Source organism: Pseudomonas sp. NPDC087817, from assembly GCF_044742875.1.
Classification (GTDB): Bacteria; Pseudomonadota; Gammaproteobacteria; order Pseudomonadales; family Pseudomonadaceae; genus Aquipseudomonas.
Genome location: NZ_JBIUVJ010000047.1, coordinates 620 through 41,412, shown reverse-complemented (window position 1 = coordinate 41,412; position 40,793 = coordinate 620). Strand labels below are relative to the sequence as shown.

Sequence of the window (40,793 nt, the reverse complement as noted above, 5' to 3'; positions counted from 1 at the left end):
CCAGGGCGACCTGGTGATCGGCGCCGGTAGCGCCGGCTACAACGGCTACGGCCAGCGCGGTTCGTACCCGGTGATCGAACACACCATTCAGGCCATCGTCGAGATGTTCCCGGTGCTTTCGCGGGTACGCATGAACCGTCAGTGGGGCGGCATCGGCGACACCACGCCGGACGCCTGCCCGATCATTTCGAAAACTCCGGTACCGAACATGTTCTTCAACTGCGGTTGGGGCACCGGCGGCTTCAAGGCAACACCTGGCTCGGGCAACGTGTTTGCCGCGAGTCTGGCCAAGGGTGAAATGCACCCATTGGCTGCACCTTTCTCCATCGACCGTTTCCACAACGGTGCGTTGATCGATGAACACGGCGCTGCTGCGGTTGCCCACTAACAGGAGAAATCCCCATGTTGCATATCTTCTGTCCTCACTGCGGCGAGTTGCGCTCCGAAGAGGAATTCCACGCATCCGGTCAGGCGCACATCCCGCGTCCTTTGGACCCTGCCAGCTGCACCGACGAGGAGTGGGGCGACTACATGTTCTTCCGCGACAACCCGCGCGGCCTGCACCACGAGTTGTGGGACCACGTTGCCGGTTGCCGTCAGTACTTCAACGTCACCCGCGACACCGTGACCTACGAGATTCTCGAAACCTACAAGATCGGCACCAAGCCGCAATTCACCGACAAGGCTGATTCGGCGAAAACAGCCACGACGGCGCTGGGAGAGAAGGTATGAGCCAGACCAATCGCCTGTCCAACGGTGGACGGATCGACCGCAATAAAGTGCTGAGCTTCACCTTCAACGGTCAGACCTACAAAGGCTTCGAGGGTGACTCGCTGGCCGCTGCGCTGATCGCCAACGGCGTCGACATCATCGGCCGCAGCTTCAAGTATTCGCGTCCACGCGGCATCTTCGCCGCTGGCGCCGAAGAGCCGAACGCCGTGCTGCAGATCGGTGCGACTGAAGCCACGCAGATCCCTAACGTGCGCGCCACGCAACAGGCGCTGTATCAAGGTTTGGTCGCGACCAGCACCAACGGTTGGCCAAACGTCAACAACGACATGATGGGGATTCTCGGCAAGGTCGGCGGCAAGCTGATGCCGCCGGGTTTCTACTACAAAACCTTCATGTACCCGCAATCGTTCTGGATGACTTACGAGAAGTACATTCGTAAGGCTGCCGGTTTGGGCCGTTCGCCGACCGAAGTCGATCCGGACACCTACGACTACATGAACCAGCACTGCGACGTGCTGATCGTCGGTGCCGGCCCGGCCGGTCTCGCCGCTGCCCTGGCCGCTGCGCGCAGCGGTGCCCGAGTGATTCTTGCCGATGAGCAGGAAGAATTCGGCGGCAGCCTGCTCGATTCCCGCGAAAGTCTCGACGGCAAACCGGCGATGGATTGGGTCGCCAGCGTCATCGCCGAATTGAAGGACACCCCGGACGTGCTGCTTTTGCCGCGCGCCACGGTCAACGGTTACCACGACCACAACTTCCTGACCATTCACGAGCGTCTCACCGATCACCTCGGCGACCGTGCGCCGATCGGTCAGGTGCGTCAGCGCATTCACCGCGTTCGTGCCAAGCGTGTGGTGTTGGCCACTGGCGCTTGCGAGCGTCCGCTGGTTTACGGCAACAACGACGTGCCGGGCAACATGCTCGCCGGTGCGGTGTCGACTTACGTGCGCCGTTACGGCGTGGCACCGGGTAAAAAACTGGTGCTGTCGACCAACAATGATCACGCCTATCGCGTGGCTCTGGATTGGCTCGACGCCAGTCTGCAAGTGGTGGCCATCGCCGACGCCCGCAGCAATCCGCGCGGTGCGCTGGTGGAAGAAGCCCGCGCCAAAGGCATCCGCATTCTCACCGGCAGTGCCGTGATCGAGGCCCGTGGCAGCAAGCGCGTCACCGCAGCCCGCGTCGCCGCGATTGATGTCAAAGCACACGCCGTGACCAGCCCAGGCGAATGGCTCGACTGCGATGTGGTCGCGACTTCCGGCGGTTATAGCCCGGTCGTCCACCTGGCTTCGCACCTCGGTGGCAAGCCGACCTGGCGCGAAGACATTCTCGGTTTCGTACCGGGTGAGGCGCCGCAGAAACGCGTGTGTGTCGGTGGCATCAATGGCGTCTACGGTCTCGGCGATTCGCTGGCGGACGGTTTTGAAGGCGGCGTGCGCGCTGCCAGCGAAGCCGGTTTCGCTGCGGTCGAAGGCACCTTGCCGAAAGCCCTGAGCCGTCTCGAAGAACCGACGCTGGCGCTGTTCCAGGTGCCGCACGAGAAAGGCACGGCACGGGCACCGAAGCAATTCGTCGACTTGCAGAACGACGTCACCGCCGCCGCCATCGAACTGGCCACCCGCGAAGGTTTCGAGTCGGTCGAGCACGTCAAACGCTACACCGCGCTGGGCTTCGGCACCGATCAGGGCAAGCTCGGCAACGTCAACGGTCTGGCCATCGCCGCCCGTTCGCTGAACGTGACCATCCCGCAGATGGGCACCACGATGTTCCGCCCGAACTACACGCCGGTAACCTTCGGCGCCGTGGCCGGTCGTCACTGTGGACACATCTTCGAACCGGTCCGCTACACCGCGCTGCATGCCTGGCATGTGAAGAACGGTGCCGAGTTTGAAGACGTCGGTCAGTGGAAGCGTCCTTGGTACTTCCCGAAAAACGGCGAAGACCTGCACGCCGCCGTGAAGCGCGAATGCAAAGCCGTGCGCGACAGCGTCGGCCTGCTCGATGCCTCGACCCTCGGCAAGATCGACATTCAAGGCCCGGATGCCCGCGAGTTCCTCAACCGCGTGTACACCAACGCCTGGACCAAACTCGATGTGGGCAAGGCCCGCTACGGTTTGATGTGCAAAGAAGACGGCATGGTCTTCGACGACGGTGTGACGGCGTGTCTGGCCGACAACCATTTCGTCATGACCACCACCACCGGCGGCGCGGCCCGCGTGCTGCAATGGCTGGAGCTGTACCACCAGACCGAATGGCCGGACATGAAGGTGTATTTCACCTCCGTCACTGACCACTGGGCGACCATGACCCTGTCCGGGCCGAACAGCCGCAAGCTGCTCAGCGCCGTGACCGACATCGATCTGAGCAACGAAGCGTTCCCGTTCATGACCTGGAAAGAAGGTCTGGTCGGCGGCGTCCCGGCGCGGGTGTTCCGCATCTCGTTTACCGGTGAACTGTCGTACGAAGTCAACGTGCAGGCGGACTATGCGATGGGCGTGCTGGAGAAAATCGTCGAGGCCGGCAAGCAATACAACCTGACCCCGTACGGCACCGAGACCATGCACGTGCTGCGCGCCGAAAAAGGTTTCATCATCGTCGGTCAGGACACCGACGGCTCGATGACCCCGGACGACCTGAACATGGGCTGGTGCGTGGGTCGTACCAAACCGTTCTCGTGGATCGGCCAGCGCGGCATGAACCGGGAAGACTGCGTGCGTGATCAGCGCAAACAACTGGTGGGCCTCATGCCGATCGACCCGACCAAATGGCTGCCGGAAGGTGCGCAACTGGTGTTCAACACCAAGCAGGCGATCCCGATGACCATGGTCGGCCACGTGACCTCCAGTTACGCGCACAACTCCCTCGGCTATTCGTTTGCCATGGGTGTGGTCAAGGGCGGTCTCAAGCGCATGGGTGAGCGGGTGTTTGCACCGCTGGCCGATGGCAGCGTGATCGAGGCGGAGATTGTGTCTTCGGTGTTCTTCGATCCGAAGGGTGATCGCCAGAACATCTGACACCACAGTACCTGTGGGAGCGTGGCTTGCCCGCGATGGCTTCAGATCAGACAACACATCTGTGACTGACGGATCGCAATCGCGGGCAAGCCCGCTCCCACAGGGATTACGAATTCAGGAAGGTGCTTTATGACCACAGCCAACGTGTACCAACAACGCCCGACCACCGGTGCCCGTGCCGAGTCGTCGCTGCACCATGCCGACCTCGCCAGCCTGGCCGGCAAGGGCCGCAAGAACGCCGGCGTGATCGTGCGTGAGAAAAAACTCCTCGGCCATCTGACCATTCGTGGTGATGGCCACGACGCGGCGTTCGCCGCCGGCGTGCACAAAGCCCTTGGCATCGAGTTGCCCGGTGCTCTGAGCGTCATCGTCAAAGGCGAAACCAGCCTGCAATGGATGGGCCCGGACGAGTGGCTGCTGATCGTGCCAAGCGGTGAAGAATTCGCCGCCGAACAGAAACTGCGCGAAGCGCTGGGCGATCTGCACATCGCGATCGTCAACGTCAGCGGCGGCCAGCAAGTGCTCGAACTGAGCGGGCCGAACGTGCGTCAGGTGCTGATGAAGTCCACCAGCTATGACGTACACCCGAACAATTTTCCGGTGGGTAAAGCGGTCGGCACGGTGTTCGCCAAGTCGCAGCTGATGATCCGCCATACGGCTGAAGACACCTGGGAACTGCTGATTCGTCGCAGCTTTTCGGATTACTGGTGGTTGTGGTTGCAGGATGCTTCGGCCGAGTACGGGTTGAGCGTACAAGCCTAAAAGCTTACCCCCTCACCCCAGCCCTCTCCCCCAGTGGGGAGAGGGGGAAAGGGAGCAGATTTGTGTGTTTTTCGAGCCTGAGTTCGCCGCGATATTTCAGGTCGGCGTAGCTCGAAAGGACCACTCGGTCAGTCCCCTCTCCCTCTGGGAGAGGGCTAGGGTGAGGGAAAAACCTGACACCCCGCACAAGAACAGGAGTCACCGCACCATGAGCCGCGCCCCAGACACATGGATTCTGACCGCCGACTGCCCCAGCGTCCTCGGCACGGTGGACGCGGTCACGCGTTTTCTGTTCGAGCAGGGTTGCTACGTCACCGAGCACCACTCGTTCGATGACCGCCTCTCCGGGCGTTTTTTCATTCGCGTGGAATTCCGCCAGCCCGACGGTTTCGACGAACAATCCTTCCGCGCCGGTCTCGCCGAGCGGGGTCAGGCATTCGGCATGATCTTCGAGCTGACCGCGCCCAATTATCGGCCAAAAGTGGTGATCATGGTCTCCAAGGCCGATCACTGCCTCAACGACTTGCTCTACCGCCAGCGCATCGGCCAGTTGTCGATGGATGTGGCGGCGGTGGTCTCCAACCATCCCGACCTCAAACCGCTGGCCGACTGGCACCAGATTCCCTACTACCATTTCCCTCTCGACCCCAATGACAAGCCGTCGCAGGAGCGTCAGGTCTGGCAGGTGATTGAAGAGTCCGGCGCTGAACTGGTGATTCTTGCCCGCTATATGCAAGTGCTGTCGCCGGAGTTGTGCCGCAAGCTCGATGGCAAGGCGATCAACATTCATCACTCGCTGCTGCCGGGCTTCAAGGGCGCCAAGCCGTATCACCAGGCCTACAACAAGGGCGTGAAACTGGTGGGGGCGACGGCGCATTACATCAATAACGACCTCGATGAAGGGCCGATCATCGCCCAAGGCGTCGAGGCGGTGGATCACAGTCATTACCCGGAAGATTTGATTGCCAAAGGGCGGGATATCGAGGGCCTGACGTTGGCCCGGGCCGTTGGTTATCACATTGAGCGCAGGGTGTTTCTCAACGCCAATCGCACGGTCGTTCTCTAGATCGCTTTCGCTGGCAAGCCAGCTCCCACAGGGATTTGTGTCGTATACAAAATCTGAATCCAACCCGAATCCTGTGGGAGCTGGCTTGCCAGCGATGAGGCCATAACAGGCAACACAACAATCAGCATCTATACCCGAGCACTCAACGCGCTGCCTGCCTGGGCAACGCGGTTCCATAAAAACAACAGCGAGGTGAAAGCATGTCTGGCAATCGTGGTGTGGTGTATCTCGGCGCTGGCAAGGTCGAAGTACAGAAAATCGACTATCCGAAAATGCAGGACCCGCGCGGTCGCAAGATCGAGCACGGGGTCATTCTCAAAGTGGTTTCCACTAATATCTGCGGCTCCGACCAACACATGGTGCGCGGCCGCACCACCGCTCAGACCGGTCTGGTGCTGGGCCACGAAATCACCGGCGAGGTGATCGAAAAAGGCTCCGACGTCGAAAACCTGAAAATCGGCGACCTGGTTTCCGTACCGTTCAACGTCGCGTGCGGGCGCTGCCGTTCCTGCAAAGAGCAACACACCGGCGTCTGCCTGACCGTCAACCCGGCCCGTGCCGGTGGTGCTTATGGTTACGTCGACATGGGCGACTGGACCGGCGGCCAGGCCGAATATGTGCTGGTGCCCTACGCCGACTTCAACCTGCTGAAACTGCCGGACCGCGACAAGGCCATGGAGAAAATCCGCGACCTGACCTGCCTCTCCGACATTCTTCCGACCGGTTATCACGGCGCCGTCACTGCCGGTGTAGGCCCGGGCAGCACTGTTTACATTGCCGGCGCGGGTCCCGTTGGCTTGGCGGCTGCCGCCTCCGCACGCCTGCTCGGTGCCGCCGTGGTGATCGTCGGCGACGTCAACACCATCCGTCTGGCCCACGCCAAGGCGCAGGGCTTCGAAATCGTTGACCTGTCCAAGGACACGCCGCTGCACGAACAGATCGCCGCACTGCTGGGCGAACCGGAAGTCGATTGTGCGGTGGACTGCGTAGGCTTCGAAGCCCGTGGCCACGGCCATGACGGAGTGAAGTCCGAAGCCCCGGCCACCGTACTCAACTCGCTGATGGGCGTGGTGCGCGTGGCGGGCAAGATCGGTATCCCGGGCCTGTACGTCACTGAAGATCCAGGTGCTGTGGACGCTGCCGCGAAAATGGGCAGCCTGAGCATTCGCTTTGGTTTGGGTTGGGCCAAGTCGCACAGCTTCCACACCGGCCAGACCCCGGTGATGAAGTACAACCGCCAACTGATGCAGGCGATCATGTGGGATCGCATCAACATTGCTGAAGTGGTGGGTGTGCAGGTCATCAGCCTTGATCAGGCGCCGGAAGGTTACGGCGAGTTCGATGCAGGCGTGCCGAAGAAGTTTGTGATTGATCCGCATAAGTTGTTCAGTGCGGCGTAAGTTATTACCAATAAAAAAGGCAACCTGTCGGGTTGCCTTTTTCATTGCTGAATCAAACGGGTTATTTAAATGCGCATTTGCTGGCGTCACCGTCAGTGGTTGCACAATCATCCCCTTTCCAATTGCTTCCAGTGCCTGTGACCGGTGTGCCGTTCCGGTAACCAGCCGAGGCGCCGAGGTCGTCCTTGCCTTCATATCGGCAAATGACAACTGAATCGGGAGTGCCTTTGTCTTTCAGGCGTGCAGAGGTGAAAGTGAGATCTTCGGCATCCTGAGAGTGGGTCACTGAGAGAGTCGGGCAAGTAGCGGCATAGGCAGTGCTCATCATTGCCAGACTTAGCAAAACGCCGGTGGTCATTTTCAGCTTCATCATTTGTACTCCGTTACATAAAGGGAGCAGAAATGGTCGCTTTGATAGTGCTTGCCGCCAACTGTCAGATCTGACAGTTATCTAGTTTGATTTGGAATAAAGGTGCCAGGTGGTCTGCCATAAATGGCTTAAACAGATTGAGGCTTTTTCGCCAACTCCTACACCGATCTATGCAGGAACTGCCGAAGGCTCGGATCGCGATTGGACGATCTTTTAATCTTGGCAATCAGAGAGCTGCCAAAGCACCCTGATAAAGCACCGCTCCAGTCGGTAGTCCGGTCGGCGAACCACCCTTCGGCTCCAGACTCACCGCCAGTGCAATCGGCTTGTCGATCAAGACTTTCTGCGCCTCACTCAACTCAACCTTGCCTTTACCCCCCGCTGGAATCACCCCCAGCGAAATCGGCTTGCCATCCGCCGGAATCGCCCACAGTTCCAGGCTGCGATCGGCATCAACCGCCGCCAATATCAGCGGCTCGACCTGCAGATAATCTGCATGCGCCTCGACCTTCAGCGCCGGTTGCGCATTGGCGCTCAGCAGGGTGGCGCGGTAGCGGGCGTCGTCACGGTCGTACAGCGAACCGAGGAAAACCAGCACAACGATTGAGGCGGCGGCTGCCGTGAGTCTCAGCCAATTCCAGAACGGACGTTTTTGCGGCACATGCAGCACTTGCGGCTCGATGCGCGCGGTAATGCCGTGCCACACGCGGTCGGGCACCGGTTGTTCAGGCAGGGATTCGGTGAGGCTCGCCAGCGTGTCCTGCCATTGCGCCACTTCCGCCCGCAACGCAGCGTCATCCAGCAACAATTGCTCAAAGCGTCGACGCGCAGCCGTGGACATCAAGCCGATGGCGTAGTCGGCGGCGAGGGCACGGCGCAGGGCAGGGGTCTGGTAGTTCATGATTCAAGGCACCGGCGCAGTCGCTCCATGCCCCGGCGGATCCACGATTTGACTGTGCCCAGCGGCGTGGCCAGATGCTCGGCCAGTTCGGTGCAGGACAACCCGTGAAAATACGCCACGCTGATCGACTGGCGCTGCATGCTGTCGAGGCTTTCCAGGCAGCGGTTCAGGGCGTGAGCCTCGCGGGCGCTGCTCAATTGCTCATGCGCCGAAGGGCTCTCATCCGCCAACGCGTCCTGCTCAAGATCGCTCAGCGGCCGGTCGCGGTGTTTGCGTAACTGATCGATCGCCTGATTGCGAGTGATGTTGATCATCCAGGTCAGCGGTGCTGACAGATGCGCTTCGTAGCGCGAGGCGTTGTTCCAGATGCGCACAAAGCTTTCCTGCAAGACCTCTTCGGCCAGATCCGCACGCCCCATGAAGCGCAGGGCCACACCGTGCAGGCGCGGGCCGACGCTGCGGTACAGCGTTTCGAAGGCGCGACGATCACCCAGTGAACACTGGGCCAACAGCTGTCGCAACTGATCGGTGTCGGCGATGGAAATGACGTCTCTCCAGGCAAAAGGCAGGCGACGAGGACTGATCTCGGTTTGCTCACAGGCTAGTTCAGCGATAGCGCTTGTGCCATTCATCGCGGCCATTCCGGGGTTTCACGATTTATATACGTGGCTATGCTGAAAATGGATGCGCAGGTTTGGAACATGCCGGCGGAAACCCGGTCAAATCGGCAGTTTCGCCGCCCGTCGAAGGGTGGTTTTTGCAGCGCAAGAGGATGTCTGAATGAAGATTTCACGCGGTATTGCAATGGCTTCGCTGATGACCCTTGCGGCCAGCCCGGTGTTCGCCGGTTTCAGCCTGGACGATGTGACCAAAGCGGCTGCGAGCATGCAGGGTGGCAACTCGGCCACCGCCGCCGCGCCGACCTCGGAAACCGCCGGTTTGCTGCAAGCCGTCACCGGTCTGGGTGTTACCCCTCAGCAAGCGGTCGGCGGCACCAGCGCCATGCTTGGCCTGGCCAAGAACCAATTGAGCAGCACCGATTATTCGCAGTTGGCCAAAGAAGTGCCGGGCATCGACAAGCTGTCGGGCGGTAGTGGCAACATGGCGGCGTTGAGCGGTTTGCTCGGCTCCTCGGGCAAGTCGGCGGGGCTGGAAAACGCCTTGGGCAACGTCAAGAACACCAATGACCTGAACAATGCCTTCGGTGCATTGGGCATGGACAGCGGCATGGTCGGCCAGTTTGCCCCGGTGCTGCTCAAGTATCTGGGTGATCAAGGCGTCGGCGGCCCGCTGCTGCAAAGCCTGGGCAGCATCTGGGGCGCCGGCACCGGCAGCTGATTCAGTTGCGCTCGCCGCGCAGTTCGGCGATGCGCAGATCTTTCTCGGTCCAGAGCTGGTTGACCCAGCCCTGGACCTTCTCGCGAAACAGCGGATCGTTCTCGTAATCGCCCTGCCACAACGCCGGGTCGAGCTCGCGGGTCTGAATGTCGATGATCACCCGCGGCACGTTGCCGCTGATCAAGTCCCAGAACCCCGGAATGTTCTCCTGTGGATAAACCACGGTGACGTCGAGAATCGCATCCAGCTGTTCACCCAGCGCCGCCAAGACAAACGCCACGCCGCCGGCCTTGGGCTTGAGCAAATGCTTGAACGGTGATTGCTGCTGTGCGCTTTTCGTAGCGGTGTAGCGGGTGCCTTCCAGATAATTCACCACGGTCACCGGCTGACGCTTGAACAACTCGCAGGCTTGTCTGGTGATTTCCAGATCCTTGCCCGCCAGCTCCGGGTGCCTGGCCAGAAACGCCTTGGTGTAGCGCTTCATGAACGGGTAATCCAGCGCCCACCACGCCAGCCCGAGGAACGGCACCCAGATCAGCTCTTTCTTGAGGAAGAACTTGAAGAACGGCGTGCGCCGGTTGAGTGTCTGGATCAGCGCCGGAATATCGACCCACGACTGATGATTGCTGACCACCAGATAGGACGTGTCGCCACGCAGGTCTGCGCCGCCGCGAATGTCCCATTGAGTGGGAATGCACAGGCGAAAAATCAGCTTGTCGATTTCGGCCCAGGTCTCGGCGATCCACATCACCGCCCACGACGCGTAATCGCGCCAGCGCCCGGGCGCCACCAGTTTGAGCAGGGCAAACACCAGCAACGGCCCGATCAGGATCAGGGTGTTGAGCAACAGCAGCAGGGTGACGAAACAGCCGGTGAGCAGGCGGCGCATAAGCAACTCTATGAAGTCGGATGGGCGCGCCATGATAAGTGGCTTCGGGCGACAGGCCAAATCGGGGGTGACGAATGTTTCACTTTTGGCTGGGTATGCTTGGGTCAGATATTTCGCTGAATGTGCTGGCCTCATCGCTGGCAAGCCAGCTCCCACAGGTTTATCGGGTGTCCGCAAGAATTATATTCGTTGAAGATCCTTGTGGGAGCTGGCTTGCCAGCGATGCGGGCTCAGCGGCGAACGAATTGCTTGCTGGCTGTCTAAAATCCCACGTCTGCCGCCCTCATTTTCCAAGGAAGCCCCTTACGTGAAATCCCTCCTTGCACTGTTTGCCCTCGTCGCCCTGCCGGTCATGGCCGCCGAGCCGACCCTGTACGGGCGCTACGAATACATCGCGCTGCCGGAAATCGGCGGTGAAGTGCTCAAGGCCAAGATGGACACCGGTGCGCTGACAGCGTCGCTGTCGGCCAAGGACATCGAAACCTTCACCCGTGATGGCGAAGACTGGGTGCGGTTCCGTCTCGGCACCAAGGACGCCAGCAACAAGGTCTACGAGCACAAGGTCGCGCGAATCAGCAAGATCAAGAGCCGTTCGGATGAAGAAGACGAAGGCGAAAGCACCGAAGTCGCGAAACGGCCAGTGGTCGATCTGGAGCTGTGCCTGGGCGACGTCAAGCGTACCGTGGAGGTCAATCTGACCGACCGCAGCAACTTCAACTATCCGCTGCTGATCGGTGCCAAGGCCTTGCGTGAATTTGGCGCGGCGGTGAACCCGGCGCGGCGCTTCACCGCCGACAAACCGGACTGCTAGCGCCAAGTGGTCTCATTGACGTAAAGGCACGCTTGGGGCACCGTTCGCGCACTTAACCCACGGGCTCGGACGCCATGCCTCATATCCTGATTGTCGAAGACGAAGCGGCGATTGCCGACACGCTGATTTTTGCCTTGCAGGGCGAGGGGTTCACCACCACTTGGGTGAGCCTCGGTGAGGCAGCGCTGGCGCACCAGCGCCAGACGCCGGCCGATCTGATCATTCTCGACATCGGCCTGCCGGACATCAGTGGTTTCGAAACCTGCAAGCAACTACGCCGTTTCAGCGAAGTGCCGGTGCTGTTCCTCAGCGCCCGCAACGCCGAGATCGACCGCGTAGTGGGCCTGGAGATCGGCGCCGACGACTACGTGGTCAAGCCGTTCAGCCCTCGAGAAGTCGCGGCACGGGTCCGGGCGATCCTCAAGCGCATGGCGCCGCGCCCGCCAATCGAGGCCTCCTCGGCGCTGTTTCGCATTGATCCCGAGCGCGTGCAGATTGCCTATCGCGGCCAGACCCTGAGCCTGACCCGCCACGAATTCCGCCTGTTGCAATGTCTGCTCGAACAACCCGAGCGGGTGTTCAGTCGCGAGCAATTGCTCGATGCGCTGGGGGTTGCCGCCGATGCCGGTTACGAGCGCAGCATCGACAGCCACATTAAAAGCGTGCGGGCCAAACTGCGACTGGTGCGCGCCGACGCCGAACCGATCCAGACCCATCGCGGCCTCGGTTACAGCTACAGCCCGGGGCACAGCTGATGTCGTTGGGGCTGAGGATTTTTCTGGTGTATGTGCTGTTTGTCGGCCTGACCGGCTATTTCGTGCTCAACACAGTGATGGAAGAAATCCGCCCCGGCGTGCGCCAGTCCACCGAAGAAACCCTGGTCGATACCGCCAACCTGATGGCGGAAATTCTCCGTGACGATTTCAAGGCAGGCACCCTCAGCGAGAACCGCTGGCCCGAGTTGCTGCGTGCCTATGGCGAACGCCAGCCGCAAGCGACCATCTGGGGTTTGCCGAAAAATCAGGTCAACCATCGCATCTACGTCACCGACGCCAAAGGCATCGTGGTGCTCGATTCCAGCGGCGTGGCGGTCGGTCAGGATTACTCGCGCTGGAACGATGTCTATCTGACCCTGCGCGGCGAATACGGTGCGCGTTCCAGTCGCAGCGACCCGGATGACCCGGCCTCGTCGGTGATGCACGTCGGCGCCCCGATCCGCGATAACGGCCAGATCATCGGAGTGGTCACCGTGGCCAAACCCAACAGCTCGTTGCAGCCCTATGTCGATCGCACCGAACGGCGTTTGCTGTTCTACGGTGCGGGCCTGATCGGCCTCGGCCTGTTGTTCGGCGCCTTGCTGTCGTGGTGGCTGAGTCGCGCGCTGCACCGTTTGACGAGGTATGCCGAGGCTGTCAGCGAAGGTCGGCGCGTTGAAGTGCCGCACTATCGCGGCGGTGAGCTGGAGCAACTGGCTACGGCGGTCGAGCAGATGCGCACGCAGCTGGAGGGCAAGGCTTACGTCGAGCGCTACGTGCACACCCTGACCCACGAACTGAAAAGTCCGCTGGCGGCGATTCGTGGCGCGGCGGAGTTGTTGCAAGGTGACATGCCAGCGATTCAGCGACTGCGATTTGTCGGCAACATCGACAGCGAAAGTGCGCGGATGCAGCAGTTGATCGAGCGCTTGCTGAATCTGGCACAGGTCGAACAACGGCATGGCCTGGAGGAGCGGGTGGCAGTGCCGCTTGCGGTGTTGGTCGATGAGTTGTTGCAAGCGCAGGCAGCGCGGATTGAAGGCAAACAGTTGCGGATCGAACAGACGATTGCGGCGGATGTGTTGCTGATCGGCGAACCGTTTTTGCTGCGTCAGGCGTTGGGCAATCTGCTGGAAAACGCGCTGGATTTCACCCCGCCGCAGGGGTTGTTGCGCTTCAGCGCCGAGCGCGTCGGCGAGCAGCTCGAGTTTCGCTTGTTCAATGAAACTGCGCCGATTCCGGATTACGCCTTGCCGCGTTTGACTGAGCGCTTCTACTCATTGCCGCGCCCGGACAGTGGGCGCAAAAGCACGGGATTGGGGCTTAACTTCGTTGAAGAGGTGGTCAATTTGCATGGTGGGTCGATGAGCATTCGCAATGTTGCAAACGGCGTTGAAGTGGCCCTGCGCTTGCCTTGAAACCGTGTCACGGCCATCGCGGGCAAGCCCGCTCCCACAGGATTTTCTATCGTAAGCCACGATTGTGTACACCTGAATCATTGTGGGAGCGGGCTTGCCCGCGATGGGGCCCGAACTGTCTCCACACAATCTCCACATTCCCCCCACAAAACCCTCAAACAGCCGAATCAGACTCTGCCTCATCGAAACAGGGAGAGTCCCATGAACAAGAATCTGACCATTAAGCTCGGGGCCATTGCCCTGTTGATCCTGCTGTTACTCATATCGCTAATGATGATCGACGGCGTGATCGACGATCGCCAGCAATTGCGCGACGGCGTGCTGCAGGACATCGCTCGCAGTGCCAGTTACAACCAGCAAGTGAGCGGGCCGGTGATGGTGGTGCCGTATCGCAAGGTGATGCACAACTGGAAGATCAACGACAAAACCAACAAGCGCTACGACGATCCATGGGAAGAACGCGGGCGTTTGTACTTTCTGCCGGAGCGCTTCGAACTCGATGGTCAGGTGCAGACCGAATTGCGCGCCCGGGGTATTTACGAAGCGCGGTTGTTCCACGCCGATAACCGCATCAACGGTCAGTTCTCGCTGCCGGCCCAGTTGGGCATCAAGGAAGACTTCGCCGACTACCAGTTCGACGCGCCGTTTCTCGCGGTCGGCATCAGCGACATTCGCGGCATCGAAAACGCTTTGAAACTGGAGCTCGACGGCCAGCGCCTGGACTTTGTCCCGGGCACCCAGGTCGGCTGGCTCGGCGAAGGTGTACGCGTCACGTTGCCGCTGCTCGACACCAGCAAAGCCACGGAGCTGGCGTTCGGTTTTGATCTGCGCCTGCAAGGCACCGGTTCGCTGCAAGTGCTGCCGGTAGGCAAAAGCAGCAGCGTGAGCCTCACCGCCAACTGGCCGCACCCGAGCTTTGTCGGCAACTTCCTGCCCGTCAAACGTGAAATCAACGATGCCGGTTTCAGCGCCGACTGGCAGACCACGTTCTTCTCCACCAATTTGCAGGACGCCATGAGCCGTTGCGTGAGCAGCAATGACTGCGAGGCGTTCAACGGCCGCAGCTTTGGCGTGAGCTTCATCGATCCGGTGGATCAGTATCTGAAGAGTGACCGGGCGATCAAATATGCGTTGCTGTTCATCGTCCTGACGTTCGCCGGTTTCTTCTTGTTCGAAGTGCTGAAAAGTCTGGCGGTTCACCCGGTGCAGTACGCGCTGGTCGGCGTGGCGCTGGCGTTCTTTTACCTATTGCTGCTGTCGCTGTCGGAGCACATCGGGTTTGCCTTGGCGTATCTGTTGTCGGCCAGTGGCTGCGTGTTGTTGATCGGCTTTTACGTTTGCCACGTGCTGCGCAGCGTGCGCCACGGTTTGAGTTTTTCGGCGGGATTGGCGGCGTTGTATGGCCTGCTCTATGGATTATTGAGTGCCGAGGATTACGCGCTGTTGATGGGCTCGCTGTTGTTGTTCGGCTTGCTCGGTGTGTTCATGGTGCTGACGCGCAAACTCGACTGGTACGGGATCGGGCAGAAGCCGGCCAAGCCGTTGGAGTTTGATATTGGGGCGGTGCAATGAGCGGGCTGCGTGAGGATCAGCGAGAGGCCGAGGTGTTGGTGACGTTGATCTTTGCGTCACTGCCGCCGGAACCGAGGTGGTGCAATCGCCGGCAAGCCAGCTCCCACACTGGATTGATGTCTTACGCGTATTTGCGATCCGACAAGGATCCTGTGGGAGCTGGCTTGCCAGCGATGAGGCCGGAACAGGCGCCGCCGATTTAAACCTTGGGCATGGTCGCGATCATGGACGATCGCTGACTCACTTCAAAGTACCAGTTGGCAAGTTGCGGGTTGGCATCACGCCAGCCCATCTCCGGGAAGCGCAGGTCGAGGTAGCCCAGTGCGCAGGCCACGCTGATTGCGGCGACATCGAAGTGACTGGTCAGCTCGGCGATCGCGTCCGTTTCCAGCAGTGCGAGCGCACGGCGGATCTTCTCGCGCTGGGCGTCGAGCCATTCGTTCCAATGCTTTTCCGGAGCACGCAGCGCCTGTTCGTAACGCACCATCACCGAAGCATCCATGATCCCGTCGGCCATCGAGGCCAGGGTCAGGCGCCGCCAGCGGGCCGAGCCGTCGCGGGGGATCAGCGGGTTGCCGACGTGTTGGTGGTCGAGGTAATCGAGGATCACGCGGCTGTCATGGATGACGTTGCCATCGGCCAGGCGCAGGGCCGGGATCTTGCCCAGCGGGTTGTCAGCGTTGAGGGTCGGATCGGGGCTGACCGGGCTGAGCACGCAGTCTTGCAACGCGACGCGATCCTGCTGACCGGTCTCGTGCAGCAACACCATCACTTTGCGAACGAACGGGGACAGCGAGTTGTGGAACAGGGTCATGCTGGGGGCGGACATTGGCAAACCTCGTGAGCATCGAAGAGCAGGAGGTTAGCCTAGCTACAACCACTGTGGCTGGCGAGGAATTGATGGTGTTCGTGAGATCGCCATCGCAGGCAAGCCAGCTCCCACAGTTTTTGCAGCGAACACAAATTTCAGATTCAGCATCAACCCCTGTGGGAGCTGGCTTGCCAGCGATGAGGCCATTACCGACAACAAAGAAACTACCTGCGCTGCAGCAATCCCCTGATCGCCAGAATTGCCGGAACACCCAGCCCAACCCAGCTCAACGCATCCCAGATCCCATCCCCCAGCAACGCCGCAAACAACCCCGCCGCACTTAGCAGAGCGATCACCAACGGTGTGCTGAACACTTTCCAGAAATTCGACTGACGCGGCTTCATGCAGACGCCTCCGCCGTTTCCAGCGCAGGCTTGGCTGCTTTGCGCCGCACCACCCACAGGTACACGCCACTGCCGAGGACGATGATGGTCAGCACATCCAGCGTCGCCCAGAGAATCTTCATCGGCATGCCGCCGTAGTCGCCGAAGTGCAGCGGCTGCGACATGCCCATGGCGTCCATGTACCACGGTCGTTCGGCCACGGCAGTGACTTGCAGGGTAGTGGCGTCGATCAGCACCGGCGTCAGCAGATGCGAGGTCAGGTGCGTGCCGCCCTTCATGAACACCGAGTAATGGTGTTCGCTGGAGAACCGTGTGCCGGGAAAGGCAATGAAGTCTGGTTTCATCCCCGGCGCGACTTCGCCGGCGATGTCGAGCAAACGCGTGGCCGGTGCCAGTTGCGTCAGCGGCGGCGCATCGCGGTAGGGCGCAATCAATGTGTTCAACGCATCGTTGCGCCAGGCAGCGATCAGCAGATCGGCGCAGGCGCTGATCACCCCGGTCACGCCGACCACCAACGCCCAGGTCAGGGTGACCACGCCGATCAGGTTGTGCAGGTCCAGCCAGCGCAGGCGTGTGGATTTGTCCTGACGCACGGTGCCGAAGTTCAGGCGGCGCATGAACGGCAGGTACAGCACCGTCCCCGAGACAATCGCCACGACAAACAGCAGTCCCATGAACGCCAGCAGCAATTTGCCTGGCAATCCGGCGAACATGTCGACATGCAAGCGCAGGATAAACAGCATCAGGCCACCGTTGGCCGCAGGGGTTTCCAGCGCTTCACCGGTGCGAGCATCGAGCATGAAGGTGTGCGAAGAGTTCGGCTCGGTGCCGGCGGTTTTCGCCATGATCGTCAGTACGGCATTCGGTTCATCGTCGTCGAAGCCGAAGTACTGCACGACTTCATCCGGGCGATGTTTTTCCGCGGCCTCAACCAGTTGCGCCAGATTCAGACGCGGCGTGTCCGCCGGCATCTCGCGCACTTCAGGAGCATCGCCGAGCAAGTGCTCGATTTCGTGGTGAAAGATCAGCGGCAGACCGGTCAGTGCCAGCATCAGCAAAAACACGGTGCAAACCAGGCTGGTCCAGGTGTGGATGAACGACCAGCGGCGAATTGTTTTACTTTTCATTTCATGACCTTCAAAAACACCGAAGCCGTCCACGGGGGACGGCCTGGTAACAGGGCCTGTTTCAGCTCAGTCGTTTACCACTTGTAAGTAGCGCTGGCGACCACACTGCGCTGGTCGCCGTAGTAGCAGTAGTAACCGTCGCAGGTGGAGATGTAGTCCTTGTCGAACAGGTTGGTGGCGTTGAGCGCCAGCGACGCACCTTTGAGGCTGTTGTCCAGACGGCCGAGGTCGTAATGCACAGCCGCGTCGAACACGGTGTAGGCGTCGGCCTTGCCCAACCAGGTGTTGGCCTTGTCGCCGTAGGTGTTGCCGGTGTAGCGCACGCCGCCGCCGATGCCGAAACCGTCGAGCACGCCGCTGTGCCAGGTGTAGTCGGTCCACAGCGAGGCTTGCTGGTTCGGCATCAGTTGCAGGCGATTGCCCTTGTCGACACCTTTCTGCACTTCGGACTTGGCCAGGGTGTAGGCGGCGATGACTTTCAGGTTATCGGTGACATCCGAAACCGCTTCCAGCTCCAGGCCTTTGACTTTCACTTCGCCGGTCTGGCTGGTGATGGTCACGTTGTTGACGATGTTGTTGACCGCGACGTTCTTCTGGGTCAGGTCATACACCGCTGCACTGAGCAGGGTTTTGCTGCCCGGTGGCTGGTACTTGATGCCCAGTTCCCATTGTTTGCCTTCGGTCGGCTTGAACGACTCAGTGACGCTGGCATCGGCACCGCTGGTTGGCTGGAAGGATTCGGCATATGACAGGTATGGCACGAAGCCCGAGTCGAACACATAGCTGATCGCTGCGTTACCGCTGAACGCCTTGTCACGCTGGGTGTTGGTGGCGTCACCCTTGTTGAGGAATTTGGTGCTGGTGTGTACCCAGTCTTCACGACCGCCCAGGGTCAGACGCCACTGGTCCAGCGCCATCTGGTCCTGCACGTAGAGACCGGTCTGGTTGGTTTTCTGGTTGTAGTCGTAGAACGCCGAGGAACGTGGCGGACGCGTAATCGGCTGGCGGTAGATCGGGTTGTTGACGTTGATGTCCGGCGCGCTGCCGAAGATCGAGGTGTAGTTGTCGTTGCTGCGCTGATGGTCGAGACCCAGCAGCAAGGTATGGCGGATGTCGCCCGTAGCGAAGTCAGCCTGGAAGTTGTTGTCCACGGCGAATTGGCTGATGTCCTCATCGACATTGGTGGTGCCGCGACCGACATTGCCCTGATCGTCAACGGTGAAGCCGGGAATGGTCGTGTTGTAGCTGTTGACGGTCACGGTCTGGAACGACAGATCGGACTTGGTGTAACGCAGATTCTGTTTGAACTGCCAGACATCATTCAGGCGATGTTCAAAGGCATAACCGAGCGCGTAGTAGGTGCGGTCGTAGAAGCCGTAATCAGGATCGCCCAGATTCTTGTGGTGGGAAATCTTGCCGAACGGCATGTCGATCTTGGTGCCCTGGATCGGATAGAACTGACTGGTGACCCCGGTATCGTCGCGGGTGAACTGCGAGAGCAAGGTCAACTTGGTGTCGTCGTCGATGTTCCAGGTCAGGCTCGGTGCAATGTTGTAGCGCTTGTTTTCGATGTGGTCGATCTGCGTGTCGCTGTCGCGCACCACGCCGCTGATGCCATACAGAAATTGCCCGGCGTCATCGATCTTGCCGGTGCTGGCGAAGTTGATCTGGCGGTGGTTGTCGCTGCCGTACTGCAACTGGATTTCGCTGCTGGCTTCGGCGCTTGGACGACGGCTGACCATGTCCAGCAGACCGCCTGGCGGGGTCTGGCCGTAAACCGACGAAGCCGGGCCGCGTAGCAGGGCGAGGCGATCGAGGTTCCAGGTTTCCGGTTTCGGGTTGGCGTAGATGCCTCTTGGCAGCGGCAGGCCGTCGAGGAACTGAGTCGGTTCGAAACCACGCACGCGCAGCCAGTCGATACGGGTGTCGCTGCCGTAGCTGCTGGCGGTGATGCCGGGCATGTAGCGCACGGCGTCATCGAGGCTGTGCACGCTGCGGTCGTCCATCTGCTGGCGCGTGGCCACGGAGATCGAACGCGGTGCTTCAACCAGCGCGGTGTCGGTTTTGGTGCCGGCGGCGGTGCGGGTGGCGGTGTAGCCTTCGACCGGGCTCCAAGCGGTTTCCAGATTTTCCACACCGATGACCGATGTTTCCGGTAGCGCCATCACGCCTTCCGGCACGGCGACCAGGGTGTAAGTCCCCGTGCTGGCCTGTTCCAGTTGCAGACCGGTGCCTTGCAGAGCCGCGCGCAGAGCGCCGGCCGCATCGTACTGACCGTTGACCGGTGCCGAGGTCTTGCCAGCCGCCAGCGAAGGATTCAGCGACAGGGCGAGGCCGCCCTGGCTGGCGATCTGGTTGAGGGTGGTGGCCAAGGGCGCCGCCGGCAGGTTGTAGGCGCGAACGCTGGACGCTTGTTCAACGGCGAGCAACGGGCTGCTGATCAGCGGAGTGCTGAAAGCGATGGCGACGGCCAGCAGACTGGGGCGCAACAAGGTGTCTAGCGAACGGGACATACGGCGGCTCCTGAATGGAAATATTTCTCAATTGCCTGTGTGCCGGATGAAAACCAAAAAGTGATAGGGCTGGATGGAAATAATTTCGATTAACTTGCAGCGGTGCTGCTGATAGACATGGCGAGCCTGGTTTTGTGGAGCTGCTGGCGGCCTCATCGCTGGCAAGCCAGCTCCCACAGGGAGTGCTGTAAATATCAACTTTGTGGGCAGCACTTAATCCTGTGGGAGCTGGCTTGCCAGCGATAGCGACCGCTCAGCCACCCGATCATTCAGGCTTGGAATCAGCCTTGGCCACCGTCACCCAATACGGTGTGTGCTGCTCGATCTGCACTGGCAGGGTCGGGAGCAGGGCGCTCAAGGCTTTGTCGGTGTCATGCAGCGGAAAGCTGCCGGTAATGCGCAAGTCAGCCACTTCCGGCGCAACGCCCAGATGCCCACGACGATAACGACCCAGCTCATGCACCAGATCGCTCAGTCGTGCGTTATCCACCACCAGCATGCCGCGCGTCCAGGCATCGGCGCCGGGCGTGAGGGCGACAATCGAGCCCAGCCCATCACCGCGCAGCAATACTTGCTGGCCTTCGCGCAAAATCTGTTCTGCGGGATTCGCTTGCGTGTGTGCCGCCACCGCTGATTGCAGCACGCTCAGACGCGTACCTTGGTCCTCGCGTTTGACCAGGAACCGCGTGCCCAATGCACGCATGCTGCCTTCGCGGGTTTCGACGATAAATGGCCGTGCATCGCCATGGCCGGTTTCGACGAGGATTTCGCCTTCCTGCAAGACGATCAGGCGCTGCTTCTCATCGAAGCGCACATCCACGGCGCTGTGAGTATTGAGGTTGAGCACGGTGCCGTCGGCTAGGCGTACGGTGCGTTGTTCGCCGGTAGCGGTGCGCTGATCGGCCAGCCAATAGTCCAGCGGCAAGTAATGCTCGGCGGCGAACACCCCCAGACCGATCACCACGACAACACTGGCCAGACTGCTGCCCAGTTTGCGCACGCGCCGCCGGATGCCTTCGCGCGATTGCAGCAGTGCACTGCGGGCCGGGCCTTTGGCCACGCTGAAGCGTTGGTCGAGCATGCCCAATTGACGCCATGCGCGGGCATGTTCTTCATTGGCCGCGTGCCATTTGGCGAATTCCTCGCGCTCCAGCGGGCTGCTCGAATCGAGCGTCAACTGCCAGGCAATCGCCGCATCCAGCACATGCGCCGGCACTGGCCTGGAACTGGCCGGGCTCACGTCGGCTCACCGTACAGCGCGATGTAGCACTGACGAATCCCCTGAGCCAGATACTGGCGCACGCGCGGCACTGAAACGCCAAGTTTCTCGGCGATCTCGGCATGGCTGAGGCCATCGAGGCGGTTATAAAGGAAGGCGGCGCGGGCCTTGGTCGACAGTTTGCCGAGCAGGCGGTCGATGGCTTTGAGGTCATCGAGGATCATTTGCTGTTCTTCCACCGACGGTTGTTCGCCCTCGGGGATCAGCATCAATTCGGTGAGGTAAGCCTGCTCCAGCGCGGCGCGGCGGAAGTAGTCAAACAACAGACCCTTGGCAATCGCCACGAGAAAGGCCCGGGGCTCGCGCGGTGTCAGCAGTTCATCGCGCCCGAGCAGGCGCACGAAGGTGTCCTGGCTCAGGTCTTCGGCCCGCTGCGGACAGGCCACGTTGCGCCGTAGCCACGCCAGCAGCCAACCGCGATGGTCGCGATACATCGCACCGACGAGCTGACTGTGAGGGCTTGGGACTGACGACACCGGACATCACCGATTGGGAAATATTAACTAACGCGAATTGTTCGCGATTCTGGCAGAGGTGGGAATGGTTAGCAATTGGCCACTGGTCAGGTGGCATCAGGGAAACCACGTCATCGTTCTTCGCGAGCAGGCTCGCTCCCACAAGGCATCGCATTCCAAATGTGGGAGCGAGCCTGCTCGCGAAGAGGCCAGAACAGCCAACGGAAATCTAAAAGGACGGCGCTTGTTGTCGGCGCTTCCACTGACTCAAGCGCTGCTGCAAATTCAGCGGACTATGAATCTGCTGCCCCCGCGCCCGACTGAACAGAATCAACGCCAGTTCTGCCGTGGCCAACGCATCGGCACTGGCGTTATGCCGTTCGAACACCTCCAGGCGAAACCAGTCGATCCACTCATCCAGCCCGGCCTCGCGAATATTCGCCTGCGGGCACACCAGCGGCGCAATATCCGCGACATCCAGAAACACCTGCTGCAACTTGTGCCCCAGATGCTCCTTCACCGCGCGCCCGAGCATGTGCTGATCGAACGGCGCATGAAACGCCAGCACCGGGCTGTCGCCGATAAACTCCATGAGGTCCACTAACGCTTCGGCCGGGTCGCTGCCGGCGGCAAGTTCATTCGGCCCCAGGCCATGGATCAACACACTGGGGCTGAGCTTCAGTTCACGACATTGCAAGGTCCGTTCGAACTGCTGACTGAAATCGATCGCAGCGTCGTCGATCACCACGGCGCCGATCGACAACACGCGATCCTTGTTCAGGTTCAGCCCAGTGGTTTCCAGATCCAGCACCACCCAGCGCTGTTCGCGCAGGCTGCAATCGCTCAACGCGCTGATCGCCGGCAACCGCGCCAGGCGGTGTTGCAGCTCGGCCGGCACCACCGGGCTGGCCGTACGCAGCCACGAGAACAGGCTCATAGCTGATACCGCAAGGTCAGGCTGCTTTGCAGGCGTTGAGCCTGACGCAGGGATTCGCGCAGGATGCGTCGGTCGAGGTGGTTGAGGCTGTCGGGATCGACACGGTTGGAGTAGGGCAGATTCTCCCGGGTCTGCAACTGATGTTGCTGCATGCGCGTTTGCTGAATGAAGTGGTAAGCCTCTTCATACGCGGCGCCGTCGAGTGGTTCGATGACTTCTTTATCGACCAGTTGGCGAAAGCGTTCGAGGGTGTTGTTGGCGTCGATGCCGTTGGCCAGCGCCAGCAGGCGTGCGCCATCGACGAATGGGGTTAGACCCTGAACTTTCAAATCCAGCGTGGCTTTCTCGCCGTTCTTGCGCGCCAGTACAAACTCGCGGAAACGCCCGACCGGCGGGCGATTGCGCAGGGCGTTGTCGGCCATCATGCGCTGGAACAGACGGTTGTCGCCGACCTGCTCGAGAATCCCCCGACGCAGTTGCGCGCAACCGCTTTCATCGCCCCAGACCACCCGCAGATCAAAATAGATGCTCGAGCCCAACAGATTCTCCGGCGTCGCCTCGCGAATAAACGCCGCAAAACGCCGCGCCCATTCCGCGCGCGACAAACACAGCTCGGGGTTGCAGGCCATGATGTTGCCCTTGCACAGAGTAAAGCCGCATTGCGCCAGGCTCTGGTTGATCTGCTGCGCGATCGGCAGCAGCTTGCCGCGAATTTCCGCCGCGTGCGCCGCATCGCGAGCGTCGAACAGAATGCCGTTGTCTTGATCGGTGTGCAGCGTTTGCTCGCGCCGGCCTTCACTGCCGAAACACAGCCAACTGAACGGCACACCGGGGTCGCCTTTTTCGGCGAGGGTCAGTTCGATCACCCGGCACACGGTGTGGTCGTTGAGCAGGGTGATGATGTGGGTGATCTGGGTTGAAGAGGCGCCGTGGGCGAGCATGCGCTCGACCAGTTGGCCGATCTCGCCGCGCAGGGACACCAGTTGTTCGACGCGCTGGGCGCTGCGGATGGTCCGGGCCAGGTGCACCAGATCGACACGTTGCAGGGAAAACAGATCACGCTCGGACACCACGCCGCACAGGCGCTGATCCTTGACCAGGCAGACGTGAGCGATGTGCCGCTCGGTCATGGCAATCGCCGCGTCGAATGCACTGTGATCCGGCGACAGATAAAACGGCGCACGGGTCATGTGATGTTCGATGGCTTCGCTGAAATCGCCGACGCCTTCAGCCACCACGTGGCGCAGGTCGCGCAGGGTGAAAATCCCCAGCGGCGCCTTGTGTTCATCCACTGCGACGATGCTGCCGACCTGTTGCTCATGCATCAACTTCACCGCGTCACGCAATGGCGTTTCAGGGCTGCACGTCACTGGATGGCGCATGGCCAATTCGCCGAGTCGGGTGTTCAGCGAATACTGGGTGCCGAGGGTTTCCACGGCTTTCTGCTGGACTTGCTGGTTGACCTGATCAAGCAGGCTGCTGACCCCGCGCAAAGCAAAGTCGCGAAAGGCGTTGGACAGCGCGAACAGTTTGATGAATGCCGGTTTGTTCAGTTGCAGGCAGAAGGTGTCTTCGCCGGCCAGATGCTCGGTGCGCGTCGCCCGCTCGCCGAGCAGCGCGGCGAGGGGAAAGCATTCGCCGGTGGTGATTTCAAAAGTGGTTTCGGTGCCGGGCTTGGTGATGTGCTGACGTTCACCCACCACGCGGCCCTGTTTGACGATGTAGAAGTGTTCGACCGGGCCATCCGTGGGTTTGATGATGCTCTCGCCCTGAGCGTAAAAGCGCAGTTGGCATTGCTCCACCAGATACGCGAGGTGGGCGTGTTCCATCTGATTGAAGGGCGGGAAGCGCTGAAGGAATTGCAGGGTGCCCTGAATGTTCTGCAACACCGCGGTTTTCCCTGCCTGGGTGAAGGCGTCCGCTTTACTCATAACCATTACCGCAGTCTTTTTCGAATTGTTGTTGTCGGATCGTTGCAGCCATGGTCGGCCCCGGCGAGCAGGGTGCCCATTGGACGTAAGTCTAGGTTTGCCATGCCGTTGGGCACATTTGGGAAGTGCCCTACAAAATCAGTCGGGAATTCAACCGTCCGGCTATTGGAAAAAAATCCGACGAAGTGCACATTGAAGCTCTGCCTGGCGATGTCTGACGACTGTGCAGGTGATTGATTTGGAAACATAGAGAACGCCATGTCCGACCACGATATTTTGAGCGACGCCGAGCGGGAAGCGCTCAGCGCTGTGATGCTCGAACCCGACCTGCCGCCGCAGCGTGTGCTGATCGTCGATGACGACAAGGACGCTCGGGAGCTGCTCGCGGAGATATTGGCGTTGGACGGTATTCGCTGCATGACCGCCGCCAGCGGCGAAACGGCGCTGAAGATGCTCGAGGAAAAACCTTCGATCGGGCTGGTGATCACTGATTTGCGCATGGGCAATGTCGATGGCCTTGAGCTGATTCGACAGGTGCGCGAATCGGTGCGGGCGGCGCTGCCGATTATCATTGTGTCCGGCGATGCCGATGTGAAAGACGCGATTGCGGCGATGCATTTGAGCGTGGTGGATTTTCTGCTCAAGCCGATTGATACGGGCAAGTTGCTCGGGTTGGTCAAACATGAATTGGGCATAGAGCCATAGCGCCTGATTTGCCGATCGTTCCCACGCTCTGCGTGGGAATGCCTCAATGGACGCTCTGCGTCCGCTGTTGGGACGCGGAGCGTCCCGGGCTGCATTCCCACGCGGAGCGTGGGAACGATCAACAATCACCTGTAGGAGCTGCCGAAGGCTGCGATCTTTTGATTCTGCTTTCACAAAAAAAAGCCCTGATCCAAAGATCAGGGCTTTTTCATGTCCGGCACTCAGCCCAAGTTACAGGCCGTTGGCCTTCTTGAACTCGCGGCGACGACGGTGCAGAACCGGCTCGGTGTAACCGTTCGGCTGCTTGGTCCCTTCGATCACCAATTCGACTGCCGCCTGGAAGGCGATGTTGCTGTCGAAGTTCGGCGCCAGCGGACGGTACAGCGGGTCGTTGGCGTTCTGACGGTCCACTACTGGCGCCATGCGCTTGAGGCTTTCCATCACTTGCGCTTCGGTGACCACACCGTGGCGCAGCCAGTTGGCGATGTGCTGGCTGGAGATACGCAGCGTGGCACGGTCTTCCATCAGGCCGACGTCATTGATGTCCGGTACTTTCGAGCAGCCAACACCCTGGTCGATCCAGCGCACCACATAGCCAAGAATGCCCTGGGAATTGTTGTCCAGTTCGTTCTTGATCTGCTCTGGCGTCCAGTTCGGGTTGACCGCCAGCGGGATGGTCAGAATGTCGTCAACCGAAGCGCGGGCATGTTTGGCCAGTTCGGCCTGACGGGCGAACACATCGACCTTGTGGTAATGCAGCGCGTGCAGCGCAGCAGCCGTCGGCGATGGCACCCAGGCGGTGTTGGCACCGGCCAGTGGGTGAGCGATTTTCTGTTCGAGCATCGCTGCCATCAGGTCGGGCATTGCCCACATGCCTTTACCGATTTGCGCGCGACCTTGCAGGCCGGTGCTCAGACCGATATCGACGTTCCAGTTCTCGTAGGCGCCGATCCACTTCTCGGCATTCATGTCGGCCTTGCGCACCATCGGGCCGGCGTCCATGGAGGGGTGGATTTCGTCGCCGGTGCGGTCGAGGAAACCGGTGTTGATGAACACCACGCGCTCGCTGGCCGCCTTGATGCAGGCCTTGAGGTTGACCGTGGTGCGGCGCTCCTCGTCCATGATCCCGACTTTCAGCGTATTGCGTTTCAGGCCCAGCACATCTTCGATGCGGCCGAACAGCTCGTTGGTGAACGCCGCTTCTTCCGGGCCGTGCATCTTCGGTTTAACGATGTAGACGGAACCGGTGCGGGTGTTCTTGCGCGAGGTGTTGCCATTGAGGTTGTGCATTGCCGCGAGGCAAGTCACCAGACCGTCGAGGATACCTTCCGGTACTTCGTTGCCGTCTTTATCGAGGATCGCGTCGATGGTCATCAGGTGACCGACGTTGCGCACGAACAACAGCGAGCGGCCATGCAGGGTCACTTCGCCGCCATTGGGCGTGGTGTAGCTGCGATCCGGGTTCATGGTGCGGGTGAACGTCTGGCCACCCTTGGACACGGATTCCGCCAGGTCGCCCTTCATCAGGCCGAGCCAGTTGCGGTAGATCACCACTTTGTCGTCGGCATCGACGGCAGCCACGGAGTCTTCGCAGTCCATGATGGTGGTCAGGGCCGCTTCCATCAGGACGTCTTTGACGCCGGCGGCGTCGGTCTGGCCGACCGGGGTGCTGGCGTCGATCTGGATTTCGAAATGCAGACCGTTGTGCTTCAGCAGGATGGCGATCGGGGCATTGGCATCGCCCTGGAAACCGATCAATTGAGCGTCGTCACGCAGGCCGGTGTTGCTGCCGCCCTTGAGGGTGACCAGCAGTTTGCCGTCAGCGATTTTGTAGGCGGTCGAGTCGACGTGGGAGCCGGCGGCCAATGGCGCGGCCTCGTCGAGGAAGGCCCGGGCGAAGGCGATGACTTTGTCGCCACGCACCTTGTTGTAGCCTTTGCCTTTTTCCGCGCCACCGTCTTCGCTGATCGCGTCGGTGCCGTAGAGGGCGTCGTACAGCGAACCCCAGCGGGCGTTCGAGGCATTGAGAGCGAAGCGGGCGTTCATCACCGGCACCACGAGTTGCGGGCCGGCGGTACGGGCGATTTCGTCATCGACGTTTTGCGTCGTTGCCTGGAAATCAGCCGCTTCTGGCAGCAGATAACCGATTTCTTGCAGGAAGGTTTTGTAGGCCGCGGCGTCATGGGCCTGGCCGACGCGTTCCTGATGCCAGGCATCAATGCGCGCCTGGAAGTCATCGCGTTTGGCGAGTAGGGCTTTGTTCTTCGGTGCCAGGTCGTGAATGACCTTGTCGGCACCTTCCCAGAATTTTTCGGCGGTGAGGCCGGTACCGGGAATGGCTTCGTTGTTCACGAGTCGAACAGGACTTTGGCGACCTGCAGGCCACCGACTTGAACGTGTTCAGTCATTGCTTGCCTCACTCTGCTCAGCTATTTCGCTTTTCAGCTCTTCAATTTGACAATGAAGCCTCTGGCCATTTAAACCACAAACCTTCCGACCAGTACATGCCATTGCTGGCGGCTGGGCTGGGACCAATCAACGGCTTGGGGCCTTGCTGACGGGGCTTTCAGGGTTGCGAACATGCCTTGGGCAGACATCGATCCAGCGTTATGTAGTGCGTGCCGAGGCATACTACATGATGAGTTGCGCTTGTGAAAATCAGACTAATAACGTCGTTCTGCGACCTCATGTCGCATTGCGGTCACATCGCGGAACGGGATGTTCTCAAAAAACCATTGGATTGTTCCAGCTAAATATCAAAAGTTGTACACATAAATACTGTCTGCCTGCTATGGCGCAGTTCAGCTGTACAGAATTCTGTGGCGAGGGGATTTATCCCCGATCGGTTGCGCAGCAGCCGTAAACCCTGTCAGCCCGGTTTACCGGTCAGCGCGCAGGGGCGGCTTCGCCACCCATCGGGGATAAATCCCCTCGCCACAGGTTGCTTGCAAAACCCAGCCCACGTCATCCGCACAAAATGCCGCCCGGGCTGAATCAAACCCCTTGCCTATACTTGCCTTTCTATAACAAAAGTCATGACAAGAGGGCTGCGCCATGGACCATCTCGTACTCACCGTTTTCGCCCCGGACAAGCCCGGGCAGGTCGAGCGCATCGCCCAATGCATCGCCGAGCATGGCGGTAACTGGCTGGAAAGCCGGATGTCGCGGATGGCCGGGCAGTTCGCCGGGATTTTGCGGGTGGGCGTACCGGCAGAGGCTTACGACGAATTAGTCGATGCCTTACAAGCATTGTCGACTCATGGCATTCGCGTATTGATCGCCGAAAGCGGCATCGAACAATCCTGTACCTGGAAACCGATTGCGATGGAACTGGTGGGCAATGATCGTCCAGGGATTGTGCGCGATATCACTCGGCTGTTGAGCGAACAGGGCGTGAACCTCGAACGGCTGGTGACGGAAGTGCGGCCGGCACCGATGAGCAGCGAACCGTTGTTCCACGCCGAAGCGATTCTCGCCGTGCCGCTGACCTTGTCCCTCGATGTGTTGCAGTCGCGCCTGGAAACACTGGCCGACGATCTGATGGTGGAATTGGTGTTACGCACAGACGTTTAAGGGCCACTCGGGTTATCCAGTTTTAACGTGCACCCGCCTGTGGATAACCTGTAGAGACCAAGCTCCAGGCCACGCCGAACGTGGCTTCGCGTGAGTTGATCAAAAAACCGCCAGCATTCAACAACTTGCACACAAACGGCGGGGATCACGCTGTGGATAACCTTGGGAAGGAACGATGCAGGCCACGAGAACCGTGGCCTGCGGAGGTTTGTGCATTTTTTGATCAGCTGCGCCGGCGCAGACTGATCACGGCATCGACGCTGTAAACGGCCAGACCGGCCCAGATGAAGATAAACGCGATAAGCGTGCTGGACGACAAGTGCTCACCAAACAGCAGTACCGCTTGCAACAACACCAGCGTTGGCGCGAGGTATTGCAGGAAGCCGATGGTGGTGTAGGGCAGGTGTCGCGTGGCGGCGTTGAAGCACACTAACGGGATCAACGTCACCGGTCCGGCCGCGACCAGCCACCAGGCTTGCGACGTGGTCCAGAACTCGGGTTGAGCGCTGGTCGCGGTCTGATTGAACAGCAACCACGCGAAGGCAATTGGTACCAGCATCCAGGTTTCCACCACCAGCCCCGGCAAGGCCTTGACCGGTGCCTGTTTGCGGATCAGCCCGTAGAAGCCGAACGTCAACGCCAGCACCAGCGACACCCACGGCAGACTGCCGACCTGCCACACCTGTTGCGCCACACCCACCGCCGCCAGACCCACCGCGAGCCACTGCATACGGCGCAGACGCTCGCCGAGAATCAACATCCCCAGCAGCACATTCACCAGCGGGTTGATGTAGTAACCGAGGCTCGCTTCGAGCATGCGTCCGTTGTTCACCGACCATACATAGGTCAGCCAGTTGGCGGCGATCAGCGTGCCGCTCAAGGCCAGAATCGCCAGACGCTTGGGGTTATCCAGCAGTTCGCGCAGCCATCCCGGGTGTTTCCACACCATCAGCAGCAGCGCGCCAAACAGCGCTGACCACAACACCCGATGGATGATGATCTCGACGGCCGGCACTTCGGCGATGGCTTTGAAGTAGATCGGGAACAGGCCCCAGATGATGTAGGCACTCAGGCCCAGAATGTACCCGCGACGCGGGTTGGCGGCTTGCATGCAGAATCCTTGCTCAGGCAGCTGACAGAGCAGGGATTGTAAGGAAGTTTGTCGACGAATGTCGGAGCAGAATGGTCAGAAATGTGTGAACACAAAACCCCCTGTAGGAGTGAGCCTGCTCGCGATGGCGGTGTGTCAGACAACAGAAATGTTGAATGTACCGGCGTCATCGCGAGCAGGCTCACTCCTATAGGGGGAAATTGTCAGAAGAGTTTCAGTGGCTCTTCATTCAGCGCGGACAGCTGCTCACGCAACGCCAGCACCTGATCGCCCCAATATCGCTCCGTACCAAACCACGGAAAGCTGTGCGGGAACGCCGGATCGTCCCAGCGCCGCGCCAGCCAGGCGCTGTAATGCATCAGGCGTAGTGCGCGCAGCGGCTCGATCAACGCCAGTTCGCGTGGATCGAAATCGTGAAATTCGTTGTAGCCGTCCATCAATTCCGATAACTGCCCCAGACATTCCTGGCGATCACCGGCGAGCATCATCCAGATGTCCTGCACTGCCGGGCCCATGCGGCAATCGTCGAGGTCGACGATGTGGAACATCTCGTCGCGGCACATCATGTTGCCGGGGTGGCAGTCGCCATGCATGCGGATGTTCTGGTGCGGCGTGTTGGCGTAGGCATCTTCCACGCGTTTGAGCAGGTCGCGGGCGACGGACTCATAGGCCGGCAGCAGGCTTTTCGGAATGAAGTTGCCTTCGAGCAAGGTGTTCAGCGAGGCGTGGCCGAAGTTCTGCACGGCGAGGGCTTCACGGTGTTCGAATGGCTTGGTGGCGCCGACCGCGTGAATCCGCCCGAGCAACTGACCGAGGCGATACAGTTGATCAAGATTGCCCGGCTCTGGCGCCCGCCCGCCACGACGGGGGAACAGGGTGAAACGAAAACCGGCGTGTTCGTGCAGGGTTTCACCGTTGTGGATCAACGGCGCGACCACCGGAATTTCGACGTCGGCCAATTCGAAGGTGAACTGATGTTCTTCGAGGATGGCTTCGTTGGTCCAGCGCTGTGGACGGTAGAACTTGGCGATCAGCGGTTCGGAGTCTTCGATGCCGACCTGATAGACGCGGTTTTCATAGCTGTTGAGCGCCAGAATGCGCGCATCGCTGAGAAACCCGATACTTTCAACGGCATCAAGGACGAGGTCGGGTGTGAGGGTTTCAAACGGGTGGGCCATGCTGACTCCTGCGCGCAGCAGGCTGCCGCGTCCGGCCCAGCATGGTAGCGCAGATGGCAGCTGGAAAGGTGGTTGGTGTCTGTGCTGACGCCATCGCTGGCAAGCCAGCTCCCATATTTGGAATGCGATCCCCTGTGGGAGCTGGCTTGCCAGCGATGAGGCCCGATCAGGCGCCGACTACTCCGCCATCCTCACGGGTAATCGCCATCACCGAAGACCGCGGTTTGCCATTCGGCAGATGCTCGGGGAATGTCGATCCACCGTTCTCCCCGGGATGCTGAATCCCGACAAACAGGGTTTTCTGATCCGGCGAGAAGCTGATCCCCGTCACCTCGCAACCAATCGGCCCGACCATGAACCGGCGAATCTCGCCGGTCTTGGGATCAGCGCACAGCATCTGGTTATTGCCCATCCCGGCAAAGTCCCCGGCATTGCTCGAATCGCCATCAGTCAGAATCCACAAGCGTCCGGCCTTGTCGAAACCCAAACCATCCGGGCTGTTGAACATGTTCTGCGGGGTGATGTTCTTCGAGCCGCCCTTCGGCGTCCCGGCGTGAACGCCCGGGTTACCGGCAACCACGAACAAATCCCAGGCAAACGTCTTCGAAGCATGATCATCGCGGTCGGTGCGCCAGCGCAGAATTTGTCCGTAGACGTTCTTCTCACGCGGGTTCGGCCCGCCCACCGGTTGACCATCCTCGCCACGCTTGGCGTTGTTGGTCAGGGTGCAATAAACCTGGCCGTCCTTCGGGCTGACCACAATCCATTCCGGGCGGTCCATGCGCGTGGCGCCGACGACGCTGGCGGCGAGGCGCGCGTGAATCAGCACTTCAGCCTGATCGGCAAAACCGCTGCTGGCGTCGATGCCGTTCTTGCCGTGGGTCAATTCGATCCACTGGCCCTGACCTTTCGGGTGATCGGGGTTGCTGTCGCCGTTATCGAACTTGGCCACGTACAGGGTGCCGTGATCGAGGATGTCTCGGTTGGCCTTGGCGTTGCGGTGATTGATGCGGTCGCGGCTGACGAATTTGTAGATGAACTCACCACGCTCGTCGTCGCCCATGTACACCACGGCGCGACCGTCGTCGGTCTCGGCCAGGGCGGCGTTTTCATGTTTGAAGCGGCCCAGCGCCGTGCGTTTGACCGGGGTCGATTGCGGATCGAACGGATCGATCTCGACCACCCAGCCGTGACGGTTGAGTTCGTTGGGGTTCTTCGCCATGTCGAAACGCGGGTCGTACGGATGCCAGTTGATCTCGCGACTGGCGACCGACACGCCGTAGCGCTTCTGCGCCGGGTCGAACTGCTGCTGGGCGTTGCTGCTGCCGAAGCAGTCGGTGAAGTTTTCTTCGCAGGTCAGGTAAGTGCCCCACGGGGTTTTGCCGTTGGCGCAGTTCTGGAAGGTGCCGAGGACTTTCTTGCCGTGCTTGTCGGCAGCGGTTTTCATCAAGTCGTGCCCGGCCGCCGGACCGCTGATGCGCAACGGCGAGTTGCCGTGGATGCGGCGGTTGTAGCGCGAACCCTGGACGAACTGCCATTGACCGTTCTTGCGTTGCACCTCGATCACCGACACGCCTTCGCAGGCCAGCGCCTTGCGCACGTCTTCGGCCGATTGCGGCATGCCGCCGTGCGGGTAGAGGTAGCGGTAGTTGGTGTATTCGTTGTTGATCGCCATCAAGGCGCGGTTTCGATCATCCGGGAATTCGAACAGGCTCATGCCGTCGTTGTTGTCGCCGAACTGCACTTCCTGTGCGGCCGCGGTGCCGTTACCGCTAGGATCGAAGGCCGGGCCGTTTTTCTGCAATGGCTGGCCCCAACTGATCAGCACCGAAGACTTGTAGCCTTTGGGCAGCGTGATGACATCGGTGGTCGCAGCGGGAATGCTCTCGAAACCGAGCAGGCGGCTGTTGCCGGCGCTGACGCCGGTGGCCAGTGCGCTGCGGCTCAACAGACTGCCGCCGAGGAACATCGCTGCACCGCACAGCGCACCCGCGCCGATGAAACCGCGACGGCTGAGGCCGACCATTTTTTCCAGGTCAGTCGATTGGTTTTCTTCTAATAGGCTCACATCAGGCTCCCTGCTTGGTTTTGGCAGACACCTTAATGAGCGTCGATGACGCTTTCGTTGCAGGGCTTGATTAGAGCGGCGTACCGATCAGCACATTGGACGGCGAAAACTGCACCTGCACCGATTGCCCTACGGACAACTTGCGTGTGCGCAAGTCCAGCGGTTCGGCCAGCGCGCAGAGGGTGTGGCCGTTTGGCAGGGAGACGCGGACTTCGCTGGGGCCGTCTTCGGCGTCGAGAATCGCTTCGAGGGTGCCCTTGAGTAGATTGTGTCCAGACGTTGCGGGCTGATCGCTGGCGAGCAGTTCTAGCCAGCCGGCCTTGATCAGGGCGACCACTTCGGTGCCGGTTTGCAGCTCCAGATGCACGGTGCTGTCATGGGTGATCTGCGCATCGAGGCACAGGCCTTCGGCCAGCTCGAGACGGATCAGGTCGTTGCGGCCATGAGCTTCGATTGCCACGACCTTGCCGTGCAACTGGTTGCGCGCGCTGGTTCTGAGCATCAGCCGACCGAGCAGGTCCAGATCGCTGGCGTCTTCCGCTGCCTCCAGTACCTGCGCCTGCAAGGCCTGCAGTTTTTGATACAAGCGCAGAACACGCTCGCCTTCGCTGGACAGTTTTGCGCCGCCACCACCCTTGCCGCCGACGGCACGTTCAACCAGAGGTTTTTGCGCCAGGTTGTTCAGCTCATCGATCGCATCCCAGGCCGCTTTGTAACTCAAGCCTGCACTTTTCGCGGCGCGGGTGATCGAGCCTTGTTCGGCGATGTGTTGCAGCAAAGCGATGCGCTGCGGACGGCGGACGATGTGCTGGGACAACAGAGAAGGCATGGACATGGATGGGTGCTTTTGTGCTGTGGCGGTGGGAGGTGAAGTTGGCGGCTTGCGACGCGAGAGTCAAGCCGAGCCGAGATCCCTTGTAGGAGTGAGCCTGCTCGCGATGGCGTTGTCATTGCCAACCTCTATGCTGACCTTTCCACCGCTATCGCGAGCAGGCTCACTCCTACAGGGGGATTGTGTTTGGCTTCAGCTTCCGGGTTTTGCGGTCCGGGCCAAGCAGTAGACATCGACCCGAGCGGCGCCTGCATCCCTCAACAGTCGCGCCAGTGCCTGGGCCGTGGCGCCAGTGGTCAGTACGTCATCGATCAACGCGAAGTGCCGACCTTTCACATCCGCGTCGGGCGCGAGTGCGAAGGCGTGACGCAAATTGCGCTTGCGCGCCTTGGCGTCGAGGTCCTGCTGGGCGTTAGTGTCGTAAATCCGCCGAAGCACCTGTTCTTCAAATGGCAGATCGAACTGTTTGCTCAACCATCGCCCCAACATCGCGGCTTGATTGAACCCGCGTTGACGCAGGCGTTTGCTCGCCAGTGGTACCGGCACCAACACGTCGGGCCTGGGCAAACCCTCATCGAAGCAATGTTGCAGGTATTGCCAGAGAACGTCGGCGAGCAGGTGGCCAAACGGCCATTTCGCGTTGTGTTTAAAACGCGTAATCAGACTGTCTACCGGGAAGCCATAAAGCCATGGCACGACGACCTGTTCGAATGCCGGCGGCTCTAGCTGGCACTCGCCGCAGGTCAGGCCGGCTGCGGACAGCGGCAGGGAGCAGGTCTGGCAGTGGTCACCGAGCCAAGGCAATTCGGTTTCGCAGGCATCGCAGATTGGCACTTCTGCTTCTGCGGGCTCATCGCACAACAAACAGATCTGTATGTTTTTTAAACAGATGTAAACCTGTCCTTCGTATCGTGGTTGACAGCTCATGACTCTTCCTTAAATATGCCGAACATCCGTGTAGCGCCTGTGGGTATTCCGTTTCCCCGGCGCCAGCCAAGCATAACCAAGGAACTACCCATGAGCGCGAGCACCACCGCCACCCTGCGTCACGACTGGTCACTGGCCGAAGTCAAAGCGTTGTTCGTACAGCCATTCAACGACTTGCTGTTCCAGGCGCAAACGGTGCATCGCGCGCATTTCGACGCCAACCGCGTTCAGGTGTCGACCCTGTTGTCGATCAAGACCGGCGCCTGCCCGGAAGACTGCAAATACTGTCCACAGTCCGGTCACTACAACACCGGTCTGGAAAAAGAAAAGCTGATGGAAGTGCAGAAAGTCCTCGAAGAGGCTGCTCGCGCCAAGGCCATTGGTTCGACCCGTTTCTGCATGGGCGCAGCGTGGAAACATCCTTCGGCCAAAGACATGCCGTACGTGCTGAAAATGGTCGAGGGTGTAAAAGCCATGGGCCTGGAAACCTGCATGACCCTAGGTCGTCTCGATCAGGAGCAGACCGAAGCACTGGCCAAGGCCGGGCTCGATTACTACAACCACAACCTCGACACGTCGCCGGAGTTCTACGGCAGCATCATTACCACCCGTACTTACAGCGAGCGCCTGCAGACGCTGGCTTACGTGCGTGAGTCGGGGATGAAGATCTGCTCCGGCGGCATTCTCGGCATGGGTGAGTCGCTGGACGACCGCGCCAACCTGCTGATCCAGTTGGCCAACCTGCCGGAGCACCCGGAGTCGGTGCCAATCAACATGCTGGTGAAAGTCGCCGGTACGCCGCTGGAAAACGCTGAAGACATCGACCCGTTCGATTTCATCCGCATGCTCGCCGTGGCGCGCATCCTCATGCCGCAATCCCATGTACGCCTTTCCGCCGGCCGCGAAGCGATGAACGAGCAGATGCAGGCATTGGCGTTCTTTGCCGGCGCCAACTCGATTTTCTACGGTGACAAGTTGCTGACCACCGCCAACCCGCAGGCCGACAAGGACATGCAGTTGTTCGCGCGCCTGGGCATTCAACCGGAAGCCCGCGAAGAGCACGCCGATGAAGTGCACCAGGCTGCGATCGAGCAGGCGCTGGTGGAGCAGAAGAGCAGCGAGCAGTTCTATAACGCGGCGGTGTAAAAACCTCTTCGGATTCCCCTGAAGAAATGCAAAACCCCTGTGGGAGCGAGCCTGCTCGCGAAGCGGTGCCTCAGTCGACGTTGATGTTGGATGTAAAGGCCTCTTCGCGAGCAGGCTCGCTCCCACAGGGATCTGTGTCACATGAAAGTCGAGGCCTGCATGTCTTTCGATCTCGCCGCACGCCTTGCTGCCCGTCGTGCCGAAAACCTCTACCGCCAGCGCCCACTGCTTGAAAGCCCGCAAGGGCCCGAAGTGGTGGTCGACGGCCAGCCGTTGCTGGCGTTCTGCAACAACGACTATCTGGGCCTGGCCAATCACCCGCAAGTGATCGAAGCCTGGCGCGCCGGTGCCGAGCGCTGGGGCGTGGGCGGTGGCGCTTCACATCTGGTGATCGGCCACAGTGGCCCGCATCACGCACTGGAAGAAGCGCTGGCCGATCTCACCGGGCGCCCGCGTGCGCTGCTGTTTACTACCGGCTACATGGCCAACCTCGGCGCGGTCACGGCGCTGGTCGGGCAGGGCGATACGGTGCTGGAAGACCGCCTCAATCACGCCTCTTTGCTGGATGCTGGCTTGTTGTCCGGCGCCAGATTCAATCGCTATCTGCATAACGATGCGGTGAGTCTGGCCAAGCGTCTTGAGAAAGCCACCGGCAATACGCTGGTGGTCACCGATGGCGTGTTCAGCATGGACGGCGATCTTGCCGACCTGCCGGCACTGGCCCTTGAGGCCAAGGCCAAAGGCGCATGGCTGATGGTCGACGATGCCCACGGCTTCGGCCCGCTGGGCGCCAATGGCGGCGGGATTGTCGAGCATTTCGGTTTGAGCCTGGAGGATGTGCCGGTGCTGGTCGGGACGCTCGGTAAAGCGTTCGGTACGGCAGGCGCGTTTGTTGCTGGCAGTGAAGAGCTGATTGAAAGCCTGATCCAGTTCGCCCGCCCGTACATTTACACCACCAGCCAACCACCGGCACTGGCCTGCGCGACACTGAAAAGTCTGGAACTGCTGCGCAGCGAACACTGGCGTCGCGAACATTTGCAGACGCTGATCCGCCAGTTCCGCCATGGTGCCGAACAGATTGGTCTGGAACTGATGGACAGCTTCACGCCGATCCAGCCAATCATGATCGGTGATGCGGGGCGCGCGGTGCGTTTGTCGCAGATGCTGCGTGAACGCGGGCTGATGGTTACTGCAATCCGTCCGCCCACCGTGCCTGCTGGCAGTGCGCGCCTGCGGGTGACTCTGACCGCCGCCCACAGCGAGGCGCAGGTGCAGCTATTGTTAGAAGGACTGGCCGATTGCTTTGCCCAACTGTCGTCGGAGCCAAGCCATGCGTAATCGCCTGATCCTGCTGCCCGGCTGGGGCCTCGGCGTTTCGCCGATGGAACCCTTGGCCGCCGCATTGCAAGGGCTCGACGAGCACCTGAACGTCGATATCGAGCCGTTGCCGGAGCTGGATTCCAGCGATCTGCTGGAATGGCTCGATGTACTTGATGAGCGCATTCCCCAAGACGTCTGGCTCGGTGGCTGGTCGCTGGGTGGCATGCTCGCTTCCGAATTGGCGGCGCGCCGTGGCGAGCGCTGCTGCGGTTTGCTGACGCTGGCGAGCAACCCTTCTTTTGTCGCCCACGAACAATGGCCGAGTGCGATGCCCGGCGAGACGTTCGATGGCTTTCTCGCCGGTTGCAATGCTGATCCGCGGCTTACCCTCAAGCGATTTTCCCTGCTGTGTGCCCAAGGTGCCGAGGACCCGCGCGGATTGTCGCGACTGCTGCTTGGCGCTGCGCCGAGCATTGCGCCGGCCGCGTTGATGGCCGGGCTGGAATTGCTCGCGCAACTGGACACCCGTGAAGCCTTGCAGGCGTTTCGCGGCCCGCAGTTACATCTGTTCGCCGGCCAGGACAGCCTGGTGCCTGCGGAGGCGGCGGGCGAATTGTTCGCGCTGTTGCCGGATATCGAGATTGGTCTGATCGAACAGGCCAGCCATGCGTTTCTTCTGGAGGACCCCCATGGAGTGGCGGGTGCGATCCAGGCTTTTCTACATGAGTGCGGTGATGACTGATTTGTCCCTTGTTGCGCTGCCCGGCGGCTTGCCTGACAAGCGTCAGGTGGCGGCCTCTTTCTCCCGCGCGGCGGCCAGTTATGACAGCGTCGCCGAGTTGCAACGTGATGTCGGTACACAATTGCTGCAACGCTTGCCGGCAGGTTTTTCGCCATCGCGGTGGATGGATCTGGGGTGCGGCACCGGTTACTTCACCCGTGCTCTGGCCGAGCGATTCACCGGGCGGCAGGGGCTGGCGCTGGATATCGCCGAGGGGATGCTTGAACACGCCCGTCCGTTGGGTGGCGCCGAGCATTTCATTGCCGGTGATGCGGAGCGTCTGCCATTGCAGGATGGCACCTGCGATTTGATCTTCTCCAGCCTGGCGGTGCAGTGGTGTGCGGAGTTTGATTCGGTGCTCAGTGAGGCGTTTCGCGTACTGAAACCGGGGGGGATTTTCGCGTTTGCTAGTCTTTGTGTCGGAACGTTGTACGAATTGCGTGATAGCTGGCGTCAGGTCGATGGCCTGGTGCACGTCAACCGTTTCCGCGAGTTCGCCCGCTATGAGCAGTTGTGTGCGGCCAGTGGAATGCGCACGGTGAGTCTGGAGAATCAGGCGCATGTGCTGCATTACCCGGATGTGCGCAGTCTGACCCATGAGTTGAAAGCGCTGGGTGCGCACAATCTCAATCCCGGGCGACCGGGCGGGTTGACCGGGCGGGCGCGGATACTTGGCCTGGTCGAGGCATACGAGCAGTTCCGTGAGGCGTCGGGTTTGCCGGCGACTTATCAGGTGGTCTACGCCGTGTTGGAGAAACCTTTATGAGCGCCGCCTATTTCATCACTGGAACTGACACCGACGTCGGCAAGACCACGGTTGCCGCCGGGTTGTTACATGCGGCGCGCTCAGCGGGGTTGAGCACGGCGGCGGGCAAGCCTGTGGCTTCCGGTTGTGAGGTGACGCCCAAGGGGTTACGCAATTCCGATGCGCTGGCGCTGTTGGCCGAATGTTCTTTGCCGCTGAGTTATCAACAGGTCAATCCCGTGGCCTTCGAGCCGGCGATTGCGCCGCATCTGGCTGCGCGCGAAGCCGGCGTGGCGCTGACAGTGCAATCATTGCTGGCACCGATGCGCGAGATTCTCGCACTGAATGCCGATTTCACCCTGATCGAAGGCGCGGGCGGCTGGCGGGTGCCGTTGGTGGATCAGGACAATCTGTCGGATCTGGCCATCGCCCTGAAGCTGCCGGTGATTCTGGTGGTGGGTGTGCGGCTGGGGTGTATCAGCCATGCGTTGCTGACGGCTGAGGCGATCGCGCGTGATGGCCTGCAACTGGCGGGGTGGGTGGCCAACATCATCGATCCGAAGACGTCGAGGCTGGAGGAAAATCTGGCGACGCTGGCCGAGCGGATTCCGGCGCCGTGCCTGGGGCGCGTGCCGAAACTCAAGGCATTGAGTGCCGAGGCGGTGGCCGAGCATTTGCAATTGGATCTGCTTGACTAGTTTTTTACCCATGAAGCCTGCCTATGGGCAGGCACTGTGCCATTAGTGTTTTTGACGGGTGTTTTTCTGACGCGTCTGGTTCAATGGCACGCATTGATCCTTCCCAAGGATGAGAACTCCCATGGAAATCTCCGGTAACACAGCTTTTTATGCTGGTTTGAGCACTATTCAGACCGGGCAGAACCGTGTCGATCAGGCAGCCAGTCAGATCGCTAACAACACCATTGAACGCTCGGTCAGCAGTCAGTCTTCCGATGCTCAGATCGATCGCCTGCGTGGCGTCGATCGCAGTCAGCAAATGGACTTGGGCAGTGACATGGTCGAGATGGCCCAGGGCAAGTTTCAAGTGGAACTGGGCGCGAAAGTCGCCAAGGCTTCCGATGAAGTGCTCGGTACGATCATCGACACCTTCGCCTGACATTTCTCGCTTTGTGCATGCCGAACGCCGCGCCTTGTCGCGGCGTTTTTCGTTGTAAGTCTTTCTTCCTCAACTAATCTTTTTCTATCGCCCGTGGCTCCTCCGAGCGCATGGCGGTTTGCTGTGTCCGGCGTTTGAAAGTTGTGAAGACGAATGGCAAAAGATCGACGCTTGACAAGATTTCGGCGTAAACGTATGTTTCAAACAACTGTTTGACCGTCACAACAAATCAACACGGTCGTTCATTCCCGGTTACATCAGCAGAGGTTTATCGCTATGCCTGACTACAAGGCCCCCTTGCGTGATATTCGCTTCGTTCGTGACGAACTGCTCGGCTACGAAGCGCACTATCAGAGCCTTCCGGCTTGCGCAGACGCAACTCCGGACATGGTTGACGCCATTCTCGAAGAAGGCGCCAAGTTTTGTGAGCAGGTACTGGCACCGCTGAACCGCGTGGGCGACCTCGAAGGTTGCACCTGGAGCGAGTCCGGCGTGAAAACCCCGACTGGCTTTAAAGAGGCTTACAAGCAATTCGTCGAAGGCGGCTGGCCAAGCCTGGCGCACGACGTCGAGCACGGTGGTCAGGGCTTGCCTGAGTCGCTGGGTCTGGCTGTGAGCGAAATGGTTGGCGAAGCCAACTGGTCGTGGGGCATGTACCCAGGCCTGTCGCACGGCGCGATGAACACCATCTCCGAGCACGGCACGCCTGAGCAGCAAGAAGCCTATCTGACCAAACTGGTCTCCGGCGAATGGACCGGCACCATGTGCCTGACCGAACCGCACTGCGGCACCGACCTGGGCATGCT

36 protein-coding genes and 2 pseudogenes are annotated in these 40,793 nt (G+C 60.4%); 20 read left to right on the top strand and 18 right to left on the bottom strand.

Features of this window, described 5'->3' with window-relative positions:
- From ACIONG_RS22895 to fdhA, 6 genes are all read left to right on the top strand, one after another.
- Window positions 1-388 (top strand): FAD-dependent oxidoreductase (locus ACIONG_RS22895; protein ID WP_401302878.1); only part of this gene is annotated, 388 nt, incomplete at its 5' end.
- Window positions 389-402: 14 nt separating this feature from the next.
- On the top strand, window positions 403-732 hold the full coding sequence (locus tag ACIONG_RS22890; RefSeq protein ID WP_213026784.1) for a sarcosine oxidase subunit delta: 330 nt from the start codon (window positions 403-405) through the stop codon (window positions 730-732).
- A complete protein-coding gene (locus ACIONG_RS22885; RefSeq protein ID WP_401302876.1) occupies window positions 729-3,746 on the top strand; it encodes a sarcosine oxidase subunit alpha in 3,018 nt (1,005 codons plus the stop codon). Before ACIONG_RS22890 ends, ACIONG_RS22885 begins: the two co-directional genes overlap by 4 nt.
- 129 nt (window positions 3,747-3,875) lie before the next feature.
- On the top strand, window positions 3,876-4,508 hold the full coding sequence (locus tag ACIONG_RS22880) for a sarcosine oxidase subunit gamma (RefSeq protein ID WP_103304466.1): 633 nt from the start codon (window positions 3,876-3,878) through the stop codon (window positions 4,506-4,508).
- A 208-nt stretch (window positions 4,509-4,716) separates the two neighbouring features.
- Window positions 4,717-5,574, top strand: a complete 858-nt coding sequence (gene purU, locus ACIONG_RS22875) for a formyltetrahydrofolate deformylase (RefSeq protein WP_008086918.1) — start codon at window positions 4,717-4,719, stop codon at window positions 5,572-5,574.
- Between the two features lie 200 nt (window positions 5,575-5,774).
- A complete protein-coding gene (gene fdhA, locus ACIONG_RS22870) occupies window positions 5,775-6,974 on the top strand; it encodes a formaldehyde dehydrogenase, glutathione-independent (RefSeq protein WP_042561444.1) in 1,200 nt (399 codons plus the stop codon).
- 61 nt (window positions 6,975-7,035) lie between these two features.
- On the opposite strand, the gene ACIONG_RS22865 is transcribed toward fdhA, so the two are convergent.
- The 3 genes from ACIONG_RS22865 to ACIONG_RS22855 all read right to left on the bottom strand — a co-directional run bounded on the left by ACIONG_RS22865 (window position 7,036) and on the right by ACIONG_RS22855 (window position 8,877).
- The gene (locus ACIONG_RS22865) at window positions 7,036-7,347 is read right to left on the bottom strand and encodes a hypothetical protein (protein ID WP_401302874.1); all 312 of its coding nucleotides are present in this window, start codon (window positions 7,345-7,347) and stop codon (window positions 7,036-7,038) included.
- A gap of 223 nt (window positions 7,348-7,570) precedes the next feature.
- The gene (locus ACIONG_RS22860; protein ID WP_401302872.1) at window positions 7,571-8,245 is read right to left on the bottom strand and encodes an anti-sigma factor domain-containing protein; all 675 of its coding nucleotides are present in this window, start codon (window positions 8,243-8,245) and stop codon (window positions 7,571-7,573) included.
- On the bottom strand, window positions 8,242-8,877 hold the full coding sequence (locus ACIONG_RS22855) for a sigma-70 family RNA polymerase sigma factor (RefSeq protein WP_401302870.1): 636 nt from the start codon (window positions 8,875-8,877) through the stop codon (window positions 8,242-8,244). The genes ACIONG_RS22860 and ACIONG_RS22855 overlap by 4 nt, the downstream gene beginning before the upstream one ends.
- A gap of 148 nt (window positions 8,878-9,025) precedes the next feature.
- Here ACIONG_RS22855 and ACIONG_RS22850 point away from each other — a divergent pair, with 148 nt between their 5' ends.
- The gene (locus ACIONG_RS22850) at window positions 9,026-9,583 is read left to right on the top strand and encodes a DUF2780 domain-containing protein (RefSeq protein ID WP_103304462.1); all 558 of its coding nucleotides are present in this window, start codon (window positions 9,026-9,028) and stop codon (window positions 9,581-9,583) included.
- 1 nt (window position 9,584) lies between these two features.
- Here the strand turns inward: ACIONG_RS22850 and ACIONG_RS22845 are convergent, their stop codons facing one another.
- Complete coding sequence (locus ACIONG_RS22845; RefSeq protein WP_401302868.1) at window positions 9,585-10,472, bottom strand: acyltransferase; 888 nt, start codon at window positions 10,470-10,472, stop codon at window positions 9,585-9,587.
- 307 nt (window positions 10,473-10,779) lie between these two features.
- On the opposite strand from ACIONG_RS22845, the gene ACIONG_RS22840 reads away from it, so the two are divergent.
- The 4 genes from ACIONG_RS22840 (at window position 10,780) to creD (ending at window position 15,028) form a co-directional block, all read left to right on the top strand.
- Window positions 10,780-11,283, top strand: coding sequence for an ATP-dependent zinc protease (locus ACIONG_RS22840; protein WP_053124525.1), 504 nt, complete (start codon window positions 10,780-10,782; stop codon window positions 11,281-11,283).
- Window positions 11,284-11,357: 74 nt separating this feature from the next.
- Complete coding sequence (gene creB, locus ACIONG_RS22835) at window positions 11,358-12,038, top strand: two-component system response regulator CreB (protein ID WP_401302866.1); 681 nt, start codon at window positions 11,358-11,360, stop codon at window positions 12,036-12,038.
- Window positions 12,038-13,456, top strand: a complete 1,419-nt coding sequence (gene creC / locus ACIONG_RS22830) for a two-component system sensor histidine kinase CreC (protein WP_401302864.1) — start codon at window positions 12,038-12,040, stop codon at window positions 13,454-13,456. The genes creB and creC overlap by 1 nt, the downstream gene beginning before the upstream one ends.
- 201 nt (window positions 13,457-13,657) lie before the next feature.
- Window positions 13,658-15,028, top strand: a complete 1,371-nt coding sequence (gene creD, locus ACIONG_RS22825; protein WP_401302862.1) for a cell envelope integrity protein CreD — start codon at window positions 13,658-13,660, stop codon at window positions 15,026-15,028.
- Between the two features lie 199 nt (window positions 15,029-15,227).
- Here creD and ACIONG_RS22820 read toward each other — a convergent pair whose 3' ends face one another.
- The 8 genes from ACIONG_RS22820 to ACIONG_RS22785 all read right to left on the bottom strand — a co-directional run bounded on the left by ACIONG_RS22820 (window position 15,228) and on the right by ACIONG_RS22785 (window position 24,485).
- Window positions 15,228-15,857 carry a glutathione S-transferase gene (locus tag ACIONG_RS22820; protein WP_401302860.1) on the bottom strand — a complete coding sequence of 210 codons (630 nt, stop codon included), beginning with the start codon at window positions 15,855-15,857 and terminating at the stop codon, window positions 15,228-15,230.
- Window positions 15,858-16,063: 206 nt separating this feature from the next.
- On the bottom strand, window positions 16,064-16,243 hold the full coding sequence (locus tag ACIONG_RS22815) for a hypothetical protein (protein WP_213026775.1): 180 nt from the start codon (window positions 16,241-16,243) through the stop codon (window positions 16,064-16,066).
- Complete coding sequence (locus ACIONG_RS22810; protein WP_401302858.1) at window positions 16,240-17,370, bottom strand: PepSY-associated TM helix domain-containing protein; 1,131 nt, start codon at window positions 17,368-17,370, stop codon at window positions 16,240-16,242. Before ACIONG_RS22810 ends, ACIONG_RS22815 begins: the two co-directional genes overlap by 4 nt.
- 74 nt (window positions 17,371-17,444) lie before the next feature.
- Window positions 17,445-19,883, bottom strand: a complete 2,439-nt coding sequence (locus ACIONG_RS22805; RefSeq protein ID WP_401302856.1) for a TonB-dependent siderophore receptor — start codon at window positions 19,881-19,883, stop codon at window positions 17,445-17,447.
- Between the two features lie 265 nt (window positions 19,884-20,148).
- Complete coding sequence (locus ACIONG_RS22800) at window positions 20,149-21,123, bottom strand: FecR domain-containing protein (RefSeq protein WP_401302854.1); 975 nt, start codon at window positions 21,121-21,123, stop codon at window positions 20,149-20,151.
- Window positions 21,120-21,596, bottom strand: coding sequence for an RNA polymerase sigma factor (locus ACIONG_RS22795; protein ID WP_401302881.1), 477 nt, complete (start codon window positions 21,594-21,596; stop codon window positions 21,120-21,122). The genes ACIONG_RS22800 and ACIONG_RS22795 overlap by 4 nt, the downstream gene beginning before the upstream one ends.
- 250 nt (window positions 21,597-21,846) lie before the next feature.
- The gene (locus ACIONG_RS22790; RefSeq protein WP_401302852.1) at window positions 21,847-22,554 is read right to left on the bottom strand and encodes a PolC-type DNA polymerase III; all 708 of its coding nucleotides are present in this window, start codon (window positions 22,552-22,554) and stop codon (window positions 21,847-21,849) included.
- Complete coding sequence (locus tag ACIONG_RS22785) at window positions 22,551-24,485, bottom strand: putative nucleotidyltransferase substrate binding domain-containing protein (protein WP_401302850.1); 1,935 nt, start codon at window positions 24,483-24,485, stop codon at window positions 22,551-22,553. Before ACIONG_RS22785 ends, ACIONG_RS22790 begins: the two co-directional genes overlap by 4 nt.
- A gap of 258 nt (window positions 24,486-24,743) precedes the next feature.
- On the opposite strand from ACIONG_RS22785, the gene ACIONG_RS22780 reads away from it, so the two are divergent.
- Window positions 24,744-25,190 carry a response regulator gene (locus ACIONG_RS22780; protein WP_103304449.1) on the top strand — a complete coding sequence of 149 codons (447 nt, stop codon included), beginning with the start codon at window positions 24,744-24,746 and terminating at the stop codon, window positions 25,188-25,190.
- 231 nt (window positions 25,191-25,421) lie between these two features.
- Here ACIONG_RS22780 and ACIONG_RS22775 read toward each other — a convergent pair.
- Window positions 25,422-27,598: pseudogene (locus ACIONG_RS22775) on the bottom strand (malate synthase G).
- Window positions 27,599-28,244: 646 nt separating this feature from the next.
- Here ACIONG_RS22775 and ACIONG_RS22770 point away from each other — a divergent pair.
- Window positions 28,245-28,763 carry a glycine cleavage system protein R gene (locus ACIONG_RS22770; protein WP_034155036.1) on the top strand — a complete coding sequence of 173 codons (519 nt, stop codon included), beginning with the start codon at window positions 28,245-28,247 and terminating at the stop codon, window positions 28,761-28,763.
- A gap of 223 nt (window positions 28,764-28,986) precedes the next feature.
- Here ACIONG_RS22770 and rarD read toward each other — a convergent pair whose 3' ends face one another.
- The 5 genes from rarD to ACIONG_RS22745 form a co-directional block, all read right to left on the bottom strand.
- Window positions 28,987-29,874 carry an EamA family transporter RarD gene (rarD, locus tag ACIONG_RS22765; protein WP_103304445.1) on the bottom strand — a complete coding sequence of 296 codons (888 nt, stop codon included), beginning with the start codon at window positions 29,872-29,874 and terminating at the stop codon, window positions 28,987-28,989.
- 203 nt (window positions 29,875-30,077) lie between these two features.
- Window positions 30,078-31,052, bottom strand: coding sequence for a serine/threonine protein kinase (locus ACIONG_RS22760; RefSeq protein ID WP_110720743.1), 975 nt, complete (start codon window positions 31,050-31,052; stop codon window positions 30,078-30,080).
- A 166-nt stretch (window positions 31,053-31,218) separates the two neighbouring features.
- A complete protein-coding gene (locus ACIONG_RS22755; RefSeq protein ID WP_401302847.1) occupies window positions 31,219-33,120 on the bottom strand; it encodes a PhoX family protein in 1,902 nt (633 codons plus the stop codon).
- A 70-nt stretch (window positions 33,121-33,190) separates the two neighbouring features.
- Window positions 33,191-33,955, bottom strand: a complete 765-nt coding sequence (locus ACIONG_RS22750) for a TOBE domain-containing protein (RefSeq protein WP_401302845.1) — start codon at window positions 33,953-33,955, stop codon at window positions 33,191-33,193.
- Window positions 33,956-34,144: 189 nt separating this feature from the next.
- Entirely contained in the window at window positions 34,145-34,879 is a 735-nt protein-coding gene (locus ACIONG_RS22745) for a phosphoribosyltransferase family protein (RefSeq protein ID WP_401302843.1), read from the bottom strand.
- A 90-nt stretch (window positions 34,880-34,969) separates the two neighbouring features.
- Between ACIONG_RS22745 and bioB the strand changes: the two genes are divergently transcribed.
- The 7 genes and pseudogenes from bioB to ACIONG_RS22710 all read left to right on the top strand — a co-directional run.
- Window positions 34,970-36,025, top strand: coding sequence for a biotin synthase BioB (bioB, locus tag ACIONG_RS22740; protein WP_103304440.1), 1,056 nt, complete (start codon window positions 34,970-34,972; stop codon window positions 36,023-36,025).
- 159 nt (window positions 36,026-36,184) lie between these two features.
- The gene (gene bioF / locus ACIONG_RS22735) at window positions 36,185-37,363 is read left to right on the top strand and encodes an 8-amino-7-oxononanoate synthase (RefSeq protein ID WP_213026765.1); all 1,179 of its coding nucleotides are present in this window, start codon (window positions 36,185-36,187) and stop codon (window positions 37,361-37,363) included.
- A complete protein-coding gene (locus ACIONG_RS22730; protein ID WP_401302840.1) occupies window positions 37,356-38,087 on the top strand; it encodes an alpha/beta fold hydrolase in 732 nt (243 codons plus the stop codon). The genes bioF and ACIONG_RS22730 overlap by 8 nt, the downstream gene beginning before the upstream one ends.
- Entirely contained in the window at window positions 38,080-38,892 is an 813-nt protein-coding gene (gene bioC, locus ACIONG_RS22725) for a malonyl-ACP O-methyltransferase BioC (protein ID WP_401302838.1), read from the top strand. Before ACIONG_RS22730 ends, bioC begins: the two co-directional genes overlap by 8 nt.
- Window positions 38,889-39,569 (top strand): dethiobiotin synthase, encoded by a 681-nt coding sequence (gene bioD, locus ACIONG_RS22720; protein ID WP_401302836.1) that lies wholly within the window; start codon window positions 38,889-38,891, stop codon window positions 39,567-39,569. Before bioC ends, bioD begins: the two co-directional genes overlap by 4 nt.
- A gap of 121 nt (window positions 39,570-39,690) precedes the next feature.
- Entirely contained in the window at window positions 39,691-39,987 is a 297-nt protein-coding gene (locus ACIONG_RS22715; RefSeq protein WP_401302834.1) for a pyrroloquinoline quinone biosynthesis protein PqqE, read from the top strand.
- Window positions 39,988-40,263: 276 nt separating this feature from the next.
- Window positions 40,264-40,793, top strand: a pseudogene (locus ACIONG_RS22710) (phenylacyl-CoA dehydrogenase); the annotation flags it as partial.

What these genes read in the sequence shown, in the direction of transcription:
- bioC (WP_401302838.1), top strand. Translation starts at nt 38,080, where the DNA reads ATGACTGATTTGTCCCTTGTTGCGCTGCCCGGCGGCTTGCCTGACAAG.
- ACIONG_RS22750 (WP_401302845.1), bottom strand. Translation starts at nt 33,955, where the DNA reads ATGTCCATGCCTTCTCTGTTGTCCCAGCACATCGTCCGCCGTCCGCAG.
- ACIONG_RS22855 (WP_401302870.1), bottom strand. Translation starts at nt 8,877, where the DNA reads ATGAATGGCACAAGCGCTATCGCTGAACTAGCCTGTGAGCAAACCGAG.
- ACIONG_RS22865 (WP_401302874.1), bottom strand. Translation starts at nt 7,347, where the DNA reads ATGATGAAGCTGAAAATGACCACCGGCGTTTTGCTAAGTCTGGCAATG.
- ACIONG_RS22860 (WP_401302872.1), bottom strand. Translation starts at nt 8,245, where the DNA reads ATGAACTACCAGACCCCTGCCCTGCGCCGTGCCCTCGCCGCCGACTAC.
- ACIONG_RS22745 (WP_401302843.1), bottom strand. Translation starts at nt 34,879, where the DNA reads ATGAGCTGTCAACCACGATACGAAGGACAGGTTTACATCTGTTTAAAA.
- ACIONG_RS22805 (WP_401302856.1), bottom strand. Translation starts at nt 19,883, where the DNA reads ATGTCCCGTTCGCTAGACACCTTGTTGCGCCCCAGTCTGCTGGCCGTC.
- creC (WP_401302864.1), top strand. Translation starts at nt 12,038, where the DNA reads ATGTCGTTGGGGCTGAGGATTTTTCTGGTGTATGTGCTGTTTGTCGGC.
- ACIONG_RS22790 (WP_401302852.1), bottom strand. Translation starts at nt 22,554, where the DNA reads ATGAGCCTGTTCTCGTGGCTGCGTACGGCCAGCCCGGTGGTGCCGGCC.
- bioD (WP_401302836.1), top strand. Translation starts at nt 38,889, where the DNA reads ATGAGCGCCGCCTATTTCATCACTGGAACTGACACCGACGTCGGCAAG.
- bioF (WP_213026765.1), top strand. Translation starts at nt 36,185, where the DNA reads ATGTCTTTCGATCTCGCCGCACGCCTTGCTGCCCGTCGTGCCGAAAAC.
- ACIONG_RS22715 (WP_401302834.1), top strand. Translation starts at nt 39,691, where the DNA reads ATGGAAATCTCCGGTAACACAGCTTTTTATGCTGGTTTGAGCACTATT.
- ACIONG_RS22770 (WP_034155036.1), top strand. Translation starts at nt 28,245, where the DNA reads ATGGACCATCTCGTACTCACCGTTTTCGCCCCGGACAAGCCCGGGCAG.
- ACIONG_RS22785 (WP_401302850.1), bottom strand. Translation starts at nt 24,485, where the DNA reads ATGAGTAAAGCGGACGCCTTCACCCAGGCAGGGAAAACCGCGGTGTTG.
- ACIONG_RS22730 (WP_401302840.1), top strand. Translation starts at nt 37,356, where the DNA reads ATGCGTAATCGCCTGATCCTGCTGCCCGGCTGGGGCCTCGGCGTTTCG.
- ACIONG_RS22760 (WP_110720743.1), bottom strand. Translation starts at nt 31,052, where the DNA reads ATGGCCCACCCGTTTGAAACCCTCACACCCGACCTCGTCCTTGATGCC.
- ACIONG_RS22815 (WP_213026775.1), bottom strand. Translation starts at nt 16,243, where the DNA reads ATGAAGCCGCGTCAGTCGAATTTCTGGAAAGTGTTCAGCACACCGTTG.
- rarD (WP_103304445.1), bottom strand. Translation starts at nt 29,874, where the DNA reads ATGCAAGCCGCCAACCCGCGTCGCGGGTACATTCTGGGCCTGAGTGCC.
- ACIONG_RS22885 (WP_401302876.1), top strand. Translation starts at nt 729, where the DNA reads ATGAGCCAGACCAATCGCCTGTCCAACGGTGGACGGATCGACCGCAAT.
- purU (WP_008086918.1), top strand. Translation starts at nt 4,717, where the DNA reads ATGAGCCGCGCCCCAGACACATGGATTCTGACCGCCGACTGCCCCAGC.
- ACIONG_RS22890 (WP_213026784.1), top strand. Translation starts at nt 403, where the DNA reads ATGTTGCATATCTTCTGTCCTCACTGCGGCGAGTTGCGCTCCGAAGAG.
- ACIONG_RS22810 (WP_401302858.1), bottom strand. Translation starts at nt 17,370, where the DNA reads ATGAAAAGTAAAACAATTCGCCGCTGGTCGTTCATCCACACCTGGACC.
- ACIONG_RS22880 (WP_103304466.1), top strand. Translation starts at nt 3,876, where the DNA reads ATGACCACAGCCAACGTGTACCAACAACGCCCGACCACCGGTGCCCGT.
- ACIONG_RS22820 (WP_401302860.1), bottom strand. Translation starts at nt 15,857, where the DNA reads ATGTCCGCCCCCAGCATGACCCTGTTCCACAACTCGCTGTCCCCGTTC.
- bioB (WP_103304440.1), top strand. Translation starts at nt 34,970, where the DNA reads ATGAGCGCGAGCACCACCGCCACCCTGCGTCACGACTGGTCACTGGCC.
- ACIONG_RS22850 (WP_103304462.1), top strand. Translation starts at nt 9,026, where the DNA reads ATGAAGATTTCACGCGGTATTGCAATGGCTTCGCTGATGACCCTTGCG.
- ACIONG_RS22795 (WP_401302881.1), bottom strand. Translation starts at nt 21,596, where the DNA reads ATGTATCGCGACCATCGCGGTTGGCTGCTGGCGTGGCTACGGCGCAAC.
- fdhA (WP_042561444.1), top strand. Translation starts at nt 5,775, where the DNA reads ATGTCTGGCAATCGTGGTGTGGTGTATCTCGGCGCTGGCAAGGTCGAA.
- ACIONG_RS22845 (WP_401302868.1), bottom strand. Translation starts at nt 10,472, where the DNA reads ATGCGCCGCCTGCTCACCGGCTGTTTCGTCACCCTGCTGCTGTTGCTC.
- creD (WP_401302862.1), top strand. Translation starts at nt 13,658, where the DNA reads ATGAACAAGAATCTGACCATTAAGCTCGGGGCCATTGCCCTGTTGATC.
- creB (WP_401302866.1), top strand. Translation starts at nt 11,358, where the DNA reads ATGCCTCATATCCTGATTGTCGAAGACGAAGCGGCGATTGCCGACACG.
- ACIONG_RS22780 (WP_103304449.1), top strand. Translation starts at nt 24,744, where the DNA reads ATGTCCGACCACGATATTTTGAGCGACGCCGAGCGGGAAGCGCTCAGC.